Source organism: Massilia sp. HP4, assembly GCF_005222695.1.
GTDB lineage: Bacteria > Pseudomonadota > Gammaproteobacteria > Burkholderiales > Burkholderiaceae_D > Telluria.
Genome location: NZ_STGG01000048.1, coordinates 226,836 through 281,781 on the forward strand (window position 1 = coordinate 226,836; position 54,946 = coordinate 281,781).

The following is a 54,946-nucleotide window of genomic DNA, read 5'->3' on the forward strand; positions in this document are numbered from 1 at the left end:
AGAACGGCAGCACCTGCGTGATATTGCCGCGACGGTCGATCACGGCGGTGGCGCCATCATTGGTCGAGCGCAGCATCGGGCGGCCCGTCTCCAGCGTACGCATGCGCGAGATCTGCAAATGCTGCGGAATCGCCACCGACTGCCCATACCACGACAGGTTCGACACGTTCAGCAGCAGGGTCGCCGGATTGTGCGCATTGCGCAGCTGGTGGGCGATCTCTTCGCCGAACACGTCCTCATAGCAGATATTCGGCTGCACCCATTGGTCCTTGACCTGGAACGGCGCCTGCAGCGCGGCGCCGCGGGTGGCGTCGTTGAGCGGGATATTCATCATGTCGGTGAACCAGCGGAAGCCCGGCGGGATGAATTCGCCGAACGGCACCAGGTGCGCCTTGTCGTAACGGTAGGGCTTGGGCTCGGGGCTCATCGCGATCAGGCTGTTGCCGTATTTTTCCGGGCTGTCGAACAGGGGCATGCCGATCGCCAGCGTGCTGCCGGTCGCCGTGGCATACCGCTGCAAGCCATCCAGGTAGCCGGCCGGCAGGTTGTGCGGGAACACGGGCAGGGCGGTTTCCGGCGTGGCGATCAGGTCGGCCGGCGCCGCCGTGATCAGGGCCTGGTAGCGCGTCACGATGCTGGTCAGGAATTCCATATCGAATTTCCTGTCTTGCGGGATATTGCCTTGCAGCAGACGCACCGTGATCGGCTGGCCGGTCTCCTGCGTCCATTCGACGGTACGCAGGCCGGCGCCGGCCAGCATCAAGGCCGCCAGCAAGCCAATCGCCGGCCAGCGCATGCGCTGGGTGAGCATCGCGATGCAGCCGGCGCCGACGCCGACCAGGATGCCGATGCCGTACACGCCGACCAGCGGCGCGAAGCCTGCCAGCGGCGCCAGGTCGTGGGCGTAGCCCGACGAGGCCCAGGGGAAGCCGGTGAACACCCAGCCGCGCAGCCATTCGGACACGCCCCAGGTGGTCGGCAACACCAGCAGCAGGAAGGCGGCCACCGGCAGCGACCAGCGCTTGCGCAGCCAGGTCGCGGCCCCGGCGGCGAAGGCGGCGAACAGGCCCATGTACAGGCCGAGCAGCACGATCGCCACCGCCGCCAGCAGCACCGGCAGGTGGGCGAAGCGGGTCATGAGGATCGACAGCCAGTGCATGCCGGCGACCGACCAGCCGAAGCCGAAGGCCCAGCCGATCAGCGTCGCACGCTTGACCGACGTCTTCAACCCGACCTGGTAGAACAGCCAGGCCAGCGGCAAGAATTGCAGCGGCCACCAGCCATAGGGCTGGAAGGAGAGAATGGAGGAGCCGCCGGCCAGTGCGGCGGCGAGCAGCAGCAGCGCCGAGGGCTTGCTGCCGCGCAGCGCCGCGCTATCAGCCGATGCGGGCGCCGTGGTGGCGTTGGTCCGGCGGCGCAGCATCAATCGCGGGCGTCTTCAGTCGATGGCAGTTGCTCGACAAGCACGACGTGGATCTGGCGCGCGTCGGCGCGCAGGATTTCGAAGCGCAGGCCGTGCAGGTCGACCACTTCGCCCTTGTGCGGCATATGGCCCAGGTGGCTCGCGATCAGGCCGCCGATGGTGTCGACTTCGTCGTCCGGCAATTCAGTGCCGAGTTCTTCGTTGAACTGCTCGATCTCGGTCAGCGCCTTGACGCGCCAGCGCGGGCCGTGCTGGCCTTCGCGGATCGAGATGATATTGTCTTCTTCTTCATCGAAGTCGTACTCGTCTTCGATGTCGCCGACGATCTGCTCGAGCACGTCCTCGATGGTGATCAGGCCGGCCACGCCGGAATACTCGTCGACCACGATCGCCATGTGGTTGTGGTTGGCGCGGAAATCGCGCAGCAGCACGTTCAGGCGTTTCGATTCGGGAATAAAGACTGCCGGGCGCAATTTGGTGCGCACGTCGAAAGATTCTTCAGCGTAATAACGCAATAAATCCTTGGCCAGCAGGATGCCGACCACCTTGTCGCGCTCGCCTTCGATGGCGGGGAAACGCGAGTGGGCGGTTTCGAGCACACTGGGCATCCATTCCTCGATCGGTTTCGTGATGTCGATCACGTCCATCTGGGAGCGGGGAACCATGATGTCGCGCGCCGACAGGTCGGACACCTGGAACACGCCCTCGATCATCGACAGCGCATCTGCATCGAGGAGGTTGCGTTCGTGGGCATCGTGCAGCACTTCGAGGAGCTCTGCGCGATTTTCGGGCTCGGGGGAGATGAAGGCGGTCAGCCGTTCCAGCAGCGACCTGTGGGGTTTGGCGTCCTGGCGGACGTCACTGGGATACTCGGGCATAGTTGGCGGGAAGCCGTTGTTGCAATGGGGTGTAGGATACACCAAATAGAAGCGCACCCCATATTTACAAGGGTGCGCACGGGGCCGTCAAGGTCAATCCGCGTACGGATCCGGGAAGCCCAGCACCTCCATGATGTCGCGCTCGAACTGTTCCATTTCCTCGGCGTCGTCGTCGTTTTCGTGGTCCCAGCCCTGGGCGTGCAGCACGCCGTGCACGACCAGGTGGGCCGCGTGTTCCTCGACCGTCTTGCCTTGCTCTTCGGCCTCGCGCTGCAGCACGTCGGTGCACAGCACGATGTCGGCCTGGGTCGGGTCGTCCTCGCCCAGTTCCTCTTCTTCGTTATAGGCGAAGGTGAGGACGTTGGTGGCATAGTCCTTGCCGCGGTAGGCCTTGTTCAGGGCCTGGCCTTCTTCGGCATTGACAAAGCGGATGGTCAGCTCGGCCGGGCCGAGCAGGGAGGCCTCGACCCAACGGTGCAGCTTGGCTTCGGTGATCTCGCCTTCGAGGCGGGTATCGGCGAACTGGATTTCCAGTTCAAGGGGATATTTTTTTTCTTGCATTCTTCACCGGGGTCGGTTTGGGAAGGGCGCCCAGTTCCTGGACGGACGTTTCGTGCTCATAGGCGTCGATGATGCGCGCCACCAGCGGGTGGCGCACCACGTCGGCGCTCGAGAACTGGGTAAATTCGATGCCGCGCACGTCCTTCAGCACGTGCATGGCGTCCACTAAACCGCTGCGCTGGGTCTTGTGCAGGTCGACTTGCGTCACATCGCCGGTGACGACGGCCTTGCTGCCGAAGCCGATCCGGGTCAGGAACATCTTCATTTGCTCGACGGTCGTGTTCTGCGCTTCGTCCAGGATCACGAAGGCGTGATTCAGGGTGCGGCCGCGCATATAGGCCAGCGGTGCGATCTCGATCACCTGTTTCTCAAACAGCTTTTGCGTGCGGTCAAAGCCGAGCAGGTCGTACAGCGCGTCATACAAAGGCCGCAGATAGGGATCGACTTTCTGCGCCAGGTCGCCCGGCAAGAAGCCCAGGCGTTCGCCGGCCTCGACCGCCGGCCGGGTCAGGATGATGCGCTTGACGGCGTCGCGCTCGAGGGCATCGACCGCGCAGGCCACGGCCAGGTAGGTCTTGCCGGTGCCGGCCGGGCCGACGCCGAAGCTGATGTCGTGGTTCAGCACCGCGTTCAGGTACTGGATCTGGTGCGGCGTGCGGCCGCGCAAATCGCTGCGGCGGGTCTTGAGGATCGGGCTTTCGAGGTTGTCCGGCGCTGCGTCGACATCGGTTTCGTTCGCGTCGGCGGCCTTGGCGGGTTTGCCCGCGGCCGGCGCTTCGTCAGCGCCGCGCGGCTTCAGGCCGGCGCGCTGCTCGACCAGGGCCAGCTGCACTTCTTCGATCGGCACGATCTTGTTGGCGACCGCATAAAAACGTTCGAGCAATTCGACGGCGCGCCCGGCATTGGCGCCGGTGACGATGAATTTCTCGCCGCGACGGAAGATCGTCACGTCGAGCGCGGCCGAGATCTGGCGCAGGTTCTCGTCGAGCGGACCGCACAGGTGGGCGAGCCGCGTATTGTCGAGCGGCTCGGGAATGAAGTACGAGGGTAAGGTTGGCTGTGTTTTCAACTGGCTATGGCTATCGTATCGAGGTTGGCGACGAGTTCGCCGCGCAAATAGTAATCGTGGCTGGCGGCGATGCGCACGTCGACCAACTGGCCGATCAGTGATGCATTCGCTGCGTCCAACGGACTCATCGGGAATAGGACCACGCGGTTGTTCTCGGCGCGGCCCTGCAATTGGGTGGCGTCCTTCTTGGCGACGCCTTCGACCAGCACCCGCTGCACGCTACCTACCATGGCGGCGCTGTGCTTGCGCGTGTTCAGGTCGATCAGGGCTTGCAACCGTTGCAGGCGCGCCAGCTTGACCTCATGCGGTGTGTCGTCTTCGAGGTTCGCGGCCGGGGTGCCGGGACGCTTGCTGAAGATAAAGCTGAAGCTATTGTCGAAGTTCACGTCCTCGACCAGTTTCATCATGGCCTCGAAATCGGCCTCGGTCTCGCCCGGGAAGCCGACGATGAAGTCGGACGAGAACGTGATGTTCGGGCGCACCGCGCGCAGGCGGCGGATGATCGATTTGTATTCCAGGCCGGTATAGCCACGCTTCATGGCGTTGAGCACGCGATCCGAACCATGCTGCACCGGCAGGTACAGGTGGCTCACCAGTTGCGGGATTCTTGCATAGGCATCGATCAGGCGCTGGCTGAATTCCTTCGGGTGGCTGGTGACGAAGCGCAGGCGCTCGATGCCGGGGATCTCGGCGATGTATTCGAGCAGCAGGGCGAAGTCGGCGGTTTCTCCGCTTTCCATGGCGCCGCGGAAGGCATTCACGTTCTGGCCCAGCAGCATGATTTCTTTCACGCCCTGGGCGGCCAGGCCGGCGACCTCGGTCAGCACGTCCTCGAAGCGGCGCGAGACTTCCTCGCCGCGGGTATAGGGCACGACACAGTAGCTGCAGTACTTGCTGCAGCCTTCCATGATCGAGACATAGGCGACCGGGCCGTCAACCTTGGCAGGCGGCAAGAAGTCGAATTTCTCGATCTCGGGGAAGCTGATGTCGACCTGCGCCTTGCCCGACTGGCGCCGGTCCTGGATCAGCTGGGGCAGGCGGTGCAGGGTTTGCGGGCCAAACACGACGTCGACAAAAGGCGCGCGCTTGACGATGGCGTCGCCTTCTTGCGACGCCACGCAGCCGCCCACGCCGATAACCAGCTCGGGCTTGTTGCGCTTGAGTTCCTTGATCCGGCCAAGGTCTGAAAATACCTTCTCTTGCGATTTTTCGCGGATCGAGCAGGTGTTGAACAGGATCACGTCCGCGTCTTCGGCCTTGTCGGTGCGCACGAGTCCATCAGAGGCGCCAAGGACATCGATCATCTTGTCCGAGTCGTACTCATTCATCTGGCAGCCGAAGGTTTTGATAAATACTTTTTTTTGCATGGAATTGCTAGTTGGGGGCGAGCGCTGCATCGACAATGCGGGTGCGGGCCAGTTTACCGTAATTCGGTACTGACCCCGTTAAACCGCGGGTGCGCGGCATGTTTCGATGCCGCTTGGAATGGTTAATTTCCTTACCTAAAGTAATTGCAGTAATGCTCAGTTTGTTAAATGTTCGGCAGCGAACATACTTGTTTATTCATGACACATAGGCACCGTGGCATGAAGTGTTTCTCTATGTAAATCAATGACTTCCGGGTGCATTCTGATTAACAAAATTTATCCAAGAAATCTCTTGCGTGCGCCACAATTGAGCCCCATGTGCTGAAATGCAAACGTGACAAGCTTTCCACACGATAGCTTGATTTCCGACAAGGAGTCACATGCGCCGGTTCGTCATCGCACTGGCGTGCGCGACTGATAATTTGTTTGAAAGACAAGTGCGCATGCGGAAAGAACATGGAGCACTGTGGGCCGGAATTCTTAAGGGAATGTTCAGATTAGCGCTGTTTAATCCCTGAACAAGTTCCGGGAACTTATGTTGACGAAACGTAGTCTTTAACAAAAGTTCGTAAGGGAACTATTTTAACCAAACTCGTGAGGTAATTATCATGGCACAACAACATCACGCTCTATCTTCGCAGGAAAGTTACAACCCGAACCACCTGCTGGACATCCTGCTCGGCAAGATGCAGCTGAAAAACGACGCCGCGCTGTCGCGCATGCTCGAAGTGGCGCCGCCGGTCATCAGCAAGATCCGCCACCACCGCCTGCCGGTCGGCGCCTCGCTGCTGATCCGCATGCACGAAGTGACCGGCATGAGCATCCGCGACCTGCGCGACCTGATGGGCGATCGCCGCACCAAATACCGCCTGTCGGATGCCCAGGGCCGTCCGAAGCCAGAAGAGAAAGCTGCACAGGCCGCCGCCGCAGCTGCCCAGCAGGGAGCCCAGCCTGCGCAAGGCCAGGGCGCGCAAACCAACGAAGCGTCGAACAAGACCTCCGGCAATTATGCGCACTAATGCCGTGGGCATGACAGCCGCATCTGTCATGCCTTCGGTATTGGCGGGCTGCGGCGCCGTTATTCCATCAGCGGCGCCGCGCTAGCACCACCGATTCATCGTGCACCGTCCTGCGGCCTAGGCCATCAGGATGGCTGTCATTTCTTCGAACTGCAGTTCCGTTTCGCGGAACACATGCAGCCATGTTTCTTCAGACAAACCGAGTGCCGTCCAGGCCACGCTGGATACGGAAGGCACCAGCTCGTCCGCATCGCCGGCCAGGTCGAGCGCATGCGCCACGGCATTGGCCACATGCACGATCGTTGCCAGGAAGCCGGCGCCCGGCGTTTCGGGCGCATGGTAGAAGGCGATGGCCTGCTGCATCGTGCCCGAGAATTGCCAGTGCTCAGCCAGCGCCGCGCCGGCCAGCACATGGTCGACGCCCAGCACGGCCCGCTCGGTGTCGAGCAGGTCGCCATCGAGGCGCTTGCGCTCGCGCAAGACAGCATCGTACTGCTCGGGGTAGCGCGTTACCAGTACCAGGCGCCCGATGCCATGCAGCAAGCCGGCCGTGAACGCGACGTCCTGGTTGAAACGCATATGGCGCGCCAGCACCCGCGTGCAGGCGGCGGTGGCGATCGACAGGCGCCAGAAGGCCTTGTCGTCGAAGCTGGGGCAACGTCCGCTCGGGAAACAACCTGTCATCGCCGCCGCCATGATCAGGTTGCGCGTCGACTGGAAGCCAAGGTAAGTCATGGCTTGCTGGATCGTGGTGGCCTTGACTTGCAGGCCGAAGGCCGACGAGTTGGCCAAGCGCAGCGTCTTGGCGGTCAGGGCCTGGTCGGCCGACACTTTTTTTGCCAGCACCGAGATGTCGATGTCTTCCTGGTCGATGCTGCCTAATAGCTCCATCACCACGGCCGGCAGCGAAGGCAGGTCGTCCAGGCCCTGGATCAGTTCTTCGGACGTGATCGTCATGGCGCCACCTGCCGTTCGAGCCGGTAATCCTCGACGTAGCGGCGCAGCAGCTTGGCGGCCCAGTCATGGTCGTCGTCGAGGTCGTGCTGGCGGAACAGGTGGTCGAGCCGGGCTACCACCGCCTGCTCGTCCGGGGCGCGGTGGGCCTCGACGCGGGCCACCGGCACCGCCTCGATATGGTGGCGCTGCAGCGAGGCGATGGTCGCCTCGCTCAGGACCGCGCCCTTGGCCAGCAGCACCAGGCCGTTATTGTCCAGCAGCTCATCCGAGAGCACCATGCCCGGCTCTATCTGGGTCACGGGAACCATCGCGTGGTCATCGCTCATTTTGCCTCCATTCAATCTGCGCCGATGTTATCACTGGCGGGCACGGATGATTGTAAGTATCCGCAATCGGTCTGCCGCTTTCTTCGATGTTCGGGGAATTGTTGTACGCTTTGACATCGGCCTGACCGGCCGCCCATTCATCAGGAGAACCATGAAGCTCTATTTCAGCCCCGGCGCCTGTTCGCTCGCTCCCCACATCGCCCTGCTGGCCACCGGCCTGCCTTTCGCCTCCGAGCGCGTCAGCCTGCGCACCAAGCAGACGGGCAGCGGCGAGGATTTCCGCGCGCTCAGTCCCAAGGGCTATGTGCCGGCACTGGAGCTGGAAGACGGACGCCTGCTCACCGAAAACCAGGTGATCCTGCAATACGTGGCCGACCAGGCACCCGCCAGCGGCCTGGCGCCGGCCTTTGGCAGCTTCGAGCGCTACCAGTTGATGGAATGGCTGGGCTGGCTGTCGACCGAGCTGCACAAGCGTTTCTCGCCGCTGTTCACGCCGGGGACGACGGAGGAGGGCAAGCAGGCGGCCTGGGCCGCGTTGGCCGCGCCGCTGACCTATGTCGCCAACCGGATCGACGGCGACGGCTACCTGACCGGACCGCAATTCACAGTGGCCGACGCCTACTTGTTCGCGGTACTGAACTGGGTCGGCTTCGCCAAGCACTCGCTCGAGGCCTGGCCGGCGCTGCAAGCCTACCAGGCGCGGGTCGCCAGCCTGCCCGTGGTGCGCGAGGCCCTGCGCCGCGAAGGCCTGAACTGACACTGGCGCTGTCCATAGGAGGCGCGCGCGCCGATTGCCGGCGGCACGTTACCATGCCCACATGATCAGCCAACGCTATATTGCCCTGTTGCGCGGCGTAAACGTCGGCCGCGCCAAGCGGATTGCCATGGCCGACTTGCGCAAGCTGGTCGAGAGCCTCGGCTATACGGGCGTACGCAGCCTGCTCAATAGCGGCAATGTGATCTTCGACGCCGACGTGCCCTCCAGCCAGGCGGCGGAAGCGATCGAGGAGGCGATGATCTTGCGCCTTGGCGTGGGAGCGCGCGTGTTCGTGCTCGAACGCCAGGAATTTGCCGAGATCGTCGACGACAATCCACTGGTGGACCTGGCCGACGACCATGCACGCCTGTTCGCCTTCCTGTTGTCGGGCGAGGCCCAGCGCGAGGTGGCTGCCTGCCTGTGTGGCCAGGACTGGCAGCCCGAGGCGCTCGCGATCGGCCGCCGCGCGGCCTATGTGTGGTGCCCGGAAGGTGTGCTCGACAGCGCTGCCGCGGCCGCGCTGGGCAAGCAGCTGGGCGACGGTACGACGTCGCGCAACTGGCGCACGATCACCAAGCTGCATGGCTTGTGCAGCCATCCGGCCTGCTGAGCCGCGCACCTTGCCCCACTGCATTTCGCAACTATTTGAACTTGTCGCTGCTGTCGCGGCTGGCCCGGTAGCCGATCAGGATCAGGCCGACCAGCATCATCGCGAATACTTCGGGCTCGGGCAGTTCGGATAGATGGGATGGCGGCGTGACGATAGCGGTGTGGCCCGTGACCGCCAGGTCGTGCACCGGTTGTGGGACCGGCATAGCCTGCGCGCCATTGCCGGGAACGAGGTCGAGGTTGAGATCGATAACGGCGGCCTGGGCCGCATTGGCGAGGAAGAGCGCAAGCGCCGCCATCAAAGCATATCTTTTCATAGCCGTTCCTCTTTACAAGCTAAATGCCACCGAGCTTTGGATGGGTTGAAACGCCATCCGCGGTCGCCATCTTGCCACATCAGGATAGCAAATCCGCTGGCGCCACCGCGCGCAATTGAACCGATGAGTTGTATAAGGAAGTCATGTGTTTACTGAAAGATGCACGCATCTTGAGCTCAATCAAAGGAAAAGTTAACTGTGGTAAATAAACCGCGATCAGCAGTAAATATAATGCAGCGTCTATGCAGTTTGATAATGCGAATTTCGCAATAAATCATGATTTTATTGGCACATTCATCATTATTGCTGTCACTCGGATAGTCAAAAGCGTTATCAGCTTTTTCATCGTCGTCAAATTCCGCACTTTTTTATCTTCAGGGTATTCACCTCGGTTTTTTTTAAAGGTATAGTCTCCTTATCCCCTTGCCTTCGGGCATCACAGCAACGTCCACACCAACACGTCTGAAACCTTCGGCCCGGGCCGACGCCGTCATCGCTGTCCTTGCGACACGGCATATGCAGTTCCACTTTTTGTTCGACGCACTTCGACGAGTACCAGATGCCCAATTTTTCCCGACTTCAGATTGCCTTCAAGAACGTTTACGTCCGCATCCTGTCCGCTATCCTGCTGGGCTTGCTCGTGGCGCTGGCGATCTTCAAGTCCGATGTGCCGCAAGACCCGAGCCCGGTCGTGCACTCGCAGAACATCGCCGAGATCACCTCGCTGGCCGACCAGAAGGCGCGCCTGGATTACCTGTTGATCGCGCATCCGCTGTCCGAGGCGCCGCGCTATATCTACAAGTTCAAGGATTCAGCGAACTTGAACGTGGTGAAGGTGCCCAGCACCTCGCACCTGTCGCTGGAGCGCGAAGTGTTGCTCAAGAACGCGATCCCGTATTCGATCGCCAGGGATGACTACCTGGCCAGCCACAAGGCGGTGATGGACGAGGGCGTGAGCATGCTCGGCCAGGCCGGTGACTTCGCGAAGCGCAATGCTTTCCCGATCATCCTGGTGCTGGTGATCCTGTACGTGATCAAGTTCGGCATCCCGGGCATGGGCACGAGCGTGTCGATGATCACCCCGGACAAGCTGAAGGGCAGCCTGGACGACCTGATCGGCATGGACGATATCAAGCAGGAAGTGCTGCACCTTGAAGACATGATCCGCAACCGCGAGGTGTACCAGTCGCACAATATCGACAAGCCGTTCAATGTGATGCTGACCGGTCCTGCCGGCACCGGTAAAACCAAATTGGTCGGCTACCTGGCCAAGCGCCTCGAGATGCCGATGATCTCGGCCTCGGGTTCGGCGCTTGAGTCGGGCTACGTCGGCGGCGGCTCGAAGGCGCTGAACGCCCTGTACCGCAAGGCTTGCGCCAAGGGCAAGTGCATCATCTTCCTGGATGAAGCGCAAAGCCTGTTCATGCCGCGCGGCCGCAGCGACAAGAAATGGGAAGACGACACCGCCAACACCATGCTGGGCCTGCTGGATGGCGTGAAGAGCGACAAGGGCGCGAACGTGATCTGGATCGTCGCCTCGAACTTCGACGACAACACGACCGAGATGGACGAAGCGATGCTGCGCCGCTTCTCGGTGAAGATCAACTTCCGCCTGCCGAACAAGGCCGAGCGCCGCGAACTGCTGCGCAGCTTTTTGGCACGCAAGAAGGAAGGCCTGGTCGATTGGGAAGACCTGAACCTGGACCAGGTGGCCGAGATCACCCAGAACCTGAGCCCGGCGCTGCTGGAAACCGTGGTCGAGCGTGCGAGCATGCTGTCGATCCAGGAAAGGACGATCATCAATACCAATCTGATGTTCCGCGCTTATGAGCGCGCGACCATCGGCTTGACCGACCGTGCGACCACGGCCGAGAAGCACAAGCAGCGCGAGCGCATTGCGCTGCACGAATTGGGGCACTTCTTCATGCAGATCGATCCCCACCTGCGCGCTGGGCTCAGCCTGGCCGAGGTGAAGGAAAAGTCGCACCTGCTCAAGATCAGTACCGAGGCGGTGTCGAAGATCGGCGCGCTGGGTTATGTGCTGCAGTCGGGCGAGGATATGTCGCTGCGCACGCTGGAAGAGCTGGAACGCGATGTGGTCGGCCTGTATGGCGGCGTGGCGGCGGAAGAGCTGTTCTATGGCGCGCGCGGTATTTCGGTCGGCAGCCAGAATGACATCGAGAAGATCACCAAGATGCTCAATCTCATGGTGAGCCGCCTGTCGATGTATTCGCGCTCGAAGATCGATTACAGCCAGTTGCAGCAGGAAGCCAGCGGCGAGCATACCGTGCGGCTGGTGGAAGAAAAGGCCGATGCGCTTTATAGCTATACGCTCGATTCGATCCGCGATTACAAGCTGGTGATGGAATCGCTCAAGGACACGCTGCTCGAGCAGTATGTGCTGTCGAAGGATGAGGTGTTTGCATTGCTGGAAGAGCGTAGCGAGTTGCTGATGCCGCAGTTGCATGGGCACCGGACGGCCAAGTTGACGTTGTGCGAGGACGAAGTCGCGGCTTGATCACCGTCGGCGCTCTGATAGAACCCGTCCCGCGCAAGCCGGATGGGGTTTTGTTTTCTGGAGCATCGTTGCCAGCATCATGCGCGCGTAGCGACATCGGAACTCCCGGATGCTGGCGTGTCGATCCCGGACAGCAGGACTGAATCGTGGCCGCCATAGATTTTCCTGAAACGTAGGTAGCCTGCACCGGCGAGCCACCCTATACGGGTATCCCACGGTTCGCGTCCAGCAGTAGCCATGCGTGGAATCTTCTTCGTTTTCTTGTATTCATCGACGGCCTCTCTCTGCGCCGGGCTCAGGCGATCCGATGCGGCCTCGTAATCCGACTTTCCGGTTGCCGTCGATAGCGCGACTTTCGCCTGCCCCAGCTCACGTCGGGCCTGCCATCCCTGCAATTGCTCGTGTGCCAGTTTTTCGCTGTCTGGGTTCCCTGGCACTAATTTGAACCAGGCGCGCGAGTCGTGGACATAATTGTCGAAAAAGTTCACGATGCAGGGAGGGAGAGAAAACTCATCCTTCCACCATGTCGCGATCTGGAGCCATTCAGCTTCGTGATCATTGCCAAACCCAGGTTGTTGCGACTTGAAGATGGTGCTGACCGCCTTGTTGCGCTTCCAATCGACGAACTTCTTGATCTCGTCTTCGAATTCGAGAGACGCGCTGTACAGGTCGTTTTTGTCGAAGTTGGATGCCCTTGCAAAACTGTCGCTGGATTGCAAAGGGTGTTTGCCACTGATGCGGCGCCAGACGCGCCATTCGATGTACTTGCGTGCTTGCTCGCGCATGATCTCATGGAGTGGGCCGTTCTTGACTTGGCACGATGCAATGTACGCATTGAAGTCCACTATGGTCTTTTTCGTTAATGCGAAGCGATCTTGTGCTTCTTGACCGGCGAGTTCGAGTTTCAGTGGCACGCCGGTCAACCGTGCTGTCTTGTACATCAGGATGAGAGAGATTCTTGCGAGCATGTCATCTCCATTGGGATGGATTCCTCGTCCCTGTTCGCCAGGGCAGTATCCGCAACCGATATCGGAGTGGACGCCTGGCATGACGATTTCTTGGTGTCCAAATACTAGATTTCCGCCTACCGATATCGAATCCACAGGAAAACTGCGCCTTATTTCGTGCGCGGCGACGATATGCAGGCATCGAACATCGTGAGGAATACGCAGGCTATTTTCGATATCCGCCCACGCGCCATGCCCTGTTGTGCCACCCAGCGTATTTCCCACGCCGATGGCTGCGACGGTGTCGAACAAGCCGAGAAAATCGAACTGGACAGGAAACCCGCCGAGCGACATGCCGCCTGCTGCGCCGACTAACTGCGCGTCAAGTTTGCACACGGACTGCAGCCAATTGGTGAAAGCACGTGCCTGGGTTGCGCCGCGCGAGAACCCGAAGATCGAGATGTAAATCGTCTTAACCGTGGCAGGTGCGATCTTTACGGGGCGTCCCGTTGTTCGATCAGGCCAGTGCTGGGCGACGGATTTGTGTAAACGTTGAAGCAACTGCTCGAACACAATTCTTGCGCTGCTATGGGCTGCCGGAGTAAATCCGGTCCGGCCTGCCTTCAACGTCAATCGAGGTTTTTCGCCCGTCATTGCCCTGCGTGTCCATTTGTTCAGGGTGACGCGCTCGAACATTTTGTCCATCTCTGATTGAGGTACCAGCGGAGTTCCCAAGAAGTATCGATGAATGTTATTGATAGCCTGGATCAGAGACCACAGGATTCGCCGCTCGCCCATTCGGCCGCTTGCGCCTCCAGTTCGTTCGTCCAGCCAGTCGGCCATGTCACCTACCTGCTCGAAAGGGGAAGAGACGCCAGGCGCATACACTTTGAAGAAGTGCTGATAAAGCTCCGGGTTTTTTTCCAGTCGGTGTAGGGTGGCAAGACACCTGGCACGCTACGGCCGGGATAGCAGTCATAGAGGCGAGCTATATTGGAGTAATTGTTTCCTTCTTCAGCCTGGATATAGTTATTTTTGGTGCCATCAAAGAAAAATCCGAAGAATAGATTTGTCGTGCAACGCTCTTTTGCGTCGCATATGCGAGGGTTTTCTCTAGCTGCATAGTTTAGAGTGATTTTTTCGCGGTCATCGATGCTGAAAAATTTATCAAAATTAACAGCATTGGTATATTTTTCGTCGACTCCATCGATTAGTCGCATAGTCACGGTTTCGCCTCCATAACATTCTGCAGCCTTTGCTTGCTATGTTTCAAGCCTGCGGCGTAACGAGTTCTGAGTTTTGTCAAATATGTGGGATCGTTAGGGCCAGAGAATTCAGTTAACGATGTAGGGTCGTTTTTCTTTGCATAGTCCCAAGCTTCGCTAACACGTCGTTCAGGTTCATCCTCAAGTTCTCTCAGAAGGGATTGGTATAATTCAACGCCGTGGGCCTCATGTCGTCGATACAATTCCCATCGCTCGCGTCTATATTCAATCGAGGGGATTGGCCAGCCCTTAACGGAGCCTGGCCACTTGGGATGATCAGGCTCGTAATCGCTCGAAACCACTTCTATCCTGCCGTCACTGTGGCGTAGAACCCATATCTCCCCGGGTTCTCCGTCAGCATATTTGGGAACTTCAGCCTCGACGACTTCCTTTATTTGACGCGAAGTCCCACGAGGCGGTCTCTTAGGCCAGTGCTTCGCATGAATTTTTAACTTCAGGCCAGGCTCCCATTTACGCGGCAATACGGCGCAACAACCGATGCCGCCGGCGCCGAACGGATCGATCAATCCGCTGCCGCCACTGATTCTTTCCGGGTTCTCTGGATCCTTGAGGTGGAAGCTGAACGTCTCGGCGGTATGATTTACGCCGTGCAGATTCACGCCGACAGTCTTTTCTTCGCGCGAGTAAAAATAAACCGCCGTTGAAATAATCGCCAGCACGATCAGGAATCGCTTGTTACCACTCATCGCGTTACCGCCCTTTCAATCCGATCGGCACGTGCCGCTTGCCAGCTGGCAAACCTGACCACGGAAGTCGAAGCGGTTTCTGCCTGTCCCTCCCGCCATAGGAATTCGCACCAGTCCAGCATCGCCTGCTCCGTCAATCGCTCTTTTTCTGCCACCTGTAGTGCCAGCGACAGCACCTCAAACCCCTGCAACGCCGGCGCCAGTGGTCCCATGTGACGCTGCATGAACAGCGCTAGCATTTCGTCGATACGACTGTCCTCCACCAGCAAGCCGAACTGCCGCGCATCCAGTGACGGAGACGCCGCAAGGTCCGCATCGGCGCCATCGAGCCGAATCTCTTGCCAGGCCCCGTCGCGCGCGATACAGGCCCAGCTCGTGGCAGGGCCAAGGAGCTGCGCACGCTGCCCTTGATCCAACACATGGACGATCGCAGGAATCCTTCGCGTATCGGCAAAGCGCAAATGAAACCGCTGTCCTTCAGCTTCGATGACGGTCCATGCCGCCATCCTCGCGGCAAGCTGTCTCACATCCTCGTGCGTCTGGATCACGCTGACCATGGGCCAGCCGCTGCAACGGTGCAGCATTCGTTGGACAGTTGAATCCTCCAGATCGAATGGCGTCACGAACGACGACAAGTCCAACGCTTCGTCGCTACACCCCGGAAGCGAGGAAAACAACATGCCTTTCCGATCTGGGTGAATGCCCCGATGCAGCCCAGGAACGAAGGCCCCGTCGATCAGCAAATGCAGCTGCTGTCCTGTCGGCAGTTCCCGTGCACGGACGCATAACCCGTCCATCCACCCAGCCTTGAACGGTTCGATCAGCATCTCATTCCACCATGGTGAACGCCGGCCCCGCAGCCAGCGATTTCTTCAGGCATTCGAGGCAGATACTGCGCGGCAGGGCCGGCATCGGGTATGCCATTTTCTCCGGCCCCAACAGGCTTTTCTTGCCCGCGTGGATCACCAATTTCCCCGGACACTGCACGACGATGTTCCCACCATCGATGGTGATATTGGCGCCGCCCGCCACACTCACGCTGATGCTTTTGGCCGCCACCCAGTCGATATGCGCGTTGGCGCTGACCACATCGACCTCATCCCGCGCCTGTACGGTCACACCATCGAACTGCGCCTGGACATCGATGACATCCTGCGCCGCGATCAACTGCAAACCGGGCTGGCCGGCTTCAATATTCACCGCGCCGCCGAGCGTGCCGATCGCCTGGCCGGCATGTAGCCGCATTGCTGCGCCGGAAATGCATTGCGTGTCTTCTCCACTGACGAGCGAGAAGGTTTCTCCATTGGCGAACTGCAGACTTTGTCCCGCGTCGACGCCAAGTCCATTCGCGGAGGCGACTGCGATCAATGGATCGGACATATGCGGCAAGGTTTCTGACCCGGATTGATCGAGGTCAGGATTGTCGCCCGAGCCTGCCAGGACAGCGTGCATGGCGCGCAAGGGCGGAGCATCACTATCGAGCACGCTGGTACCGGCCTTCATCGCACCAGCGTGCGCCGCCAGCCCCACCGTCTCATGCGCCACTGTCGCACCGTGCAGCGCCCCCACCATCGTCAACACCTGTTCCAGCAAGCCGACGCCGGCATCGTTGGCGCCAGCCGGGTCGCGCGCCGTCGTTCCATGTGCAATCGGAAAGCTCGACACCAGCAGCCCGGCGCCTGCCCGCACCGCCCCATAGGCATCGGTACGCAACTCCGCCCCCAGCCCACGAAAACTGCCGCGATAATTGTCGACAGAGTGGATCAAATGCCCAAGATTGAGTTCGCTCGCAGCATGCGTGCACTTGAGCTGCACGCGGCCCTGCGCATCCGTATCATCGAACAGCAACTGGCTGTAGCCACTGCCACCGAATTCCTTGCTGCGGATGCCCCATTGCGCCGCGCCATTGCGGTGGCCCGCGCTGTCGGCGGACGCCCCATGCCACACCGGGCTGTTGCCACCAGCCAGGTTGCCCTGGCCGGAGCGCGCCTGGTCGTTTGCCCGTTCAAAGGGAGAGGGGCCGGCATGCGCATCGCGCCGCCCGCCAGGCGTCGGGGCGATGCCGCCTTCGCCTTGCCCGTTGTAGAGCGCTCCAACGATGACCGGGCGGTCGATATCGTTTTCCAGGAATTGAACGAGTACTTCTTGCCCGATGCGCGGCAGGAACTGGCACCCCATTCCGCTGCCAGCCGAGCGTTGCGCCACCCGCACCCAGCAGCTCGCATTGCCCTGGTCCTGCCAGTGAAACCGTATCCGCACGCGCCCGAGCCGATCGCAATACAACTCATCCGCACCGTTGGGGCGATCGCTGCCATCCGCGCCGACCACGATCGCGCTTTGCGTACCATGTGCAGTCGGCTTCGCGTGAGTTCGTCCCTCGCTTCCAGCCAGTTGCGGACGCCAGGGTACCTCTGCAGGAATGGCCTCGAAGAAGTTGGCATAGCCGGTAAGACGCGCCTGCTCGATCGCCATGCCGAGTTCGTCCGATCCGCGGCGCGCCATGTCTTGCAGCAGTTCGGGAACAGGACCGAACAGCTCGGCCAGCGCGTGCTGTGCCGAAGGCGGCATATTGTTGATTCCCAGGCTGTCGACGCGCAGGACGGTGAATGCGGCACGGTGAGCCAATCGCTGCAGCGGCACGCCGCTGATGGTCAAGCGTGTCCCGGCGCGCAACGTGCGCACCGTGGAGCGCCCTTGCCACTGCTGTCCGCGTGCTTCGATCCCCTGCATGTGCAGGTCGGCATAGCGCCTTGCCTGATCGCCATTGGCGTAGGCATACTGTCCCGGAATGTCGTATATCTCCAGTTCAGGAAGGTTATCGTTGCGAACAAAGGATGGGGAGTTGCCGCTGACGCTGCGTTTCGACTTGTAGTTCGGGCTGAGCAGCGTGGTGAGCGATGCATGCAGGCGCTGCTCGGATACCAGGGCTTGCACGGAGTCGGATTGCTCGACTGAGCTCGCTCCGTGGTAGCGAATGTCGGCACCGGATGTGTTGCTCGCATCCGCTGGCACGCCGCTGGGCTGGGTGCTATCGGCAAACAGCACCAATCCATGTCCCGTTGCGTCCTGTTCGACCCGCCAGCCAAGGCCTTCCTCGGCCAGCAAGCGACGAACGAAATCGAGATCCGTTTCCCGGTACTGGCAGCAATAGCTGCGCGGTAGCGTACCGGCCATGAATGCATTGACTTCACCGCTCCAGCGCCAGCGTGCAGAAGGTAAGTATGCCGAGAACACCGCATCGACGATGTCGATCACGCGCTTGTCCTGCCACACGCGGCAGTTGCGCACATGGCCCAGGCTCCAGAGCCAGCATGAAACCCGGATGCGGTAGCGCGCTAGGCCGCCATCGCTGCCCAACTGCGCGACCTCGCTGATCTCGCCGGACAAGGGGGACCGCGTGCCATCTGCCAGGCTGAGTTCGAGCTTGGCCGCTTGCCCCAGCAACGATTGCGGATGGATAAACGCGCTGGTAGACAGTGCGATCACGTCGCAGCTGCCCACTTCCTGTATCGCATCCGTGGCGAAGAACGCCTCGACCAGCAGATCGCGCCGCAGCGCGCGGCCTTCACCAATGGTCAGATCGAGCAACCTGCTGGCGCCCGAGTACTCGGCCAAGGTGGACGTGATCTGTTCCCTTGCTGTCGTGGGCATGTCGGAATGTGCTCCAGATAAACTTATCTGGAACACGATATCGGCCCGCCGATATCTAGCTATTGCGCTACGTCATTACAGTCAGCGTGAGTGGCTCAAGCGTGCAATCAATTCCGCATGCTCGGGCCAATGCTGCGCGAGAAAGCCCTGATCTCCCATCTCGAATTCTTCGAACTCGAAGCCTGGCGCGACCGTACAACCTGCCAGTCCAAAGCCTTCAGGATCTTCGCATTCAGCAGCAAACCAGCGTCCAGCAGGAACCAGTACCTGGAAATGCGTGCCCGCATGCCGCAAGGGATTGCCAAGTCTGAGCACGCTGAGTCCGCCATTCGGTTCCAGGACGTAGATTCGAAGCGGCACACCCTCATAAAAATGCCACATCTCATCCGCTTGAATGCGGTGCCAGGCCGACCTCTCCCTTCCGCGGAGAAGGTAGTAGATCGCAGTGGATGCAGAATAAGCGACCGCGCTGCCGGCCTTGCCCACGCGATGTTGACTTCGGTAGGTTTCCTTGAAGTGGCCTCCTTCCGGATGAGGTATGAGCGACAGGAGGGAGATCAGATCTTCTGCATTGGTTTCAAGAGTCATGGCAGGTAGTGATGTTATCGTTTCTGCTTTCACGCGTTGCCCGCATGGGCAAGCGGCCGCATCGTCCCGGCATGAGGGAATTTACCATGACGAAAAGCGGCATAATAGCCGGCCAGTTCCTGGCTGGATCCCGCAATGAACGGCCCTTTCGCCACCACCTGGATATGCTGCGGCTGGCCGGCGTATAACAGCAGGCGCGCGCCATGTTCACCCGCGCGCAAGGCCAGCAGGCTGTCGCCGTCGCCCACGGGCCCGGTCCAGCCCACCGCACCCGTGCCCAATGGCGCGGCCGTGGCGCCGGCCTGTGCCTCGCCGTCGATGCCCACCACGAAGGCGTTATAGGATGCGGGCAGATGCGATGCAAAGGAAGCGCCCGGCGCCAGGCGGATATCGACCAGGGTCACCGGAACCGCATTCAGCGTCGGCGCCGTCGCGGCGCCCGAGGTGCCGCTGTAGACCGTCGCCACCACGCCAGGCGCGGTGTGCACCGGCATCGCGGCGCGGCGCAGGACCTGTACCCGCGGCGGCATATTACGCTGCGCCTCGGGCAGGATCAGCCAGAGCTGGAACAGGCGCATGCCGGTCGAGACCACGGTGTTCTCGGCGTGGACGATACCGCTGCCGGCAGTCATCCATTCGACATCGCCTTCTTCAAGCCGCCCACCGGTATCCTCCATCGTGCCATTGAGCATGAAAGTCACGGTCTCGAGCCCCGCATGGGGATGGGCGCCGCCAAACCCGCCGCCTTCCGTAATATTGTCATCGGCCATCAAGAAAAACGGATCGGTCGCAGCCAGGTCGCCGGGCGGTATCACCAGGGCGGCCTTGTGCCGCTCGCCGTCGAAGCCCGGGCCCAGTGGCGGGATGGCGGTGACACGGTCGATCGATCGTTCGAGCATTAGGCTATTCCTTTACATGGTTCAGGGCGGCCCACGATGGGCGACACCGCAGCAGTCTCCTGCCCATTATTCCGCCTTGGCGGCAGGCGATCTAGCCGTGTGCCGGGGAACCCTGTGTCGCTCGAGGCGGAACCCTCCACCGGGCCTTATTGACGCTGTGCCGGATGCGGCAGCATCCCATCGGCAATATCCAGCATCGCCCGCAGCCGATCCATATGCCGCAGGTCGTGGTGGTAGCCCACCCAGATATCCCGGTTCGGCGGCTGATCGGGCATGTCGATCCGCTGCAATCCGGCGACCGCATCGCCAAGCGGCCTTGGCAACACCGCAATGCCCATGCCGTGCAGGCACATTTGTGCCTGGACGGCCCGGCTGGTGCTGGTGAAGACGCGCCGTGACGATGGAAACCTGTCGAGCAGCCAGGCCACATCGGGAAAGTGCGACTGCGCCGTATTCATGAGGATCAGCCCCACCGACGCCGGGTCGTCCTGCATCGCAGATGCGGTCGCGGCCGAGCCATACAGACCGTAGGAAATGCTCATCAGCCGGCGCTGGACGATGTCCGGTTCGCTGAAAGGGACGAGGCGAAACGCTACATCGGCCTCGCGGCGTGACAGGTTCAGCAACCGGTAGCTGGCGATCACCTCCGGCACGACGGCCGGATGGCGGCGCGTCAATTCGGCCAGCACGGGCGCCAGCACATAGCCGGCAAACCACTCGGCCGACGATATCCGCAAGATGCCCTCGAGGCGTTCGTCGTTGCCCGCCAGCCGCCTTTCCATGGCCAGCGCCGAGTTTTCCATGGATTCCGCCAGCGCCAGTACGGCGTCCCCGGCATCGGTGAGCACCAGCCCATCGCTGGTCCTGCGCAGCAGCGGCTGCTGCGCCTCCTGTTCGAGCGCCTTGATGCGGCGGCCCACGGTCGGATGGCTCACACCCAGGGTCCGGGCTGCTTCGCCAAACGATCCGCCGCGTACTACCGCCAGGAAGATGCGGACGTCACTCCATTCCATATCGTCTGTGTCCGTTCAAAAATGTACGTCAAAGATACATGAATGGCAGTTCACGGACAACTTTGTACGCGGCATCATGGACGCTTTCACTGCGCTGGTCCATGCCGGGCCAGCCTCATCCGGGATTCTCAAGACATGAACAAGCTCAAAGACAAGGTCGCCATCGTGACGGGCGCATCCAAAGGTATCGGCGCCGGCATTGCCCGCCAGCTCGCAGCCGATGGCGCAAAGGTAGTCGTCAATTACGCATCGAGCAAGGCAGGCGCCGACGAGGTCGTCGCCAGCATCGAAGCCGCTGGCGGGACAGCCGTGGCGGTGGGCGCCGACGTCACCATCAAGGAGGAAGTCGAAGCGCTGGTCGGGGCGGCAATCGACCGGTTCGGGCGGCTGGACATCGTGGTCAACAACTCCGGCATCTACCAGTTCGCCAGGATCGAAGAGACCACCGAAGAACGCTATCGCAAGCAGTTCGACATCAACGTCCTCGGTCCGCTGCTGGTCGTTGGCGCCGCCGCGCCGTACCTGGGCGCGGGCGCCAGCATCATCAACATCAGTTCCAACGTCACGCACGTGCATCCGGCCGAAAGCGCGATCTACACCGGCACCAAGGGCGCGATCGACGCCATCACCGGCGTGCTCGCGCGCGAACTCGGCCCGCGTGGCATCCGCGTCAACGCCGTGAGCCCCGGCCTGATCGAGACCGAAGGCACCCACACTGCCGGGGCGATGGGATCCGACTTCCAGACCTGGAACGAAGCCCAGACCCCGCTCGGCCGCGTCGGCCAGGTGCAGGACATCGCGCCGATCGTCTCCTATCTCGCGTCAAGCGACGCCGGCTGGGTGACGGGCGAGATCATCCTGGGCTCGGGCGGCATGCGCTGAGAGGCCAGCGCCGGGCGTTCTCAGTGCAGCGCCGACTCGTGCGCGCGCAGCGTCTCCAGCACATGCCGCGTCATGCTGCTGGCCAGCTCCTCCTCGCCGACGAACACCCGGCCGCCCGTCTCGGCCCGCAGCAATTCTGCTTCCTGGTCGTTATGCGTGCGTACCACGCAGCGGATCGACGGATTGAGCGCCTTCGCGATCTCGACCATCTTGCGCACGTCGAAGGTATCCGGCGTGGCGATCACCAGCATCGCGGCCTTGTGGATATGCGCCTGGATCAGCACCGCCGGTTCAGCCGCATTGCCCACCACCGCCGGAATGCCGCGCTGGCGCGCCTGCTCGACCAGTTCGCGGTGCTGCTCGGCCAGCACGAAATGGATGCCGCGCGCCGTCAGGACATCAGCGATGCGCCGTCCAACCCGGCCAAAGCCCACCAGCACCACCTGGTTGCTGAGCTTCTCGCGCGAGGTCGTCATCGGCAGTTCGGCCAGCGGGTCGGCCGGGCGTTCCAGCTTGCGCGCCAGGTGCATCAGGTGGTCTTGCTTGCCCAGCCAGCGCTGCGCCGGCTCGATCGACGAGAACACCAGCGGATTGAGCGCGATCGAGATGATGGCCCCGCCAAGTATCAGGTTCTGCCCCAGCTCCGGCAAGAGGCCAAGCTGCATCCCGAGCGCCGCCAGGATGAAAGAAAATTCCCCGATCTGCGCCAGGCTGGCCGACACCGTCAGCGCGGTATTGAGCGGATAGCGCAGCGCCAGCACCAGCACGAAGGCGGCCAGCGACTTGCCGACCACGATCACCAGCACCACGCCCAGCACGTGCAGCGGATTGTCGACCAGGACCATCGGATCGAACAGCATGCCGACCGAGACGAAGAACAGCACCGAGAACGCATCGCGCAGCGGCAGCGATTCCTCGGCCGCGCGGTGGCTCAGCTCCGACTCGCGCAGCACCATGCCGGCGAAGAAGGCGCCCAGCGCGAACGACACGCCGAACAGGCTCGACGACGCATAGGCGATGCCGACCGCCGCTGCGACCACCGACAGCGTGAACAGCTCGCGCGAGGCGGTCCTGGCCACGCGCCACAGAAACCACGGAAACACCTTGCGCCCGACGATCAGCATGAAGGCGATGAAGCCGCCCACCTGCAGCAGGGTCATGCCCAGCGCTGGCCACAGCTCGGCGCCGGCGTCGCCCTTGCCGCCCAGCGGGCCGGCGATCGCCGGCAGCATCACCAGCACCAGCACCATGACCAGGTCTTCGACCACCAGCCAGCCGACCGCGATGCGCCCGTTCATCGAATCGAGCACGCCGCGCGCCTCCAGCGCGCGCAGCAGCACCACGGTGCTGGCCACCGACAGCGCCAGTCCGAACACGATGCCCGCGCCCAGGCTCCAGCCCCACCACCACGACAGCGCCATGCCCATCCCGGTGGCCACGCCGATCTGCAGCAGCGCGCCGGGCAGGGCGATGCGGCGCACGTCGAGCAAATCCTTCAGCGAGAAGTGCAGCCCGACCCCGAACATCAGCAGCATGACCCCGATCTCGGCCAGCTGCGAGGCCAGGCCGATGTCCGCCACGAAGCCCGGCGTGGCCGGCCCGATGAAGACGCCGGCGGCCAGGTAGCCGACCAATGCCGGCAGCTTGAGGCGCACGGCCAGCATGCCGAACATCAGGCCGAAGCCGAGGGCGGCGGCAATCGTGGTGATGAGACTTAATTCATGGTGCATCGTGGAAGGACGCTCTATCAGGTTAGAATTTCTTTAGTATAAGTGAGCAGTATGTACAGGCTGTAAAAACATTGGAGATTACTGATGGGCCGAACCGCATACATCGCCGGCGTGGGCATGATCCCCTTCGCCAAGCCGGGCGCCAGCAGCCCTTATCACGAGATGGGCGCCGCCGCCGTGCGCGCCGCCTTGCAGGACGCCGGCCTGTCCTATGCCGAGGTGCAGCAGGCCTACGCCGGCTATGTCTACGGCGACTCCACCAGCGGCCAGAAGGCGCTGTACGGCGTTGGCATGAGCGGCATCCCGATCGTCAACGTCAACAACAACTGCGCGACCGGTTCGACCGCGCTGTTCCTGGCGCGCCAGGCGATCGAAGGCGGCGCCGCCGACTGCGTGCTGGCGCTGGGCTTCGAGCAGATGAATCCAGGCGCCCTGGGCTCGGTCTTCGGCGACCGGCCGGCGCCATTCGACGCCTTCGATGCCGTCACCGACCGCCTGGTCGGCAAGCCCGAGATCCCGCTGGCGCTGCGCTACTTCGGCGGCGCTGGCCTGGCCCATATGGAAAAATACGGCACGCCGTTGAACGCCTTCGCCCGCATCCGCGCCAAGGCCAGCCGCCACGCGCTGAACAATCCGCTGGCGCTGCTGCGCAAGAAGCTGAGCGAACAGGACGTGCTCGACGCGCCCGCGATCTGGCCCGGCGTGATGACCCGCCTGATGGCGTGTCCGCCGACTTGCGGTGCGGCCGCCGCGCTGCTGGTGTCGGACGACTTCGCGCGCCGCCACGGCCTGCGCCGCGACGTCCACATCGCCGCCCAGGCGATGACGACCGACCGCCCCGGCACCTTCGACAGCGACGATATGATGCGCCTGGTCGGCTACGACATGAGCCGCGCGGCCGCCCACCAGGTCTACGAGCAGGCCGGCATCGGTCCCGACGATCTCGACGTGGTCGAGCTGCACGACTGCTTTGCCCACAATGAGCTGATCAGCTATGAGGCGCTGGGCCTGTGCCCGGAGGGCGGTGCCGACCGTTTCATCCGCGAGGGCGACAACACTTATGGCGGCAAGGTCGTCACCAATCCATCCGGCGGCCTGCTGTCGAAAGGCCACCCGCTGGGTGCCACGGGTCTTGCCCAATGCTTCGAGCTGACCCACCAGCTGCGCGGCAGCGCCGGCGCGCGCCAGGTCGAGGGCGCACGCATCGGCCTGCAGCACAACCTGGGCATCGGCGGGGCCTGCGTCGTGACCTTGTACCGCAACTAGCGTCACCGGCGCAGGAAGTGCGATAGCATTGGCATATTGTCATTGCCGAGCTAATGCGCATGGAAAAACAGGATGAACTGCGCCGTTCCAAACGAATCGCCCTCGGCTTCTTCGTGGGCGCGGCAGCGCTGTTTGTACTCAGCCTGCTGTTGCCGTACACCTGGTGGACCGGCCTGCTGCGCGCCTTTTCCGAGGCCGCCATGGTCGGCGCGCTGGCCGACTGGTTTGCCGTCGTCGCCTTGTTCCGGCGCGTGCCGATCCCCTTCGTCTCGCGCCACACCGCCATCATCCCCAGCAACAAGGACAAGATCGCCGACAACCTGGCGCTGTTCGTGCGCGAAAAATTCCTCGACACCGATTCGATCGTGGGCCTGATCCGGCGCCACGATCCGGTGCAGAAGGTGGCCGAGTGGCTGGTCAAGCCGGCCAATACCGAGTTGATGGGCGCCCACCTGGTGCGCGCCGCCACCTTCATGCTCGACTTTATCGAAGACGCGGCGGTGCAGAACTTCATCCGTCGCGGCGTGCACACGATGGTGAAAAGCGTCGACCTGTCCCGGTCGAGCGGCGCCATCCTCGAGAGCCTGACCCGCGGCAGGCGCCACCAGGAACTGCTCGATGAAGGCATCCGCCAACTGGCGCAGCTGCTCGACAACGCCGATACGCAGGACTACATCGCCCAGGGCATCGTCGAATGGCTCAAGGAAGATTACGCCTTCATCGAGAAGATGCTGCCGTCGGACCTCATCGGCCGCAAGGGCGCCGATATCGCGGCGCGCCTCGCCGCCGGCGTATTGAACAAGGTCGCGGCCGATCCCGAGCACCCGCTGCGCCATCGCTTCGACGACTACGTGGCCGGCTTCATCGAGCGCCTGAAGGGCGATCCGGCCTTCCTCGCCAAGGCGGATGACGTCAAGCGCTACCTGCTCGAAGACGAGACCCTCAACGGCTATCTCGGTTCGCTGTGGGCCGAGCTGAAGGCCTGGCTCAAGCGCGACCTGGAAAGCGACGACTCCAACCTGCGCCGCCGCATCGTCGCCATGGGCGCCTGGATCGGCAAGGTGCTGAGCGAAGACCCGGCATTGCGCCAGTCGCTGCACGACAACCTGGAAGCCGCCGCGCGCGGCGTGGCGCCCGAATTTGCGGGCTTCCTGACGCGCCACATCGCCGACACCGTCAAGCAGTGGGATGACCGCGAGATGTCGGCGCAGATCGAACTCAATATCGGCAAGGACCTGCAATACATCCGCATCAACGGCACCATCGTGGGCGGCATGATCGGCGTGACCTTGTACCTGCTGTCCCATTTGCCCGATCTACTCAACTGAAGGACCCACCATGCACACGCTCGCACTGAACGACTGGCTGGCCGCCCACCCCGAGGTCGAGCGCATTCCCGAACGCGACCTGTACGTGGTGGCGCGCTACATGATCCCGATCGACGCCAACCTGGCCCAGGGTTGCCTCGAGGCGTCCGGCATCCCGGCCATGCTGGCCGATGCGCATTTGATGCAGACCGACCTGCTGCTGGCGCCGGCGCTGGGCGGGGTACGCCTGCTGGTCGATGCGCAGCACGTGCAGCATGCTTATTCGGTGCTCGAAGCGCTGGCGCGCGGCGACTATGCGCTGGATGAACATGCGCCGGACGGCGAGTGGAGCAAGGCTGGGTAGGCTGCGCGCGAGCGTTGGGTGGCGCACCAAGCGATGGTAGCCAGCGGCGTAGGCTATGGTTTCGTGCATCGACAGGAGAACCATCATGCCCCAAGGCGATAAATCGTCGTACACCGACAAGCAGAAGCGACAGGCCGAGCACATCGAAAAAGGCTATGAAAAGAAGGGCGTCGGCAAGAAGGAAGCAGAGCGCCGCGCCTGGGCCACCGAGAACAAGATCTCGGGCGGCGGCAAGAAGCACTGACGCGCGCGGCTCAGGCAGGGCAGGCGCCCGGTGCCAGTGGGCACAGACCAGGCCCGCGCGCAAAGCCCGCAGCCGGCCATGGTGCGACCTTGCTGATCCTGGGATTCACCGTCATGGAACTAGTGTTTGGCGTCGCGCCGCTGCCGCCGACGCGCCTTGTCTCGTCCAGGCCGCGTGGCATTCGCCACGCATAATGTCGGGGCGGCTCGATCCCTAATCGTCATGGAACGATATTGCTACCGTATGATCGATGTTCCAATATAACCATCGCTAACCCATGAAACTCACGCCAGCCACACGCACTGCAGCCATCATGCTGCTCATCTTTCTTGTCTGGCTGATTGCATATCCGGTGGCGCGAACTCTGCCGGATGCAACCTTTAACGATCCGTTCGAAAAGGTGTTCAACGGCCTGAATGTGTTGTTCACGGCGCTGGCCTTCGGCGGCGTGGTCATCGGCCTGCTGCTCCAGGTCGAGCAGACCGGGGAGGCAAGGCGCGAAGAGATCGAACGCTCGATCTTCGAGCTCTTCCAAGCCTTTACCAGTCTCGAATTCCAGCACGTGAAGGACAGTTCGTTCCGAGCCCTGCTCGCGGCAGTGAAGGATCGCGACTATGCGCAATTCCTGGCCAGCCGCCTGTTCGTGGTCGAACAGCTTGCGCTGCCTGCCGGCTCGCTGGGCATATTACGAGAGCTCCACGATGCAAAGCGCGGCATGTCGGACGAGGAACTTGTTCATGCAGATCGCGCGGATCGGCTCATGCTCGACAATATGCTGAATTTCTTCGCCATGCTGGCCCAACGTAAATCTTCGGCCACCGTGATCAAACACTGCGATTTCGCCTACGACTGGTGGCGTCCCGTCCTGTGGATGCTCGGCCAGTTGCAGCAGGAGCGCTACCAGGCATCGCCGCAGATTCAGACGTACTGCAAGAATCAGCTAATCACGGTGACGCTCGTGGCACTGGACCAGGTATATGGGCACACGCCGCTCGGTACGCGCGAGGAAGTCTGGGATTATGTGACGACCCATCCGAAGCTGCTGGCCTTTGGATTGGACCCGCGGTTCGCGCAACGCTGAAACAACAACGGCCCGGTTCGCGAGAACCGGGCCGTCGTGCGTAGCATGGTGGTGATAGGTGGACTTGAACCACCGACCCCAGCATTATGAGTGCTGTGCTCTAACCAGCTGAGCTATATCACCTGAAACTGACAAAAGCAAAAATGGCTTGACTCGTTGGAGAGCCAAGCCATTCGCTTGGAATTCTTGGTGGTGATAGGTGGACTTGAACCACCGACCCCAGCATTATGAGTGCTGTGCTCTAACCAGCTGAGCTATATCACCGCAACGACCAATATTATCGGGCGCGGCCGGGTGCGTGTCAAGATCGCGGCGTGTTTCGCGCCGAAAAATGTCGCATCGATGTCATTTACTTAACGTGGCCAGGTGGGCCAGCATCGCGCCCGCCGGATCGGCCCCGAGACAATCGATCACGATCCGGTCCGGCATCGCGCGCAGCCAAGTGATCTGGCGCTTGGCCAGTTGGCGGGTGGCGATGATGCCCAGTTCACGCAGCTCGGCGCGATTGATATTGCCGTCCAGGTAATCCCAGGCCTGGCGATAACCGACGCAGCGGATCGATGGCAGCGAGGGCGAAAGGTCGCCGCGCGCGCGCAGGCGCGCCACTTCCGCCACCAGTCCTTCGTCATCGCGATCGCCCAGCATCTGGTCGAAGCGCAGCGCGATGCGCTTGTGCAGCACGGCGCGGTCCTCGGTTTCGAGGCCGAACGACACCAGCTCGAACGGCAGCGCGGGCTTGGCGCGGCGCGCCAGCAGGGCCGACATCGGCTGGCCCGACAGTTCGAAAATCTCCAGCGCGCGGTTGATGCGCTGGGCGTCGTTCGGCGCCAGGCGGGCCGCGGTGATCGGGTCGACCGCGCGCAGTTTCTCGTGCATGCCGGGCCAGCCGATGCGCGCGGCCTCTTCTTCGATCGCGGCGCGCACGTTCGCATCGGCCGTCGGCAAATCATCCAGGCCGTCGACCAGGCCCTTGAAATACATCATTGTGCCGCCCACCAGCAGCGGCAGCTTGCCGCGCGCCGTGATGTCGGCCACCAGGCGGATGGTGTCGTTGCGGAACTGCGCCACCGAATACGCTTCGAGCGGATCGAGGATGTCGATCAGGTGATGCGGCACGGCGGCCAGTTCGGACGGCAGGGGCTTGGCGGTGCCGATGTCCATGCCGCGGTAGACCAGGGCCGAATCGACCGAGATGATTTCGCACGGCGTCGCGTGCGCGATGCGCAGGGCGCTGGCGGTCTTGCCGGACGCGGTCGGGCCCATGATGGCCACGGCCATTGGCTTTTTCACTTGAGTCATCACTGGCCGCGCAAGAACAGTTTGTCGAGCGCGGAGATCTCGAGCTGGACCCAGGTCGGGCGGCCGTGGTTGCACTGGTCGGCGCGTTCGGTGCTTTCCATCTGGCGCAGCAGCGCATTCATCTCGGGCACGGCCAGGATGCGGTTGGCGCGCACCGCGGTGTGGCAGGCGAGGGTGCCGAGCAATTCGTTGCGGCGCTCGATCAGCACGCGCGAGCCGCCGTATTCGCGCACGTCGCGCAGCACGTCGCGCGCCAGCGTTTGCGCGTCGGCGTTCTTGAGCAGGGTCGGCACGCTGCGCACTGCCAGGGTGGTCGGCGACAAGGCTGCGATGTCGAAGCCCAGCGCCTTCAGGGTGTCCTGGTGCTCGGTTGCGGTCGCGACTTCGACCGCGTCGGCATAGAAGGTCACCGGGATCAGCATCGACTGCACCTGCATTTCCTGGCCTTGCGCCTGGGCGTCGAGGGCGTTCTTGATCTGCTCGTACAGGATGCGTTCGTGGGCCGCGTGCATGTCGACCAGCACCAGGCCGCGCGTGTTCTGGGCCAGGATGTAGATGCCGTGCAGCTGGGCCAGCGCGAAGCCGAGCGGGAAGTCGTCGTTCGACAGCGGGCGGTCGGAGGCCGACAGCGGCACGTCCATCGGGCCGGACGAAGGCGCCGACACCGTGGTCGCCGCATCCGACTTGAACAGCGCGCCGTACGCCTCGGTACGCTGCGCCACGCCGCCGCTCGTCGAAGGATCATCCCATCGGCTGCCAGCCGGGTAGGGCGATGGCGAGAAGGTCGACAGTTGCGCGCCGAACGAGGTCTGCTCGTGCGGCCGCATCTGCGGCGTGGATGGCGATTGCGACAACTGCCACAACGGCGTGCCGCTCGCCCGCACCTCGGCCGCCGTGACCGGCGCCGGCACGCTGCCATGCGCGGTGGCCGAGGTCTGGGCCAGCGTGCGCTGCACCGCATGGAACACGAACTGGTGCACCGCACGGCTGTCGCGGAAGCGCACTTCGATCTTCGACGGGTGGACGTTGACGTCGACCAGCGCCGGATCGAGATCCAGCGACAGCACGTAGGAGGGGTAGCGGTCGCCGTGCAGCACATCCTGGTAGGCAGCGCGCACCGCGTGCAGCAATACCTTGTCGCGCACGAAGCGCCCGTTCACGTAGAAGAACTGGCCGTCGGCGCGCGCCTTCGAGGCCGTCGGCAGGCCGATGTAGCCGTGCAGGTGCAGCGGGCCGGCCGCTTCGTCCAGTTCGAGCCGCGCCTCGGCGAAATCGCTGCCCAGGATGTGGGCGCTGCGCTTGGCCGCCTCGCTCACGTTCCAGTGGTCGATCGTGCGGCCGTTGTGCGACAGGCTGAAGGCGACGTCGGGGCGCGCCAGCGCGATGCGGCGCACGACCTCGGCGCAGTGGCCGTATTCGGTCTGCTCGGATTTCAGGAATTTGCGGCGCGCCGGGGTGTTGAAATACAGGTCTTGCACGTCGATCGTGGTGCCGAAGGCGCCGGACGACGGCGCCACCGTGCCTTCGTGCGAGCCGACGATTTCGTAGGCATGGGCGGCATCCGGCGTGCGCGAGGTGATGCGCACCGAGGCCACCGAGGCGATCGAGGCCAGCGCCTCGCCGCGAAAGCCCAGGGTGCCCACGTTCTCGAGGTCGTGCAGCGACGAGATCTTGGACGTCGCATGGCGCGCCAGCGCCAGCGGCAGCTGCTCCGGCGCGATGCCGCGGCCATTGTCGGTGATGGCGATGCGCTTGACGCCGCCTTCTTCCAGGCGCACGGTGATCTGGGTCGCGCCCGCGTCGAGCGCGTTTTCCAGCAGTTCCTTGACGACGGCCGATGGCCGCTCGACCACTTCGCCGGCGGCGATCTGCGAGATGAGCTGGTCGGGTAGCTGCTGGATGGGACGGTGGGTCGGGGCTTGGGCATTCATGCCCCGATTATATCGCGCAGTCACGGTCTGCAATCGGGCCGCTGGATCGTCAGCGGCTCATTGCTGCTCGCGCACGGGAATCGGCACATTGCACAGGTCGATCGCGCCGGCCGCGACCTTGGTCCACGGGCCGCCGCGGTTGCGCTGGGCCTCGATCACGGCCTGGAAGGCGGCGCTTTCGGTGCGCATCACCTCGAGCTTGCTGCGTTCAGGCAGCGGCACATCGGCCGCCAGCCGCACGCTGGCGATCGGCGTGCGTTGCCCGGCCTTGTCGTAGAAGCCGGCCGCCGCCGTCCCGCGCGGCATCACGGTCAGGAGCGGCATGCCGGCCACGATGCGGCCGACCACGGTGATATTGCGGTCCAGGTGGCGCGGCGCGTGGCCGATCACGGTGTACAGCTGCGAGCCGTTGCCGGTATCGGACCCTTCGTCGCGCGCCACGCCGACCATTGCATAGCAGTGCGGCAGCCAGGTCTGTCCGGCTTTCGGATCGCGCGCGACCGGGAAGCCATTCACGTGGCCGACCTGCGGCGCGTAGACGTCGCGTTCCTTCAGCAGCGTGAACTGGCCGGTGCCCTTGACCGGCACGGTGAATTCGGCGTCCACCGTCTTGGCGGCCTTGAACGGGCGCGGCGTTTCTTCGTCCGGATCGCCCCACTGCACCACGAAGCCATCTTGCGCGCGCATGATCCACAAGCCATCGAAATAGCGCTCGCGCACCAGTGCGCGGATATTGGCGGCGGCCTTCGGGGCGAAGCTCGGGGCCAGCTCCAGGACGACGCGGCCGGTAGGCAGTTCCAGGTACAGCGTGTTCTCGGGATCGAGGGGCCGCCAGTCGCCCGGCTTGGAGGCCTTGACCACATCCGCCACTGAAGGCTTGGGCGGCAATTCCTTGGCAGGCTTGGCCGGGGCCGCACTGGCACCATTGGCAAACAGGGCCAGCAGCGCGGCGCCGATGGTTGCGTGGATCGTGGTCGCTGCCTTCATGGGGTTCTCCGTTTGAATTGTGTGTATCAGGCAATTGTAGTCGAGCACGGACGCTCCGCGATCTTTACGAGCATGGCGGGCGCCTGCGGCTCGATAGTTGACAATTGGTGTAAATAAGCTGGCAAAAGGCGCACATTCAGCGTCTTTTGTTGCTGCAGCGCACTCAAGTTAGCTGCGCCGGGTCCGATAAGCATAGGGTAAGCACATTATCTGGAACCCCATGCGTAACCTGATCGCACTATTCGCCCTGAGCCTGGTCACGGCCATGGCGAATGCGAACGATGCAGCTCCCACGACCAAGCCTGCGGCCGAGAAGCCCGCGGCCATCGCCTCGATCAAGCCGAACCTGCGGCCGACCGCGGCCACCCCTGCTGCCGCCCAAAAATCCGAAGAAGATGCCGAGGTCGACCTGTCCGTTCGCATCGCCGAAAAGCTGGCCGAGTTGCGCGCCAAGCAAGCCCTGCGCGCCGAGGACGCCGCCCGTGCGCGCCGCGCCAGCGAGGCCCGCCGCAAGAAGGAAGCCGCCGCAGCGGCTGCTGCCGCCGCCGAAGCCGCCAAGCCGAAGAACGGCACCCACTGGACCTATGAGGGCGAGTTCGGCCCGGAGAACTGGTCGAAGATCAATACCGCCTGGGCGTCCTGCAATACCGGCAACCGCCAGTCGCCGATCGACCTGCGCGACGGCATCAAGGTCGACCTGGAACAGATCGCCTTCGACTATCACCCGAGTTCGTTCAACGAGATCGACAATGGCCACACGATCCAGGTGAATGTCGCTGGCGGCAATTTCCTGAGCGTGGGCGGCACGACTTACGAGCTGCAGCAATTCCACTTCCACCGTCCGGGTGAAGAGCGCATCAATGGCAAGGGCACCGAGATGGTCGTGCATATGGTGCACAAGAGCTACGACAACAAGATCGCCATCCTGGCGGTGCTGCTCGAGCGTGGCGACGCCAATCCGATGATCCAGACCGTGTGGAACAACCTGCCGCTGGAAAAGCACATGACGGTCACGCCGTCGATCGTGCTCGACGTCAACGAGATCCTGCCGGCACGCCGCGATTACTTCACCTATATGGGTTCGCTGAGCGAGCCGCCGTGCACCGAGAACGTATTGTGGATCGTGATGAAGCAGCCGATGACGGCCTCGCCCCAGCAGATGGCCCTGTTCTCGCGCCTGTATCCCTTCAATTCACGGCCGGTACAGCCGAGCAATGGGCGGATGGTCAAAGAATCGATGTAAAAAATAAACAAGCGGGGTCAGGTCTGACATTCGGACACGGCCTCTGCAATGACCTTTCGTGACACAGTCCAGGTCGTGTCCAAATGTCAGACCTGACCCTGGTTTTACAGTCGAGACAGCATATTGTCAGGAAATGCGATACCGGCCTTCCCACACTGCGCCCGGCGCCAGCTCGATCGGCGTCAACTGCGCCGGTTCGATGCACACGAAACGCTGGTACTCGTCGTCTTCCATGTCCGCCAGCGCCGCCGTATCCGCCGCGCCCGGATTCCACACCACGGCGTCCAGGAAACCTTCCTGCTCCAGCTTGAGCACGCGGGCCCAGGTACCCAGCGTGATGCCTTCGCCCACATTCTCATAGACCACGTCGAGCTTGTCCGCGATCGACAGCGTGCCCGCTTCCAGCCCCTCGATCCGCACGTCGGCCAGGTGCGGCACCAGGTGATAGGTATGCAGCGCCGCCGCGAACGGGAAGGGCGCATCGCCCGTATTGCGCACGCTGAACGCCATGTCGAGCTGGTTGGCGCGCACGGACACGCGCAGCACCAGCGCGAAACGGTGCGGCCAGGCAGACGACGTCGCCGCTGGCAGATCGGCGGCGGTCAATCCAAACTCCGCCCATGCCGCGCCATCGTCGACGCCATGCTGTTCCAGGCGCCACGGGCTCACGCGCGCAAATCCATGCCGCATGCCATCCCCGCGCTCGGCGAACTGGGGAAAGATGACCGGCACGCCGCCACGGATCGCGCGGCTGCCGTCGAGGGCCGAACGGGTGCTGAGGAACATGCGCTCGCCGCCATCCGCGCCATGCCATGACACCAGATGGCCGCCGTACAGGGTGACGACGGCGCTGGCGCCGTCCGGCGCCGTGATGCGAATCGCGGGCAGTTGCCCGAAGATGATGTTTTCCATGATGGATGTCCGGCTCAGGTCTGGCGGCTCTTGGCCATGGGCGGGTTGTCGGCGAAATAGCGGCGAATGCCATTCGTGATCGCATTGGCCAGCTGTTCCTGGTAGGCGTTGTCGTTCAGGCGCGCTTCTTCTTGTGGGTTCGAGATAAAGGCGGTCTCGACCAGGATCGAGGGAATGTCAGGCGCCTTCAGCACGGCAAAGCCGGCCTGCTCGACCGAGGCCTTGTGCAGGCGGTTGATGCCGCCGATTTCCTTGAGCACCGCCTTGCCCAGTTTCAGGCTGTCGTTGATCTGGGCCGTGGTCGACAGGTCGAACAGCACGCTGGCCAGGTGCTTGTCGGCGGTGCCGGTCAGATTGGCGCCGCCGATCAGGTCGGCCTTGTTCTGGTCATTGGCCAGCCAGCGCGCCGCGCTCGAGCTGGCGCCTTTTTCGGACAGCACGAACACCGACGAGCCGCGCGCCGTCGGCGAGATCCAGGCGTCGGCGTGGATCGAGACGAACAGGTCGGCCTGCACCTTGCGCGCTTTTTGCACTCGGGTGCCGAGCGGCACGAAATAATCGCCGTCGCGGGTCAGCATCACCCGGGTATTCGGCATCTGCTCGAGCTTGGACTTGAGGCGCTTGGCCACGGCCAGCACGATGTCCTTCTCGCGGCTGCCCTTGGCGCCGATCGCGCCCGGATCCTCGCCGCCATGGCCCGGGTCGAGGGCGATGGTGATCATGCGCGCCACCTTCTGGGCAGGCTGGGGGGCCGCGCTGCGCGTTGGCGGCGGTTGCACCGCCACCGCCGGCGCGGTGCCCTTCAGTGCCGACATCTCGGCTTCCAGCTTGGCGATCGCATCCGGGCCGGCATTCGGCTGGGTGCGCGGCGCGGCCGGCGGCGGCGCCGGCACCTGCACCGGCGGCGTGCCGGTCGTGGCAGGATTGGGCGAGGCGGGCGCCCCGGCCACCGGCGTGCTGGCCACCGGATCGCCCAGGGCCGGCTGGTCGGCGGCCAGGGTCGTGGTCGGGCCCGGGCTCCAGTCGCCTTGTTCGATCAGGACGGCGATCGGGTCGACCGGGGCGGCCGGATACAGGTCGAACACCAGACGGTGCTGGTAGCCGGCCACCGGGGCCAGCGTAAACACCTGCGGCCTGATCTCGGCCTTCAGGTCGAACACCAGGCGCACCACGTTCGGCCGGTTCTGGCCGACACGTACCTGCTTGATGTAGGGATCGTTCGGTTCGATCTTGGCCACCAGGCTCTTGAGCGTATTGCTCAGGGCCAGGCCGTCGATATCGACCACCAGGCGCGGTGGATCGGGGATCAGGAAGTGTTCGGCCTTGAGGTCGGTGTCGTTTTCCAGCGTCACCCGGGTATAGTCGGGAGCGGGCCAGACGCGCACGGCCATGATTTCATTGGCGTTGGAAGACAGCGGAATGACGGACAGCAGCAGCGTACCGCCGGCCTTGAGCAGGACACGGCGGCGCGAGGAAGCAGGCGTCACGCGGGCGGCTGGGGCGGCAGAAGGGGAGCGAGACGGTCGAGGCATAGCAGGCCTAATTCGGACAACGCCTGCAATTCTACATCACGGCCGGGCCCGCTAACGTTGAGCAAGACACGCAAGTCGGGCGGCGGCAACACCGGATCGCCTTTTTCGGGCCACTCGACGATGCACACATTGCGCCCGTCGAAGTCCTCGCGAAAGCCGGCATCCAGGAATTCTTCCGGGCTCGACATGCGGTACAGGTCGTAGTGGATCACGTTCAATTGTTTGTCATCGAGTATCACCCGATACGGTTCCGACAAGGTATAGGTCGGGCTCTTGACGGTGCCGGCGTGGCCCGCCGCCCGCAGCAGCGCGCGGGTGAGGGCGGTCTTGCCGGCGCCCAGGTCGCCGTGCAGGTAGATCACCAGGCCCGGTTGCAAGGCGCGCGCCAGGGCGGCGCCGAGGGCGGTGGTTGCGGACTCGTCCGGCAAATAGCGCTGCAAGTGCGATTTAAAAGGCTGCATCGAATAAAATAGCGAGTTGTCTTGCGTTGTACTTCTTGCGGTATGCCTACTTCTCCCATCCCTGCCCCCGACCTGCCCCAGCTTGCGCGCGCCATCAAGGCGTGGGGCAAGGAACTGGGGTTTGCCGACGTGCGCATCGCCGACGTCGACCTGGGGCACCTGGAGGCCGGCCTGCAAGCCTGGCTGGACGCGGGCTACCACGGCGAGATGGATTATATGGCAAGCCATGGCATGAAGCGTGCCCGTCCCGCCGAACTGGTGCCGGGCACGGTGCGCGCCATCGTGGCGCGCATGGATTACCTGCCCGCCACCCAGGATGCCGACTGGCGCGCCCGGGAGCGCGTACGCCAGCAGGATCCGGATGCCGCCGTGGTCTCGGTCTATGCCCGCGGCCGCGACTACCACAAGGTGTTGCGCAACCGCCTGCAGTCGCTGGCCGGCCGCATCCAGGACGCGATCGGCCCGTTCGGCTTTCGCGTATTCACCGATTCGGCGCCGGTGATGGAGCTGCCCCTGGCCGAGAAGGCCGGCCTGGGCTGGCGCGGCAAGCACACCTTGCTGCTGTCGCGCGCGGCCGGCTCGACCTTCTTCATCGGCGAGATCCTGGTCGACCTGCCGCTGCCCGTCGATCCGCCCACCGGCCAGCATTGCGGCGGCTGCCAGGCTTGCATCGACCTGTGCCCGACCGGGGCAATCCTGGGGCCGGGCAAGCTGGACGCGCGGCGCTGCATCTCCTACCTGACGATCGAGCTCAAAAGCAGTATTCCCGAAGACATGCGGCCCCTGATCGGCAACCGCATCTATGGCTGCGACGATTGCCAGGTGGCCTGTCCGTGGAATAAATTCGCGCAGCGTGCCTCGGTGCCGGACTTCGACGAGCGCAACGGCTTGGGCGAGGGCGACCTGGTCGGCCTGTTCGGCTGGGACGAGGAAGAATTCAACCGCCGCATGGAAGGTAGCCCGATCCGCCGGATCGGCCACGAGCGCTGGCTGCGCAACCTGGCGGTGGGATTGGGAAATGCTGCCGAGAAAAAGCGCGGGGATGCCGTCATCGTGGCTGCCTTGCAATCCCGGCTCGACCATCCTTCCGAGCTGGTGCGCGAGCACGTTGCCTGGGCCCTGGCGCGCCACGCCGCCTGAGCCTGTCAATACTTTCTACGTCGTCAGATTTCGATGCGCTTCAGGCGCAGTGCGGACCAGTCGCCGTCGATCGAGATCATCGCCACGCCGGTGATGCCGTTCTCTTTCGCATAGGCATTGATCGAATCGCGGTTGATGTCGGTGGCCTTGGAGGCGGTCTGCTTGAGATAGGCGATCCACAGCGAACCCTTCTCGCCCAGCTTTTGCCTGGCGAGATCGAGATAGTGTTCGAGGTCCTTGCGGTGCATGCAGAACATCAGGATCACATCGAAGGGACCGTCGCCCTCCTTGACCAGCGCGGCCGGCATCTGGGCCGCCACATTCGGATTTGCCTGGCCATTGAGCACCAGCATCGACTTCGCCGTTCGTAAAAACATCTTGTCTGCAACTGTCTTTTCGTTCATGGGAGTTTCCTAAAAGAGAGTTTGCATCGCGGCGCCCGGGGCCGCGGCGCGTTCAAGACTATTTTACAAGGCTTCCTTTGGGTGGCTAAGACGCTTGACGCGTGGAAATCGGTGCGACTACGCCGGCCGCTTACTTCAGCAAGCCTGCAAGCTCGACCGCGGTTTTCACCTGCATCTTGTCGAAGATATGGGCGCGATGCACTTCGACCGTGCGCATGCTGATGCCCAGTTTATCCGCCACCACCTTGTTCATCATGCCGGCCAGGATCAGGTCGAGCACTTCGCGCTCGCGCGCCGACAGGGTCGCCAGGCGCGCCTGCACGCCGGCCGAGGTCGCAGCCTTGCGCGAAGCGGCCAGCGCTTCCTCGACCCGGTCCATCAGCTGGTTGTCGTTGAACGGTTTCTCGAAGAAATCGAAAGCACCGCGCTTGAGCGAATCGACGGCCATCGGCACGTCGCCGTGGCCGGTCAGGAAGATCACGGGCAGGCGCGGCAGCAGGCCGCGCTTGAACAGGTCGTCGAAGACGGCGATGCCGTTCATGCCGGGCATGCGCACGTCGAGCAGGACGCAGTCGCCGCTGACGTCGAGGTCTTGCAGGGCGTCGAGGAATTCCTGGCCGCCCGCATAGCCGCGCGCGGGCAGGCAGCGCGATTGCGCCAGCCAGGCGAGCGAATCGCGAATGACTTCTTCGTCGTCGACGATGTGCAGCATGCAGGTCTCCGTAGTGGCGGGATGGGGTTCCCGCCTTGTTCTTGTCGTAAATATGGCGCGTCCAGCGCAGCGTTGGCGCGCCGCAGACCGGATTTTAGCCCAGCGCCCGGCTTGCCGCTTGGGCCGGCAGCGAAAAAGTGAACACGGTGCCGCCGGCCGGGTGCGGCGCATGGCTCAAGGTGCCGCCGTGGAACTCGATCGCGGTGCGGCAGATCGACAGCCCCATGCCCATGCCTTCGGCGCGGGTCGAGTAGAACGGCGAGAACAGGCGCTCGGCCACTTCGGGCGAGATGCCGTGGCCGCGGTCGATCACCGAGACCGCTACTTGCCCGTCGGTATGGACTGCCTCGATGCGCAGCACGCGCTGGTCGGGCACGGTGTCCTGCATGGCCTGGATCGCATTGCGCGTGAGGTTGAGCAGCACCTGCTCGAGCAGCACGCGGTCGGCCAGCACCGGCGGCAGGCCGGGCGGCAATTGCACCCGCAGGGCGACGCCGGCCTGGCGCGCTTGCAGCTCGATCAGGGCGTGCACATTGGCGATCACGCTGCGGATCGTCACTTCCTGGCGCAGCGGCTCGCGTTTTTTAACAAACTCGTGCACGCTGCGGATGATCTGGCCGGCGCGCTGGGCTTGCTGACGGGCTTGTTCCAGCGCATGGCGCAGCATGCCCGGCTTGACCTCGTCGCCGGTGCCGGCGGCGCGCTCGAGCATGTTCAGGGCCCCTACCGTGTAGCTGGAAATGGCCGCCAGCGGCTGGTTCAGCTCGTGGGCCAGCATCGACGACAGCTCGCCCATCGTGGCCAGGCGCGCGCTGGCCTGCAGTTTTTCTTCTTGCTGGCGGTTGAGTTCCTCGACGCGCTTGCGGTCCGTGATGTCGAGCACCGAGCTCATCCAGCCGGTATGGCGGCCGTCGACATCCACCAGCGGCGCCTCGAACACCAGCACCGGCACCCGCGTGCCGTCCGGGCGCTGGAACACGGTCTCGAATTGCGGCGTGACCTTGCCCGACAAGATGCCCTGGAAGCGTTCCTCGTACTCGGCCGTCGCTTCCGGCGCCCAGTAGGCCATCGGCGGCTTTTTGCCGATCAATTCCTCGGGCGGGTGGCCGACGATCTGGCAAAAGGCCCGGTTCACATAGGTGACGCGGCCTTCGAGGTCGCGCGCACGCAGGCCCGTGAGCAGCGAGTTTTCCATCGCCGTGCGAAACGCCATCTGCTGGCGCAGCGCGGCTTCGGCAGCCAGGGTGCGCGAGATATGGCGCCACAGCGCGGCCAGGCTCATCAACAGGCCCAGGGCCAGCACGATCACCGAGCCCACCAGCAGGTTCGGCAGCAGCTGCGGCGCGCGCTTGACGCTGTCGGTCGACAGCACCAGTTGGGCGCCGGGCAGGTCGAGTTCGCGCCGGTGTGTATAGATGCCGCGTCCCGGACCGCCGGAGGCGCGCCGCGCCACCGTCTGTTCGTCGGTGTCGATCAGGGCCAGGGCATTGTCCTGAGCGAACCACCAAGGCACGGTTTCGTCGAGCAGCACCTGCAGGCTGTAGGTCGCCACCAGGCTGCCCACGAACTGGCCGTTGCGCAACAGCGGCAGGTAGAAGTCGATCAGGCCGTGGGTGGACGGCGTCGCGCCATACGGTTCGCTGTAGCGGCCGCGCCGGATCGAGCGCGCCATCTCGCCGGCCAGGGCCGTGGCCTCGGGCAGGCCGGCGGCCGGCAGGTCGGCGCCATGGCTGGCCTGCACCACGCCATCGGCATCGCTCCACACCACGCGCACCAGCTCGGGGCCATTGACGAACATCTGGCGCAAGCGCGCCTGCAGTTTTTCCGGCGGCAGCGGCGCGACCACCAGGTCGGCGCCAAGGGCGGCCAGGGCGTCTTCGCTGCGCGCCAGTTCGAAACGCAAGGTCTGCTCGACCCACAGCGTATCGGCGATCAACTGTTCCTGGCGCTCGTTGCGCTCCATCTGGCGCGCCTGCCATGGCAGCCAGATCAATACGGCGAGGAACAGCAGCACCAGCAGCATCGGCACCAGCCAGCGCCAGAACCGCCAGGCGCGGGTGCGCGCGCGCGGTTCCGACATGGGCTGGACGAACGGAATTTTCATGCAACAGTCCTGTATTGGTTACACTGTCCAGCTGTTGTGGACGTCCACATTAGAAAGAATCAAACCGTCATGCAGATCAAGACCCTGGCGCTCTTCGCGCTGGCCGCGGCCGCGAGTTTCAATGCCTGGGCGCAGGAGCCGATCGTCATCAAGTTCAGCCACGTGGTGGCGCCCGACACGCCCAAGGGCCGGGCCGCCGAGCGTTTCAAGGAGTTGGCCGAGCAAATGACGCGCGGCCAGGTCAGGGTGGAAGTGTATCCCAACAGCCAGTTGTACAAGGACCGCGAGGAACTCGAGGCCCTGCAACTGGGGGCGGTGCAGATGCTGGCGCCCTCGCTGGCCAAGTTCTCGCCGCTGGGCGTGCGCGAATTCGAAGCGTTCGATCTGCCCTATATTTTCCCGGACAAGGCGGCCTTGTACAAGGTGACCGAAGGCAGGATAGGGCGCGACCTGCTGCGCAAGCTCGAGCCCAAGGGCATCACCGGCCTGGCATTCTGGGATAACGGCTTCAAAATCATGTCGGCCAACCAACCGCTGATCTCGCTCAAGGATTTCGAGGGAATGCGGATGCGTATCCAGGCATCCAAGGTATTGGATGCGCAGATGCGCGCGCTGGGCGCCCAGCCGATGACCTTGGCTTTTTCCGAAGCCGCTCCCGCCCTGCGCGACGGCGTGGTAGAGGGTACCGAGAACACGCCGTCGAATATGTACACCCAGCGCATGCACGAGACGCAAACGCACCTTACGGTGTCCAACCACGGCTATCTGGGTTATGCGGTGATCGTCAACAAGAAATTCTGGGATGGCTTGCCGACCGCCACCCGCAATACCCTGGCGCGCGCGATGCGCGAGGCCACCGCTTACGAGAAAAAGATCGCCCAGCGCGCCAACGACGATGCCATGGAAGCCATCCGCCAGGCCGGCACCACCGTCATCCATACGCTCACGCCAGAGCAGCAGGCCGAATGGCGGCGCGCCATGCAGCCGGTGGTCGGGCAAATGGAGAGCCGGATCGGCAGGGAGACCGTGCGCGCGATCTTGCGCGAGGTCGCGCGCTGAGGGCGCAGCGAGTCATGCGTTTACCTGATTTCCACAAGCACGTTTTGTTTATAAGTAAAATAATTTTCCAAATTTGTGGCTGAAAGGATACATTTTCTGCAAGCATTTGCGTTATCATGGGGCCCATGCGCACTGTAGTGGTGCGCGGCAGTGCCAAGAACAAGCAACAGTAGCGGCATGCAAGGTTTTTGGGGGAGCATTGATAAAAGCACGGTATTCATACCGGAGACATTCGAGGAGACACCACGTTTGACAGAAGTCGCTGGCAAGATCCGGCGGCCGGAAACGTGACCCGAATTGGAGCGCACCCGCGGGTGCGCTTTTTTTTCGCCTGAACAGTCCAATCGCTGGTCGCGTGCACCGCGTCCGGTTAAGATGCCTGGGCAACGCCTTTCCCAGTCGCCCAGGAAGATGAAGACCAATCCCGCCAGCCAGATTTTCAATGCCATCGTGCCCGCTCCCTTCGGCGCGCTGGGCATCCGCACCGCCGACGACAAGCTGCGCGAAGTGGTGTACCTGCCGCCGTCCTTCGATGAGAAAAGCGCGGACAGCGCCATTGCCGAACGCAGCGCAGAGCAGCTCGCGCACTACCTGCTTGATCCCGATTTCATCTTCGACCTGCCGCTGGCGGACGCCGGCACCGAGTTCCAGCGCAAGGTGTGGCAAGAAATCAGCGCCATCCCGCGCGGCGCCGTGCGCACCTACGGCCACCTGGCCAAGGTGATCGGCTCGCATCCGCGCGCCGTCGGCCAGGCCTGTGGCGCCAACTGGTTCCCATTGGTCGTTCCCTGCCACCGGGTCACCGCATCCGGCGGCCTGGGCGGCTTTTCGAACCAGAACGACGAAAACGGCTTCCACCTTTCGGTCAAGCGCTGGCTGCTGCGGCACGAAGGCGCCACCGCCGCTCCATGGCAGCAGCAGTCGATCTGGCCCTGATCGACGAGTTCTGCGACACGCTCTGGCTGGAACAGGGCCTGGCGAAGAACTCGCTCGACGCCTACCGGCGCGACCTGCGCCTGTTCGCCGGCTGGCTGGAGACCACACGTCCCGGCCGCGGCCTGCTGGCCGTGGGTGCACAAGACCTGTCCGCCTATTTCGCCGACCGCCATCCGGAGTCGCGGCCGAGCACGGCCAATCGGCGGCTGTCGGTGTTCAAGCGTTTTTATGGACTGGCGCTGCGCCGCGGCCAGATCGCGGACGATCCCTGCCTCAAGATGCCGTCGGCGCGCCAGCCGACCCGCTTCGTGCATACCTTGACCGAGGACCAGGTCGAGGCCTTGCTGAAAGCGCCCGACGTTTCCACCCCATTGGGTTTGCGCGAGCGCACGATGCTCGAGCTGATGTATGCCAGTGGCTTGCGGGTATCGGAACTCGTGGCTTTGAAGCTGGTCGAAGTGAGCCTGAACGATGCTGTCTTGCGCGTGACCGGCAAGGGCAGCAAGACGCGCCTGGTGCCCTTCGGCGAAGAGGCACGGCGCTGGCTCGAGCGCTACCTGAAGGATGCGCGCGGCATCATCCTGGGTGGCCAGGTCGACGACGCGCTCTTCGTCACGGGCCGCGGCGGCCCGATGACGCGCCAGATGTTCTGGATCCTGGTCAAGAAACATGCGCAGAAGGCCGGCGTCACCGGGCCGCTGTCGCCGCACACGCTGCGCCACGCCTTTGCCACCCATTTGCTGAACCATGGGGCTGACCTGCGCGTGGTGCAATTATTGCTGGGGCATGCCGATATTTCGACGACCCAGATCTATACCCACGTCGCGCGCGAACGCCTGAAACGCCTGCACGCCCAGCACCATCCACGGGGATAGGTTAAGCCTTCGAGCGCTGAGTAGTCCATAATGACTGTGCAAATGCAGCATTCCTCCAATTCACTACAGTGAGGTGACTATGGCACGTAACAATTTTTCGTACGAAAAACGCCAACGAGAACTCGAAAAGAAACGCAAGGCAGAAGACAAAGCCAAGCGCAAGCAGGACGCCAAGAACGCACCGGCAGAGGGCGAGGCCGCCCAGCCGGATGGCGATGCCGACGGCGAAGAGGAGGGCGAAGAGGAGGGCGCCACGGAAGGCGCAGAACGCTCTCCCGCCGCGGCGCCGTCGAGCCTGGCGTAGCTGCCACCAGACGGCAATGGGATTGCGCGCGTGCTCCGTCGAGTCGACGATGGAGCCCCTGGCGCATGATGGAACTATAAGCATCAACAACGGTCTGAGCCATCTGAATGCGACAAGCTGCCAGTTGGCCGGTGCGAATGGCGGTATGGCGCGACAAAGCGCATGCCGCCCTGCCGTTTGCGAGCTCGCAAACGGATCGTCGCGCGACGGTATAACAATGTCGGTGTTGTCTGCCTGATTATTGTCATTTCCAAAGCGAAAGGTCGTTGTCGTGAACAACCCATTGCCGGAGCCTGGCCCACACACGCCCACCCCGCTGGCTTGCGCCGAGCCTGGCGGGAATGGGGCGAATGCCTTCGGCTGGCTTCATCATTTCGTCACGGCGCTCGAGCTGGCGCCGGCGGTCGCCGTGCACTCGATCGACCTGGCCGGCACCATCCGCTTCTGGAACCGCGCCAGCGAAGAACTGTACGGCATCCCCGCCAGCGAGGCGGTCGGCAAGCCTTTCCGCCAGCTGGTCGAGCACCTCGACCGGCAAGAAGAATTCGACGGCGCGATCGCCGCGATCTGGCGCAGCGGCCAGGCGCCGCCGGCGCGTGACTGGCAGGTGCAAGCGCGCGGCGGCCGGCGCCACTGGGTCTATTCCAGCCACTACCCGGTCATGCACGACAGCGTGATGCAAGAAGTGTTCTGCATGGAGGTCGACATCACGGCCCGTAAAGAGGCCGAGAGCAACCTGGCGCAGGCGGCCCAGGTGTTCCAGAACGCACGCGACGCCATCATCATGATGGATGCCGAATACCGGGTGCGGGCCGTCAACGGCGCCTTCACCAGCATCACCGGCCACACGCCCGAGCACATCCTCGGCCAGCCGCTGGCCGCGCTGGGCTGGGACGCCGACGACGGCTTCTATGAGCGCATCTGGTCCGAGCTCGACGGGCAAGACCACTGGGAAGGCGAACTCGCCAGCGTGCGCAGCAATGGCGAACGCTATCCGGCGCGGGTGGCGCTCACTGCCATCCGCGACGCCCACGGCGACGTCGCCAGCTATATGGCGATGCTGACCGATATCAGCGAGCGCAAGCGGCAAGAGGAGCAGGTGCGGCACCAGGCCGAACACGACGCGCTCACCGGCCTGCCCAACCGCATCCTGTTCCTCGACCGCCTGCACCAGGCGCTGGCTACCTGGCGTCGCCAGCACCACCGCTGCGCGGTGATGTTCCTCGACCTCGATAAATTCAAGGCGGTCAACGACACCCTCGGCCACCAGGCCGGCGACGCCGTCTTGCGCGAAGTGTCCGCACGCCTGCGTGCCTGCGTGCGCCGGGTCGACACCGTCAGCCGCCTGGGCGGCGACGAATTCGTGGTGCTGCTGGCCGATATCAAGGGCGCCGACCAGGCCGCACACGTGGCCGGCGCCGTGACCCAGGCGCTGGCGCGGCCCATCGACGTGGGTGGCCAGCAGGTCGCGCTATCGGTCTCGATCGGCATCTCGCTGTGTCCCGACGATGGCAGCGAGGTCGAGGCCCTGCTGCACCATGCCGACGTCGCGATGTACCACGCCAAGCAGAACGGGCGCGACACCTTCCGCTTCTTCAGCCCGGCCATGAATGCGCACATGATCGAGCGGGTCGAGCTCGAGAACCGCTTGCGGCAGGCGATCGAGTGCGACGAATTCGTGCTCGAATACCAGCCCGAGATCGATCTGGCGAGCGGCCGTGTCGCCACCGTCGAGGCCTTGCTGCGCTGGCGCCACCCGGAGCGCGGCCTGCTGCTGCCCCATCATTTCTTGCCGGTGGCCGAAGAATCCGGGCTGATCGTCCCGATCGGCGAATGGGTGTTGAAAGAGGCGTGCCGCCAGGCCAGCGCGTGGCGCGATGCGGGTTTTCCGGTCGCGGTGGCCGTGAACCTGTCCGACGGCCAGGTCGCGCACGCAGGATTGCTGCCGGCCGTCGACGCCGCCCTGCAAGGCGCTGGCCTCGCGCCGGCATCGCTCGAACTGGAAATCACCGAAGACGCGCTCGTACGGGGCGAGCCGGCGTTCGCGACGGCGATGGCGCTGCGCGCCCGCGGCGTACAGCTCTCCATCGACCATTTCGGCACCGGTACGTCGAGCCTGGAGGCGCTGCGCCGTTTTCCGCTCAGCAAGCTCAAGATCGACCGCAGTTATGTGGGCGACGTCGGGCACGATCCGGTCGACGCGGCCATGGTGCCGGCCATCATCGCAGTGGGGCGCAGCCTGGGCTTGCGGGTGGTGGGAGAGGGCGTGGAGACGGCCGAACAGCGCGATTTTCTGCGGCGGCACGGCTGCGACGATTACCAGGGTTTTTATGCCAGTGCGGCCATGGCAAAGCCCGATCTGTCACCGCATCTCGGGTAGGGTTGGCGGCTGTGCCGCCGACGCGGTGACAGTTAGCAGCAAGACCAACCCGCACGATAGCGGTGCCGATAACAATTACGCGTCGGCGGCATAGCCGCCGACCCTACCGAACAAGCGGATCCTGGCCAACACCTGCCCATGATCCGAGGCCTCGGGCAGGGCCAGGTTCAGGTGGTCGTTCAGGTACACCACATCGACCACTTCGCCGATCGCCTGCGGCAGCGCGGGATTGAAGTCGGGCGACACCAGGATATGGTCGATGGTCGAGTGGCGCGTGTCGTGCAGGATCGAAAAGCCCACGTGGCGCTGATGGTCGAGCCGGCGCTGCACCTGGCTGGCGTCGTACATGCGCTCGCCGACCGGCGTGCCTTCGCCCAGCACGATCTCGGTGGTCACCGAATCGGCGACGTCGTTGAAGTCGCCCAGCACGATGCGCGGGCGGCCGTTGGCATGGGCCATATCGGTCAGCAGCACGCGCAGCGCGGTCGCTTCGGTGCCACGCCGGATCAGCGAGCGCAGGCAGGCCAGCGCATACAGGTGCGGGTCGGCGCCGCTGTCGCCCGAGCGGTAGTCGGGCCGGCGCGACTTGAGGTGGACCACGACCACGTCGATCACTACCCCCGAGGCCGCGATCACGCCCGCATGCAGGGGCGCGCGGGTGAAGCGATCGGGATCGCGGCTGCCGTGCGGCATCGTGACGTTGTCGGGGAACATGGCCAGCTGCGATCCGGGCTCGGCCAGCGGCAGGCGCGAGACCAGGGCCACGCTCGGGGTCAGGCGTGGGGCGGACGGGTCGGGGTCGAAGCCGATGTGATGGGCGTCGCGGTAGCGCCGGGTACGCCGCAGCACCTCCTTGAGCACGCTTTGCGAAAAAATCTCTTGAAAGCCGATGACGTCGGCATTGATCAGGTCGAGCTGGGTCGCGGTCCAGTCGAGCTTGGCCTCGTATTCCGCGGCCGTGGTGGGCGCAAGATTGTCATACAAGCGGGCGCCGGGCGGGGCCAGGTTGAAAGTATTGAAGGTGGCAAACCGAAGTTCTTCCTGCATAATAGAAACCCCTATTGTTCGTCTTTAGCGTAACACGCATGGCCAAGAAAGAGCACGTATCAGAGACACCCGCCACCCAATTCCTGCGCAAGCATGCCGTCGCTTTTTCCGAGCATCCTTATGAGTATGAAGAACATGGCGGCACGGCGGTCTCGTCGGACGCGCTCGGCGTGCCCGAACACGACGTGGTCAAGACCCTGGTGATGCAGGACGAAGCGGCCAAGCCGCTCATCGTGCTGATGCATGGCGACTGCAAGGTGTCGACCAAGAACCTGGCGCGCGCCATCCCCTGCAAGTCGGTCGAACCGTGCAAGCCTGACGTCGCCCAGCGCCATTCGGGCTACCTGGTCGGCGGCACCTCTCCCTTCGGCATCCGCAAGGCGATGCCGGTCTATGTGGAACAAAGCATCCTGGCGCTCGACAAGATCTACATCAACGGCGGCCGCCGCGGCTACCTGGTCGGCATCGATCCGCGCGTGCTGGTCGACGTGCTGAAGGCCCGCCCCGTGCAGTGCGCCCTGGCCGAGTAGCTTTCGCATGGTGTATATTCACGACCGATTTCCGGTAAAGACACGGGCCGGAGCCCATTTGAGAGACTAGATGACCACCCTGATTGCCACCATTGCCGCCTACCTGATCGGCTCGATTTCCTTCGCGGTCGTGATGAGCCGCGTTTTCGGCCTGTCCGACCCGCGCACCTATGGTTCCAAGAATCCCGGCGCCACCAATGTACTGCGCAGCGGCAGCAAGAAGGCGGCGATTGCCACCCTGCTCGGCGACGCCGCCAAGGGCTGGCTGGCGGTGTGGCTGGCGGTGCAGTTCGGCCCGGAGGTCGGCCTGGACGATACCGGCATCGCGCTGGTGGCGATCGCGGTCTTCATCGGCCACCTGTGGCCGGTATTTTTCCGCTTCGTGGGCGGCAAGGGCGTGGCCACCGCGCTGGGCGTGCTGATCGGCATTAACCCATGGCTGGGCCTGGCGACCCTGGCGACCTGGCTGATCGTCGCCTATGCCTTCCGCTACTCGTCGCTGGCGGCCCTGGTCGCCTCGATCTTCGCGCCGTTCTACTACGGCCTGCTGTTCGGCGTCGACGCCATCCTGTTTGCCGTGTTCGTGATGAGTGCGCTGCTGCTGTGGCGCCACAGCAGCAATATCGGCAACCTGATTGCCGGCAAGGAATCGAAGATCGGCAGCAAGTCGGCCGGGGTCAAGAAAGCAAAATAAGCCGGCGCGCGCCGGATTTTCTTGCAGGCGTTACCATTCGTCTTGAACAGCGGCGCAACCGCGCCGTGCCGGACAGAAAGGTGGTACCCCGTGAGCAAGCAACTCAGGATCGATTTTGTGTCGGACATCTCGTGCCCATGGTGCGCGATCGGCCTGAAATCGCTCGAGCAAGCCCTGTTGAAGGTCGGCGACGAGGTGCGCGTCGACCTGCATTTCCAGCCCTTCGAACTGAACCCCGACATGGGCCCCGATGGCCAGGACATCGTCGAGCACGTAACGCAAAAATATGGCGCCACGGCCGAGCAGCAAGCCGCCAGCCGCGAGACGATCCGCGAACGCGGCGCCGCGGTCGGCTTTACCTTCGACATGGAGCGGCGCGGCCGCATCTACAATACCTTCGACGCCCACCGCCTGCTGGCCTGGGCCGAGGACGAGGGCAGCCAGCGCCAGCTCAAGGTCGCCCTGCTGGAAGCCTATTTCACCCGCTGCGAAGACCCGAGCAACCACGACGTGCTGCTGCGCACGGTGGAAAGCGTCGGCCTGGACCGTGAAGTGGCGCAGCGCATCCTGAAGTCGGACGAGTACGCCAACGACGTGCGCACGCGCGAGCAATTCTTCCAGCGCGCCGGCGTCAAGTCGGTGCCGGCGATCATCATCAACCAGCGCCACCTGATCTCCGGCGGCCAGCCGCCGGACGTGTTCGAACGTGCGCTGCGCGAGCTTCCCGGACTCGAACCCGAAGCCGCCGCTTAGGCGCTTAATCCAATTCCAATACCACCGGCTGGTGATCCGACGCTGCCGTCTCCGACTGCACATCGAGCGCGGTCAGGCGCGGCGCCAGGTCGTCGGTGACGAAGAAATAGTCATAGCACTCAGGCCGCTCGGGCCACGGGAAACCGTGCAGCCCGGTGGTCGGCGCGCGCGCCATGTCTCCATGCACCACGCGCCAGGCGTCGACCAGCGGCAGCGCGCCGTGTTCGGGCGCGGCCAGCAGCGCCTGGTAATCCGGCGCATCCGGCGCAAAATTAAAGTCGCCACAAAGAATCGCCGAGCCGGGCCGGAAGCCCAGCTGGAACGGCGCATCCAGGTTCGGATCGGGCTGGAACAGGCGCGAGCGGGCGCAGGCTTCGGCGTGCAGCTCGCGGATGCGCCCCACCTGCGCCATGCGCTGCGGCGGCGAATAGTATTCGAGGTGGGTGGTCAACAGGCGCAGCTTGCCGGTCGGCGCATCGATCACGGTTTCGAGCAGGCCGCGCGGCATGCCGGCGGGATGCTCGGGATCGGCCGGCCAGGGCAACAGGTGACGGTGCACCTGCGAGATGCGGTACTTCGAGAGGATCAGGTTGCCGAACAGACGCGGAACATTGTTCTTGTAGATTTCACTCGGGGCATGCTCCATCGCGTGGTAGCCGCCGAAGGCGCCGCTGAGCTGCTTGAACTGGTTGGCGCTGGCGCTGCCCTCGAGCTCGGGGTGGTTGGCGGCCACCTCTTGCAGGCAGATCACATCGGGGTTGAGCCGGCGCAGCACGTCGATGATCGCATGGATGCGAATCCGACCGTCCTTGCCACAACCCCAACGAATATTCCAGCTTACTACGCGCATTGTTCACCTCCGTAAATCTTGATCGACGGATATTGCCACCGTTTGGAGACCGATGGTCACACCGTAGGATCGATGTCAGGCTGGCAAGTTCAATGGCAAATTCAGGTGCTTGCGGGCTCTTTCAGGCGGCTTCGAGTTCGTCCAGCGGCCAGCGCGGACGTACCGTGAAGGCGTAATCGCGCTGGGCCAGGTCGGGATTGCGCTCGAGACGCATGGCGCCGGCAAAGGCGATCATGGCGCCGTTGTCGGTGCAGAATTCCAGCTCCGGGTAATACACTTTGAACTTGCGCCTGGCGGCGGCCGCATTGAGCGATTCGCGCAATTGCTTGTTGGCGCCAACGCCACCCGCGATCACCAGCCGCTTCAGGCCGGTGTGCTTCATTGCATTAACGCATTTGGCGGTGAGTACGTCGACAATCGCATCGACAAAACCGCGCGCGATATTCGCCTTGTCCTGTTCGCAGATATTGGCGATGACTTTTTCTTCGTGGTTCTTGACCACGGTGAGGACCGCCGTTTTCAGGCCCGAGAAGCTGAAGTTGAAATCCTTGCTGTGGAGCATGGGGCGTGGCAGGGTATAGGCAGTCGGATCGCCGAATTCCGCCAGGCGCGAGATCGCCGGTCCGCCCGGATAACCCAATCCCAGCAGCTTGGCCGATTTGTCGAAGGCTTCGCCGGCCGCATCGTCCAGCGTCTCGCCCAGCAGGGTATAGCTGCCGACGCCATCGACCCGCATCAGCTGGGTGTGGCCGCCCGACACCAGGAGGGCGATGAAGGGGAATTCCGGCCGCTCCGAGGCGAGCAGGGGCGACAGCAGGTGGCCTTCGAGGTGGTGCACGCCGAGCACGGGTTTATCGAGCGCCAGCGCCAGGCTGCAGGCGACCGAGGAACCGACCAGCAGCGCGCCGGCCAGGCCCGGACCTTGCGTATAGGCGATGGCGTCGATGTTCGAAGCCGGGATGTCCGCGCGTTTCAGCACCTCGTCCAGCAGCGGGATGGCGCGCCGGATATGGTCGCGCGAGGCGAGTTCAGGCACCACGCCGCCATACTCCTCATGCATGGCGACCTGCGAGTGCAGGGCGTGGGACAGCAGGCCGCGCTCGGTGTCATACAGAGCAAAGCCGGTTTCATCGCAGGAGGATTCGACGCCGAGAACGATCATGGAAGAAAAGCGGTAAGGTGGACTGAACCGGGCATTCTACCGTGACCGCGACATTTACGGGCGCTGCAGCAGTTCCTGATGCGCCTGGCGCAACATGGTCTCGGTCTCTTCCCACCCGATGCAGCCATCGGTCACCGAGCAGCCGTACTTGAGCTGCGACAGGTCGGACGGAATCGCCTGGCTGCCGCTGACGATATTCGATTCGATCATCACGCCCACCAGCGATTTGTTGCCATGGCGAATTTGTTGGATCACATCCGACATCACCAGCGGCTGCAGTTCCGGCTTCTTGTAGCTGTTCGCATGCGAGCAGTCGACCACCAGGTTGGCCGGCAACTTGGCCTTGGTCAGTGCCTGCTCGGCAATCGCCACCGAGACCGAATCGTAGTTCGGCCGTCCGCCGCCGCCGCGCAGCACCACGTGACCATAGGCATTGCCGCTGGTGCGCACGACCGATACCGAGCCCTGGCCATTGATGCCCAGGAAGGCGTGCGGATTGGCCGACGACAACACCGCATTGATCGCGATGCTGACGTCGCCGTCGGTGCCGTTCTTGAAGCCCACCGGCGTGGACAGGCCGGACGACATCTCGCGGTGGGTCTGCGATTCGGTGGTGCGCGCGCCGATCGCGGTCCAGGCGATCAGGTCGCCCAGGTATTGCGGCGAAATCGGGTCCAGCGCCTCGGTCGCGGTCGGCAAGCCCAGCTCGCACACATCGAGCAGGAAGCGGCGCGCACGTTCCATGCCGACCTCGACGCGGAACGAGTCGTCCATGAACGGATCGTTGATATACCCCTTCCAGCCGGTCGTGGTGCGCGGCTTCTCGAAATACACGCGCATCACCAGCACCATGGTCTCGCTCACCTCGTCCTGCAGCGTCTTCAGGCGGCGCGCATAGTCGAGGCCGGCCTCCGGATCGTGGATCGAGCAGGGGCCGACCACGACGAACAGGCGTTTGTCCTTGCGATCCAGGATATTGCGCAGCGTCTCGCGGCCATTCATCACGGTCGCATAGGCATGCTCGCTCAGCGGCAGGGCTGCATGCAGCTCGACCGGCGTGGGCATGCGGGCGAACGAGCTGACGTTGGTGTTTTCGATTTGAGGCGTGCTGGTCATGATGCAGTCTAGTCTTTTCAGGTGGATTGACCAGTGTAGACGGAAATTGCTGCACGTGCACATCTGCCACTGCAAAAACAATGTCTGGTGGCCCGCCGTGCTGCAGGCCGACGCCGTTCCCGTGTATCCTTTTGCCATGACTACCGATACGAATGACATCGAGCGCTTTATCGCGGCCCCCTTCATCAAGGAAATCGGCCGCGGCGTCAAAGGCGCGCGCAGCATGTCGCGCGAGGATGCGCGCCAGCTCTACGCCGCCATGCTCGAAGGCCGGGTCTCGGACCTGGAACTGGGCGCCATCCTGCTCGCCATGCGCATCAAGGGCGAGTCGGTGGACGAACTGGCCGGCTTCATGGATGCCGCCGCCGCCTCGTTCGCGCCGCTGCCCACGCCGCGCGGCGAATTCGCCCCGGTGCTGATCCCGACCTATAACGGCGCGCGCAAGCTGGCCAACCTGACGCCGCTGCTGGCCTTGCTGCTGGCGCGCGAGGGCGTGCCGACCCTGGTGCATGGCGTGCGCAGCGACCCCGGCCGCGTGACCACCGCCGAGATCCTGCATGAGCTCGGCGTGGCCGAGACCAGCACCACGGCCGAGATGCAGAACGAGTTCGTCCACCTGCGACCGGCCTTCATGCCGATCGAATACCTGGCACCGCAACTGGCCAGGCAGCTGGCGCTGCGGCGCGTGCTGGGCGTGCGCAATTCGACCCACACCCTGGTCAAGATCCTGCAGCCTTTCGACGGCCCGGCGCTGCGCCTGGTGTCGTATACCCATCCCGAGTACCTGGAAACCCTGGGCGCCTTCTTCGAAGGCGTGGATAGCGAGACCCAGGGCGATGCCTTCCTGATGCGCGGCACCGAGGGCGAGACCGTGGCCCATCCGCACCGCGCCCAGCGCATCGACTGGTTCCATGCCGGCCAGCGCGCGCTGCTGGTCGAGCGCGATGCGCCGACCGATGACTTGTCGGACGTGCCCGATGGCCGTGACGCCGCCACGACCGCCGCCTGGATCGGCGCCGCCTTGCGTGGCGAAGTACCGGTGCCGGCCTCGATCGCGACCCAGGTGGCCTACTGCGTGGAAGTGTCGCGCAAGATCCGCGCACGCAGCCAGCCGGCAATCTAGCTGCCGACCTCGACCCGCCACTGGCATTACAATGGCGGGTTCGACGCAAGGCAGGAAGCGACAGGCATGGCAAAACAATACGATGTGGCAGTGATCGGCGCGGGCGCGGCCGGGATGATGTGCGCGGCCGTGGCGGCGCAGGCAGGCCGCCGCGTGGTCTTGATCGATCACGCCGGCAAGCTGGCCGAGAAGATCCGCATCTCGGGCGGCGGCCGCTGCAATTTCACCAATATCAATGCCGGCCCGCACAACTACCTGTCGCAGAATCCGCACTTCTGCAAGAGCGCGCTGTCGCGCTACACGGCCCAGGATTTCCTGGCGCTGGTAAAGAAATACCGCATCAGCCATCACGAAAAGCACAAGGGGCAGTTGTTCTGCAACGATTCGGCCGAGCAGATCATCGCCATGCTGCGTGCCGAGTGCGATGCAGGCGGCGTGGAATGGCGCATGCCGTGCAAGGTGGCCGGCGTGCAGAAGCTGGAAACCGGTTTTTCCATCGACACGGATGCTGGCGAACTGCTGGTCGACAATGTCGTCATTGCCACCGGCGGCCTGTCGATCCCGAAGATCGGCGCGACCGACTTCGGCTATCGCATCGCAAAGCAGTTCGACCTGAAACTGGTGGAAACCCGCCCTGGCCTGGTGCCGCTGACCTTCGACGGCCCCAGCTGGGAACCGTTCGTGCCGCTGGCCGGCATCGCGCTCGAGGTCGAGGTCAGCACCGGCGGCGGAAAAGGCAAGGGCGCCAGGAAGGGGGCAACCGAGGGCCACTTCCGCGAAGACCTGTTGTTCACCCACCGCGGCCTGTCCGGCCCGGCGATCCTGCAAATCTCCAGCTATTGGCAGCCGGGCACGCCGATCGTGCTCGACCTGCTGCCCGAGATGGACGTCGCGGAAACCCTGATCGGCCTGAAAAAGACCGAGAAAAAGCAACTTGGCAATGTATTGGCCCAGTGGCTGCCGGCGCGCCTGGCCGAAGGCTTGTTGACGGCCAATGGTTTCGACCTGGCCGCGCGCCTGCCCGACATGGCCGACGCGAAACTACGTAAGCTGGGCGACGCCATCAACCGCTGGGCGATCGTGCCGACCGGTTCGGAAGGCTACCGCAAGGCCGAGGTGACCCTGGGCGGGGTCGATACCAGGGAACTGTCGCAGCAGACCATGATGGCCAATAAAGTGCCGGGTTTGTACTTTATCGGCGAGACGGTCGACGTCACCGGCTGGCTGGGTGGCTACAACTTCCAGTGGGCCTGGGCATCGGGCGTGGCGGCTGGCCTGGCGCTGGCGGCCGGCTGATGTGCTTGCTGTGTCACGCACAACACAGCGATGTGGGGCGAGATTAACGCTTCCAATGACACAAGAATGGTGCTAGAATTTCGTTCTTACCTAAATCTAACGGTTCAATTTTTACATGACCACTATCCGCCTTAAAGAAAACGAGCCGTTCGAAGTCGCAATGCGTCGGTTCAAGCGCACCATCGAAAAAACCGGCCTGCTGACCGAACTGCGCGCACGCGAGTTCTACGAGAAGCCAACCGCAGAACGCAAGCGCAAGCTGGCAGCTGCCGTGAAGCGTCACTACAAGCGCATCCGCAGCCAGCAACTGCCGAAGAAACTGTACTAAGACAGTCCAGCAGGCCAAGACCC

Annotated in this window: 53 protein-coding genes and 2 tRNA genes (1 of these 55 running past the window's edge); 23 read left to right on the forward strand and 32 right to left on the reverse strand. The window is 63.5% G+C overall.

Translation table 11 applies throughout. The features are described 5' to 3' along the window. From lnt to miaB, 5 genes are all read right to left on the reverse strand, one after another. Nucleotides 1-1,423: the 5' portion of an apolipoprotein N-acyltransferase gene (gene lnt / locus E8M83_RS18780; protein ID WP_137174874.1), read on the reverse strand. The gene continues 164 nt to the left of window position 1, outside the view; the window shows 1,423 of its 1,587 coding nt (coding positions 1-1,423); its start codon is at nt 1,421-1,423; its stop codon lies off the left edge, out of view. Further along, entirely contained in the window at nt 1,423-2,301 is an 879-nt protein-coding gene (locus tag E8M83_RS18785; protein WP_137174875.1) for an HlyC/CorC family transporter, read from the reverse strand. The genes lnt and E8M83_RS18785 overlap by 1 nt, the downstream gene beginning before the upstream one ends. Before the next feature lie 93 nt (nt 2,302-2,394). Continuing rightward, nucleotides 2,395-2,862 (reverse strand): rRNA maturation RNase YbeY, encoded by a 468-nt coding sequence (gene ybeY / locus E8M83_RS18790; protein WP_137174876.1) that lies wholly within the window; start codon nt 2,860-2,862, stop codon nt 2,395-2,397. Continuing rightward, complete coding sequence (locus E8M83_RS18795; RefSeq protein WP_137174877.1) at nt 2,837-3,931, reverse strand: PhoH family protein; 1,095 nt, start codon at nt 3,929-3,931, stop codon at nt 2,837-2,839. The genes ybeY and E8M83_RS18795 overlap by 26 nt, the downstream gene beginning before the upstream one ends. Next, entirely contained in the window at nt 3,928-5,298 is a 1,371-nt protein-coding gene (miaB, locus tag E8M83_RS18800; protein WP_137174878.1) for a tRNA (N6-isopentenyl adenosine(37)-C2)-methylthiotransferase MiaB, read from the reverse strand. Before miaB ends, E8M83_RS18795 begins: the two co-directional genes overlap by 4 nt. A gap of 608 nt (nt 5,299-5,906) precedes the next feature. Here miaB and E8M83_RS18805 point away from each other — a divergent pair. Continuing rightward, on the forward strand, nt 5,907-6,317 hold the full coding sequence (locus tag E8M83_RS18805; protein ID WP_137174879.1) for a hypothetical protein: 411 nt from the start codon (nt 5,907-5,909) through the stop codon (nt 6,315-6,317). Between the two features lie 117 nt (nt 6,318-6,434). On the opposite strand, the gene E8M83_RS18810 is transcribed toward E8M83_RS18805, so the two are convergent. Then, complete coding sequence (locus E8M83_RS18810; RefSeq protein ID WP_137174880.1) at nt 6,435-7,274, reverse strand: HDOD domain-containing protein; 840 nt, start codon at nt 7,272-7,274, stop codon at nt 6,435-6,437. Then, the gene (locus E8M83_RS18815) at nt 7,271-7,600 is read right to left on the reverse strand and encodes a hypothetical protein (RefSeq protein WP_137174881.1); all 330 of its coding nucleotides are present in this window, start codon (nt 7,598-7,600) and stop codon (nt 7,271-7,273) included. The genes E8M83_RS18810 and E8M83_RS18815 overlap by 4 nt, the downstream gene beginning before the upstream one ends. A gap of 151 nt (nt 7,601-7,751) precedes the next feature. Here E8M83_RS18815 and gstA point away from each other — a divergent pair, with 151 nt between their 5' ends. Both gstA and E8M83_RS18825 read left to right on the forward strand, forming a co-directional pair. Beyond that, nucleotides 7,752-8,357: a glutathione transferase GstA gene (gene gstA / locus E8M83_RS18820; RefSeq protein WP_137174882.1), complete on the forward strand. Its 606-nt coding sequence runs from the start codon at nt 7,752-7,754 to the stop codon at nt 8,355-8,357. A 61-nt stretch (nt 8,358-8,418) separates the two neighbouring features. Further along, nucleotides 8,419-8,967 carry a DUF1697 domain-containing protein gene (locus E8M83_RS18825; RefSeq protein ID WP_137174883.1) on the forward strand — a complete coding sequence of 183 codons (549 nt, stop codon included), beginning with the start codon at nt 8,419-8,421 and terminating at the stop codon, nt 8,965-8,967. A 31-nt stretch (nt 8,968-8,998) separates the two neighbouring features. Here E8M83_RS18825 and E8M83_RS18830 read toward each other — a convergent pair whose 3' ends face one another. Further along, the gene (locus E8M83_RS18830) at nt 8,999-9,283 is read right to left on the reverse strand and encodes a hypothetical protein (protein ID WP_137174884.1); all 285 of its coding nucleotides are present in this window, start codon (nt 9,281-9,283) and stop codon (nt 8,999-9,001) included. Nucleotides 9,284-9,842: 559 nt separating this feature from the next. Between E8M83_RS18830 and E8M83_RS18835 the strand changes: the two genes are divergently transcribed. Then, the gene (locus E8M83_RS18835; protein ID WP_137174885.1) at nt 9,843-11,801 is read left to right on the forward strand and encodes an AAA family ATPase; all 1,959 of its coding nucleotides are present in this window, start codon (nt 9,843-9,845) and stop codon (nt 11,799-11,801) included. 77 nt (nt 11,802-11,878) lie between these two features. Here E8M83_RS18835 and E8M83_RS18840 read toward each other — a convergent pair whose 3' ends face one another. From E8M83_RS18840 to E8M83_RS18875, 8 genes are all read right to left on the reverse strand, one after another. After that, nucleotides 11,879-13,591 carry a DUF2235 domain-containing protein gene (locus tag E8M83_RS18840; RefSeq protein ID WP_137174886.1) on the reverse strand — a complete coding sequence of 571 codons (1,713 nt, stop codon included), beginning with the start codon at nt 13,589-13,591 and terminating at the stop codon, nt 11,879-11,881. Nucleotides 13,592-13,596: 5 nt separating this feature from the next. Further along, complete coding sequence (locus tag E8M83_RS18845) at nt 13,597-13,974, reverse strand: hypothetical protein (protein WP_137174887.1); 378 nt, start codon at nt 13,972-13,974, stop codon at nt 13,597-13,599. Then, the gene (locus tag E8M83_RS18850; protein WP_137174888.1) at nt 13,971-14,720 is read right to left on the reverse strand and encodes a DUF3304 domain-containing protein; all 750 of its coding nucleotides are present in this window, start codon (nt 14,718-14,720) and stop codon (nt 13,971-13,973) included. The genes E8M83_RS18845 and E8M83_RS18850 overlap by 4 nt, the downstream gene beginning before the upstream one ends. Beyond that, nucleotides 14,717-15,547, reverse strand: a complete 831-nt coding sequence (locus tag E8M83_RS18855; protein WP_137174889.1) for a DUF4123 domain-containing protein — start codon at nt 15,545-15,547, stop codon at nt 14,717-14,719. The genes E8M83_RS18850 and E8M83_RS18855 overlap by 4 nt, the downstream gene beginning before the upstream one ends. Before the next feature lies 1 nt (nt 15,548). Next, nucleotides 15,549-18,371: a type VI secretion system Vgr family protein gene (locus E8M83_RS18860; RefSeq protein WP_137174890.1), complete on the reverse strand. Its 2,823-nt coding sequence runs from the start codon at nt 18,369-18,371 to the stop codon at nt 15,549-15,551. An 81-nt stretch (nt 18,372-18,452) separates the two neighbouring features. Beyond that, the gene (locus E8M83_RS18865; RefSeq protein ID WP_137174942.1) at nt 18,453-18,959 is read right to left on the reverse strand and encodes a cupin domain-containing protein; all 507 of its coding nucleotides are present in this window, start codon (nt 18,957-18,959) and stop codon (nt 18,453-18,455) included. Between the two features lie 29 nt (nt 18,960-18,988). Then, complete coding sequence (locus tag E8M83_RS18870; protein WP_137174891.1) at nt 18,989-19,858, reverse strand: pirin family protein; 870 nt, start codon at nt 19,856-19,858, stop codon at nt 18,989-18,991. Nucleotides 19,859-20,004: 146 nt separating this feature from the next. Then, complete coding sequence (locus E8M83_RS18875; protein WP_137174892.1) at nt 20,005-20,871, reverse strand: LysR family transcriptional regulator; 867 nt, start codon at nt 20,869-20,871, stop codon at nt 20,005-20,007. A gap of 135 nt (nt 20,872-21,006) precedes the next feature. Here E8M83_RS18875 and E8M83_RS18880 point away from each other — a divergent pair, with 135 nt between their 5' ends. Continuing rightward, on the forward strand, nt 21,007-21,753 hold the full coding sequence (locus E8M83_RS18880) for a glucose 1-dehydrogenase (protein ID WP_137174893.1): 747 nt from the start codon (nt 21,007-21,009) through the stop codon (nt 21,751-21,753). A 20-nt stretch (nt 21,754-21,773) separates the two neighbouring features. Here the strand turns inward: E8M83_RS18880 and ybaL are convergent, their stop codons facing one another. After that, nucleotides 21,774-23,483 (reverse strand): YbaL family putative K(+) efflux transporter, encoded by a 1,710-nt coding sequence (gene ybaL, locus E8M83_RS18885; RefSeq protein WP_137174894.1) that lies wholly within the window; start codon nt 23,481-23,483, stop codon nt 21,774-21,776. Between the two features lie 84 nt (nt 23,484-23,567). Between ybaL and E8M83_RS18890 the strand changes: the two genes are divergently transcribed. The 5 genes from E8M83_RS18890 (at nt 23,568) to E8M83_RS18905 (ending at nt 27,745) form a co-directional block, all read left to right on the forward strand. Then, nucleotides 23,568-24,749 carry a lipid-transfer protein gene (locus tag E8M83_RS18890; protein WP_137174895.1) on the forward strand — a complete coding sequence of 394 codons (1,182 nt, stop codon included), beginning with the start codon at nt 23,568-23,570 and terminating at the stop codon, nt 24,747-24,749. A gap of 59 nt (nt 24,750-24,808) precedes the next feature. Next, nucleotides 24,809-26,077 carry a DUF445 domain-containing protein gene (locus E8M83_RS18895; RefSeq protein WP_137174896.1) on the forward strand — a complete coding sequence of 423 codons (1,269 nt, stop codon included), beginning with the start codon at nt 24,809-24,811 and terminating at the stop codon, nt 26,075-26,077. 10 nt (nt 26,078-26,087) lie between these two features. Further along, entirely contained in the window at nt 26,088-26,420 is a 333-nt protein-coding gene (locus tag E8M83_RS18900; RefSeq protein WP_137174897.1) for a putative signal transducing protein, read from the forward strand. Nucleotides 26,421-26,505: 85 nt separating this feature from the next. Beyond that, nucleotides 26,506-26,664, forward strand: a complete 159-nt coding sequence (locus tag E8M83_RS25995; protein ID WP_170976858.1) for a hypothetical protein — start codon at nt 26,506-26,508, stop codon at nt 26,662-26,664. Between the two features lie 313 nt (nt 26,665-26,977). After that, nucleotides 26,978-27,745: a hypothetical protein gene (locus E8M83_RS18905; protein WP_137174898.1), complete on the forward strand. Its 768-nt coding sequence runs from the start codon at nt 26,978-26,980 to the stop codon at nt 27,743-27,745. A 46-nt stretch (nt 27,746-27,791) separates the two neighbouring features. Here the strand turns inward: E8M83_RS18905 and E8M83_RS18910 are convergent. From E8M83_RS18910 to E8M83_RS18930, 5 genes are all read right to left on the reverse strand, one after another. Beyond that, nucleotides 27,792-27,868 (reverse strand) — tRNA-Met (locus E8M83_RS18910). Nucleotides 27,869-27,932: 64 nt separating this feature from the next. Beyond that, nucleotides 27,933-28,009: transfer RNA gene (locus E8M83_RS18915), tRNA-Met, on the reverse strand. 81 nt (nt 28,010-28,090) lie between these two features. After that, nucleotides 28,091-29,044, reverse strand: coding sequence for a tRNA (adenosine(37)-N6)-dimethylallyltransferase MiaA (miaA, locus tag E8M83_RS18920; protein ID WP_137174899.1), 954 nt, complete (start codon nt 29,042-29,044; stop codon nt 28,091-28,093). Further along, nucleotides 29,044-30,975, reverse strand: a complete 1,932-nt coding sequence (mutL, locus tag E8M83_RS18925; protein WP_137174900.1) for a DNA mismatch repair endonuclease MutL — start codon at nt 30,973-30,975, stop codon at nt 29,044-29,046. Before mutL ends, miaA begins: the two co-directional genes overlap by 1 nt. A 57-nt stretch (nt 30,976-31,032) precedes the next feature. After that, nucleotides 31,033-31,962 carry a peptidylprolyl isomerase gene (locus E8M83_RS18930; RefSeq protein ID WP_137174901.1) on the reverse strand — a complete coding sequence of 310 codons (930 nt, stop codon included), beginning with the start codon at nt 31,960-31,962 and terminating at the stop codon, nt 31,033-31,035. 220 nt (nt 31,963-32,182) lie between these two features. Between E8M83_RS18930 and E8M83_RS18935 the strand changes: the two genes are divergently transcribed. Next, the gene (locus tag E8M83_RS18935) at nt 32,183-33,205 is read left to right on the forward strand and encodes a carbonic anhydrase (protein ID WP_137174902.1); all 1,023 of its coding nucleotides are present in this window, start codon (nt 32,183-32,185) and stop codon (nt 33,203-33,205) included. 126 nt (nt 33,206-33,331) lie between these two features. Here the strand turns inward: E8M83_RS18935 and E8M83_RS18940 are convergent, their stop codons facing one another. The 3 genes from E8M83_RS18940 to tsaE are packed head-to-tail and all read right to left on the reverse strand — an operon-like array spanning nt 33,332 to nt 36,110. Further along, nucleotides 33,332-34,117, reverse strand: a complete 786-nt coding sequence (locus tag E8M83_RS18940; RefSeq protein ID WP_137174903.1) for a D-hexose-6-phosphate mutarotase — start codon at nt 34,115-34,117, stop codon at nt 33,332-33,334. Nucleotides 34,118-34,131: 14 nt separating this feature from the next. Continuing rightward, on the reverse strand, nt 34,132-35,649 hold the full coding sequence (locus E8M83_RS18945; RefSeq protein WP_137174904.1) for an N-acetylmuramoyl-L-alanine amidase: 1,518 nt from the start codon (nt 35,647-35,649) through the stop codon (nt 34,132-34,134). Further along, nucleotides 35,601-36,110: a tRNA (adenosine(37)-N6)-threonylcarbamoyltransferase complex ATPase subunit type 1 TsaE gene (gene tsaE / locus E8M83_RS18950; protein ID WP_137174905.1), complete on the reverse strand. Its 510-nt coding sequence runs from the start codon at nt 36,108-36,110 to the stop codon at nt 35,601-35,603. The genes E8M83_RS18945 and tsaE overlap by 49 nt, the downstream gene beginning before the upstream one ends. Before the next feature lie 42 nt (nt 36,111-36,152). On the opposite strand from tsaE, the gene queG reads away from it, so the two are divergent. Then, nucleotides 36,153-37,250, forward strand: coding sequence for a tRNA epoxyqueuosine(34) reductase QueG (gene queG / locus E8M83_RS18955; RefSeq protein WP_137174906.1), 1,098 nt, complete (start codon nt 36,153-36,155; stop codon nt 37,248-37,250). 23 nt (nt 37,251-37,273) lie between these two features. Here queG and E8M83_RS18960 read toward each other — a convergent pair whose 3' ends face one another. The 3 genes from E8M83_RS18960 to E8M83_RS18970 form a co-directional block, all read right to left on the reverse strand. Beyond that, on the reverse strand, nt 37,274-37,654 hold the full coding sequence (locus E8M83_RS18960) for a DUF3052 family protein (protein ID WP_137174907.1): 381 nt from the start codon (nt 37,652-37,654) through the stop codon (nt 37,274-37,276). A 130-nt stretch (nt 37,655-37,784) separates the two neighbouring features. Beyond that, entirely contained in the window at nt 37,785-38,366 is a 582-nt protein-coding gene (locus tag E8M83_RS18965; protein WP_137174908.1) for a response regulator transcription factor, read from the reverse strand. A gap of 94 nt (nt 38,367-38,460) precedes the next feature. Next, nucleotides 38,461-40,470: a nitrogen regulation protein NR(II) gene (locus E8M83_RS18970; protein WP_137174909.1), complete on the reverse strand. Its 2,010-nt coding sequence runs from the start codon at nt 40,468-40,470 to the stop codon at nt 38,461-38,463. Between the two features lie 69 nt (nt 40,471-40,539). Between E8M83_RS18970 and E8M83_RS18975 the strand changes: the two genes are divergently transcribed. From E8M83_RS18975 to E8M83_RS18995, 5 genes are all read left to right on the forward strand, one after another. After that, a complete protein-coding gene (locus tag E8M83_RS18975; RefSeq protein WP_137174910.1) occupies nt 40,540-41,529 on the forward strand; it encodes a TRAP transporter substrate-binding protein in 990 nt (329 codons plus the stop codon). Nucleotides 41,530-41,940: 411 nt separating this feature from the next. Then, nucleotides 41,941-42,465, forward strand: a complete 525-nt coding sequence (locus E8M83_RS18980) for a methylated-DNA--[protein]-cysteine S-methyltransferase (protein ID WP_137174911.1) — start codon at nt 41,941-41,943, stop codon at nt 42,463-42,465. Next, nucleotides 42,438-43,340: a site-specific tyrosine recombinase XerD gene (gene xerD, locus E8M83_RS18985; RefSeq protein ID WP_137174912.1), complete on the forward strand. Its 903-nt coding sequence runs from the start codon at nt 42,438-42,440 to the stop codon at nt 43,338-43,340. Before E8M83_RS18980 ends, xerD begins: the two co-directional genes overlap by 28 nt. A gap of 79 nt (nt 43,341-43,419) precedes the next feature. Beyond that, nucleotides 43,420-43,644, forward strand: a complete 225-nt coding sequence (locus E8M83_RS18990) for a hypothetical protein (protein ID WP_137174913.1) — start codon at nt 43,420-43,422, stop codon at nt 43,642-43,644. A gap of 271 nt (nt 43,645-43,915) precedes the next feature. After that, nucleotides 43,916-46,024, forward strand: a complete 2,109-nt coding sequence (locus E8M83_RS18995) for a bifunctional diguanylate cyclase/phosphodiesterase (RefSeq protein ID WP_229491644.1) — start codon at nt 43,916-43,918, stop codon at nt 46,022-46,024. A gap of 75 nt (nt 46,025-46,099) precedes the next feature. On the opposite strand, the gene E8M83_RS19000 is transcribed toward E8M83_RS18995, so the two are convergent. Further along, nucleotides 46,100-47,071, reverse strand: a complete 972-nt coding sequence (locus tag E8M83_RS19000; protein ID WP_137174914.1) for an endonuclease/exonuclease/phosphatase family protein — start codon at nt 47,069-47,071, stop codon at nt 46,100-46,102. Nucleotides 47,072-47,109: 38 nt separating this feature from the next. Here E8M83_RS19000 and ybaK point away from each other — a divergent pair, with 38 nt between their 5' ends. From ybaK to E8M83_RS19015, 3 genes are all read left to right on the forward strand, one after another. Then, the gene (gene ybaK / locus E8M83_RS19005; RefSeq protein WP_137174915.1) at nt 47,110-47,601 is read left to right on the forward strand and encodes a Cys-tRNA(Pro) deacylase; all 492 of its coding nucleotides are present in this window, start codon (nt 47,110-47,112) and stop codon (nt 47,599-47,601) included. A 70-nt stretch (nt 47,602-47,671) separates the two neighbouring features. Further along, complete coding sequence (gene plsY, locus E8M83_RS19010) at nt 47,672-48,295, forward strand: glycerol-3-phosphate 1-O-acyltransferase PlsY (RefSeq protein WP_137174916.1); 624 nt, start codon at nt 47,672-47,674, stop codon at nt 48,293-48,295. Between the two features lie 90 nt (nt 48,296-48,385). Then, nucleotides 48,386-49,048: a DsbA family oxidoreductase gene (locus tag E8M83_RS19015; RefSeq protein ID WP_137174917.1), complete on the forward strand. Its 663-nt coding sequence runs from the start codon at nt 48,386-48,388 to the stop codon at nt 49,046-49,048. Nucleotides 49,049-49,052: 4 nt separating this feature from the next. Here E8M83_RS19015 and E8M83_RS19020 read toward each other — a convergent pair whose 3' ends face one another. The 3 genes from E8M83_RS19020 to E8M83_RS19030 all read right to left on the reverse strand — a co-directional run bounded on the left by E8M83_RS19020 (nt 49,053) and on the right by E8M83_RS19030 (nt 52,176). Continuing rightward, nucleotides 49,053-49,898, reverse strand: coding sequence for an endonuclease/exonuclease/phosphatase family protein (locus tag E8M83_RS19020; RefSeq protein WP_137174918.1), 846 nt, complete (start codon nt 49,896-49,898; stop codon nt 49,053-49,055). 121 nt (nt 49,899-50,019) lie between these two features. Next, nucleotides 50,020-51,060, reverse strand: a complete 1,041-nt coding sequence (gene tsaD, locus E8M83_RS19025; protein WP_137174919.1) for a tRNA (adenosine(37)-N6)-threonylcarbamoyltransferase complex transferase subunit TsaD — start codon at nt 51,058-51,060, stop codon at nt 50,020-50,022. Nucleotides 51,061-51,114: 54 nt separating this feature from the next. Then, nucleotides 51,115-52,176, reverse strand: coding sequence for a 3-deoxy-7-phosphoheptulonate synthase (locus tag E8M83_RS19030; protein ID WP_137174920.1), 1,062 nt, complete (start codon nt 52,174-52,176; stop codon nt 51,115-51,117). Nucleotides 52,177-52,312: 136 nt separating this feature from the next. On the opposite strand from E8M83_RS19030, the gene ybiB reads away from it, so the two are divergent. The 3 genes from ybiB to rpsU all read left to right on the forward strand — a co-directional run bounded on the left by ybiB (nt 52,313) and on the right by rpsU (nt 54,923). Beyond that, nucleotides 52,313-53,299, forward strand: coding sequence for a DNA-binding protein YbiB (gene ybiB / locus E8M83_RS19035; protein WP_137174921.1), 987 nt, complete (start codon nt 52,313-52,315; stop codon nt 53,297-53,299). Nucleotides 53,300-53,365: 66 nt separating this feature from the next. Next, nucleotides 53,366-54,595: an NAD(P)/FAD-dependent oxidoreductase gene (locus E8M83_RS19040; protein WP_137174922.1), complete on the forward strand. Its 1,230-nt coding sequence runs from the start codon at nt 53,366-53,368 to the stop codon at nt 54,593-54,595. 115 nt (nt 54,596-54,710) lie between these two features. After that, nucleotides 54,711-54,923 carry a 30S ribosomal protein S21 gene (gene rpsU, locus E8M83_RS19045; RefSeq protein WP_005665410.1) on the forward strand — a complete coding sequence of 71 codons (213 nt, stop codon included), beginning with the start codon at nt 54,711-54,713 and terminating at the stop codon, nt 54,921-54,923. The last annotated feature ends 23 nt before the right edge of the window (nt 54,924-54,946 follow it).

What these genes read in the sequence shown, in the direction of transcription:
- E8M83_RS18785 (WP_137174875.1), bottom strand. Translation starts at nt 2,301, where the DNA reads ATGCCCGAGTATCCCAGTGACGTCCGCCAGGACGCCAAACCCCACAGG.
- ybeY (WP_137174876.1), bottom strand. Translation starts at nt 2,862, where the DNA reads ATGCAAGAAAAAAAATATCCCCTTGAACTGGAAATCCAGTTCGCCGAT.
- miaB (WP_137174878.1), bottom strand. Translation starts at nt 5,298, where the DNA reads ATGCAAAAAAAAGTATTTATCAAAACCTTCGGCTGCCAGATGAATGAG.
- E8M83_RS18805 (WP_137174879.1), top strand. Translation starts at nt 5,907, where the DNA reads ATGGCACAACAACATCACGCTCTATCTTCGCAGGAAAGTTACAACCCG.
- E8M83_RS18810 (WP_137174880.1), bottom strand. Translation starts at nt 7,274, where the DNA reads ATGACGATCACGTCCGAAGAACTGATCCAGGGCCTGGACGACCTGCCT.
- E8M83_RS18815 (WP_137174881.1), bottom strand. Translation starts at nt 7,600, where the DNA reads ATGAGCGATGACCACGCGATGGTTCCCGTGACCCAGATAGAGCCGGGC.
- gstA (WP_137174882.1), top strand. Translation starts at nt 7,752, where the DNA reads ATGAAGCTCTATTTCAGCCCCGGCGCCTGTTCGCTCGCTCCCCACATC.
- E8M83_RS18825 (WP_137174883.1), top strand. Translation starts at nt 8,419, where the DNA reads ATGATCAGCCAACGCTATATTGCCCTGTTGCGCGGCGTAAACGTCGGC.
- E8M83_RS18830 (WP_137174884.1), bottom strand. Translation starts at nt 9,283, where the DNA reads ATGAAAAGATATGCTTTGATGGCGGCGCTTGCGCTCTTCCTCGCCAAT.
- E8M83_RS18835 (WP_137174885.1), top strand. Translation starts at nt 9,843, where the DNA reads ATGCCCAATTTTTCCCGACTTCAGATTGCCTTCAAGAACGTTTACGTC.
- E8M83_RS18840 (WP_137174886.1), bottom strand. Translation starts at nt 13,591, where the DNA reads ATGGCCGACTGGCTGGACGAACGAACTGGAGGCGCAAGCGGCCGAATG.
- E8M83_RS18850 (WP_137174888.1), bottom strand. Translation starts at nt 14,720, where the DNA reads ATGAGTGGTAACAAGCGATTCCTGATCGTGCTGGCGATTATTTCAACG.
- E8M83_RS18855 (WP_137174889.1), bottom strand. Translation starts at nt 15,547, where the DNA reads ATGCTGATCGAACCGTTCAAGGCTGGGTGGATGGACGGGTTATGCGTC.
- E8M83_RS18860 (WP_137174890.1), bottom strand. Translation starts at nt 18,371, where the DNA reads ATGCCCACGACAGCAAGGGAACAGATCACGTCCACCTTGGCCGAGTAC.
- E8M83_RS18865 (WP_137174942.1), bottom strand. Translation starts at nt 18,959, where the DNA reads ATGACTCTTGAAACCAATGCAGAAGATCTGATCTCCCTCCTGTCGCTC.
- E8M83_RS18870 (WP_137174891.1), bottom strand. Translation starts at nt 19,858, where the DNA reads ATGCTCGAACGATCGATCGACCGTGTCACCGCCATCCCGCCACTGGGC.
- E8M83_RS18875 (WP_137174892.1), bottom strand. Translation starts at nt 20,871, where the DNA reads ATGGAATGGAGTGACGTCCGCATCTTCCTGGCGGTAGTACGCGGCGGA.
- E8M83_RS18880 (WP_137174893.1), top strand. Translation starts at nt 21,007, where the DNA reads ATGAACAAGCTCAAAGACAAGGTCGCCATCGTGACGGGCGCATCCAAA.
- ybaL (WP_137174894.1), bottom strand. Translation starts at nt 23,483, where the DNA reads ATGCACCATGAATTAAGTCTCATCACCACGATTGCCGCCGCCCTCGGC.
- E8M83_RS18890 (WP_137174895.1), top strand. Translation starts at nt 23,568, where the DNA reads ATGGGCCGAACCGCATACATCGCCGGCGTGGGCATGATCCCCTTCGCC.
- E8M83_RS18895 (WP_137174896.1), top strand. Translation starts at nt 24,809, where the DNA reads ATGGAAAAACAGGATGAACTGCGCCGTTCCAAACGAATCGCCCTCGGC.
- E8M83_RS18900 (WP_137174897.1), top strand. Translation starts at nt 26,088, where the DNA reads ATGCACACGCTCGCACTGAACGACTGGCTGGCCGCCCACCCCGAGGTC.
- E8M83_RS25995 (WP_170976858.1), top strand. Translation starts at nt 26,506, where the DNA reads ATGCCCCAAGGCGATAAATCGTCGTACACCGACAAGCAGAAGCGACAG.
- E8M83_RS18905 (WP_137174898.1), top strand. Translation starts at nt 26,978, where the DNA reads ATGCTGCTCATCTTTCTTGTCTGGCTGATTGCATATCCGGTGGCGCGA.
- miaA (WP_137174899.1), bottom strand. Translation starts at nt 29,044, where the DNA reads ATGACTCAAGTGAAAAAGCCAATGGCCGTGGCCATCATGGGCCCGACC.
- mutL (WP_137174900.1), bottom strand. Translation starts at nt 30,975, where the DNA reads ATGAATGCCCAAGCCCCGACCCACCGTCCCATCCAGCAGCTACCCGAC.
- E8M83_RS18930 (WP_137174901.1), bottom strand. Translation starts at nt 31,962, where the DNA reads ATGAAGGCAGCGACCACGATCCACGCAACCATCGGCGCCGCGCTGCTG.
- E8M83_RS18935 (WP_137174902.1), top strand. Translation starts at nt 32,183, where the DNA reads ATGCGTAACCTGATCGCACTATTCGCCCTGAGCCTGGTCACGGCCATG.
- E8M83_RS18940 (WP_137174903.1), bottom strand. Translation starts at nt 34,117, where the DNA reads ATGGAAAACATCATCTTCGGGCAACTGCCCGCGATTCGCATCACGGCG.
- E8M83_RS18945 (WP_137174904.1), bottom strand. Translation starts at nt 35,649, where the DNA reads ATGCCTCGACCGTCTCGCTCCCCTTCTGCCGCCCCAGCCGCCCGCGTG.
- tsaE (WP_137174905.1), bottom strand. Translation starts at nt 36,110, where the DNA reads ATGCAGCCTTTTAAATCGCACTTGCAGCGCTATTTGCCGGACGAGTCC.
- queG (WP_137174906.1), top strand. Translation starts at nt 36,153, where the DNA reads ATGCCTACTTCTCCCATCCCTGCCCCCGACCTGCCCCAGCTTGCGCGC.
- E8M83_RS18960 (WP_137174907.1), bottom strand. Translation starts at nt 37,654, where the DNA reads ATGAACGAAAAGACAGTTGCAGACAAGATGTTTTTACGAACGGCGAAG.
- E8M83_RS18965 (WP_137174908.1), bottom strand. Translation starts at nt 38,366, where the DNA reads ATGCTGCACATCGTCGACGACGAAGAAGTCATTCGCGATTCGCTCGCC.
- E8M83_RS18970 (WP_137174909.1), bottom strand. Translation starts at nt 40,470, where the DNA reads ATGAAAATTCCGTTCGTCCAGCCCATGTCGGAACCGCGCGCGCGCACC.
- E8M83_RS18975 (WP_137174910.1), top strand. Translation starts at nt 40,540, where the DNA reads ATGCAGATCAAGACCCTGGCGCTCTTCGCGCTGGCCGCGGCCGCGAGT.
- E8M83_RS18980 (WP_137174911.1), top strand. Translation starts at nt 41,941, where the DNA reads ATGAAGACCAATCCCGCCAGCCAGATTTTCAATGCCATCGTGCCCGCT.
- xerD (WP_137174912.1), top strand. Translation starts at nt 42,438, where the DNA reads ATGGCAGCAGCAGTCGATCTGGCCCTGATCGACGAGTTCTGCGACACG.
- E8M83_RS18990 (WP_137174913.1), top strand. Translation starts at nt 43,420, where the DNA reads ATGGCACGTAACAATTTTTCGTACGAAAAACGCCAACGAGAACTCGAA.
- E8M83_RS19000 (WP_137174914.1), bottom strand. Translation starts at nt 47,071, where the DNA reads ATGCAGGAAGAACTTCGGTTTGCCACCTTCAATACTTTCAACCTGGCC.
- ybaK (WP_137174915.1), top strand. Translation starts at nt 47,110, where the DNA reads ATGGCCAAGAAAGAGCACGTATCAGAGACACCCGCCACCCAATTCCTG.
- plsY (WP_137174916.1), top strand. Translation starts at nt 47,672, where the DNA reads ATGACCACCCTGATTGCCACCATTGCCGCCTACCTGATCGGCTCGATT.
- E8M83_RS19020 (WP_137174918.1), bottom strand. Translation starts at nt 49,898, where the DNA reads ATGCGCGTAGTAAGCTGGAATATTCGTTGGGGTTGTGGCAAGGACGGT.
- tsaD (WP_137174919.1), bottom strand. Translation starts at nt 51,060, where the DNA reads ATGATCGTTCTCGGCGTCGAATCCTCCTGCGATGAAACCGGCTTTGCT.
- E8M83_RS19030 (WP_137174920.1), bottom strand. Translation starts at nt 52,176, where the DNA reads ATGACCAGCACGCCTCAAATCGAAAACACCAACGTCAGCTCGTTCGCC.
- ybiB (WP_137174921.1), top strand. Translation starts at nt 52,313, where the DNA reads ATGACTACCGATACGAATGACATCGAGCGCTTTATCGCGGCCCCCTTC.
- E8M83_RS19040 (WP_137174922.1), top strand. Translation starts at nt 53,366, where the DNA reads ATGGCAAAACAATACGATGTGGCAGTGATCGGCGCGGGCGCGGCCGGG.
- rpsU (WP_005665410.1), top strand. Translation starts at nt 54,711, where the DNA reads ATGACCACTATCCGCCTTAAAGAAAACGAGCCGTTCGAAGTCGCAATG.